The organism is Streptomyces sp. NPDC047315 (genome assembly GCF_040643215.1).
Lineage (GTDB): Bacteria > Actinomycetota > Actinomycetes > Streptomycetales > Streptomycetaceae > Streptomyces.
The window spans coordinates 1-56,641 of record NZ_JBEYTZ010000018.1 but is presented as its reverse complement, the minus strand read 5'-3'; the positions used below and the strand labels follow the sequence as shown (position 1 = coordinate 56,641).

Annotated in this window: 51 protein-coding genes and 5 tRNA genes (1 of these 56 cut by a window edge); 18 read left to right on the top strand and 38 right to left on the bottom strand. The window is 71.8% G+C overall.

The features are described from left to right. On the bottom strand, positions 1 to 1,181 hold the 5' portion of the coding sequence (gene ftsY / locus ABZ842_RS21465; RefSeq protein WP_361538729.1) for a signal recognition particle-docking protein FtsY. It extends 34 nt beyond the left edge of the window; the window shows 1,181 of its 1,215 coding nt (coding positions 1–1,181); it begins with the start codon at positions 1,179 to 1,181; its stop codon lies off the left edge, out of view. Between the two features lie 110 nt (positions 1,182 to 1,291). Between ftsY and ABZ842_RS21460 the strand changes: the two genes are divergently transcribed. Together ABZ842_RS21460 and ABZ842_RS21455 are read left to right on the top strand one after the other, a co-directional pair. Further along, complete coding sequence (locus ABZ842_RS21460; protein ID WP_361538727.1) at positions 1,292 to 2,551, top strand: GNAT family N-acetyltransferase; 1,260 nt, start codon at positions 1,292 to 1,294, stop codon at positions 2,549 to 2,551. Positions 2,552 to 2,651: 100 nt separating this feature from the next. Beyond that, on the top strand, positions 2,652 to 3,629 hold the full coding sequence (locus ABZ842_RS21455; protein ID WP_361538725.1) for an LLM class flavin-dependent oxidoreductase: 978 nt from the start codon (positions 2,652 to 2,654) through the stop codon (positions 3,627 to 3,629). A 70-nt stretch (positions 3,630 to 3,699) separates the two neighbouring features. Here the strand turns inward: ABZ842_RS21455 and ABZ842_RS21450 are convergent, their stop codons facing one another. The 4 genes from ABZ842_RS21450 to ABZ842_RS21435 all read right to left on the bottom strand — a co-directional run bounded on the left by ABZ842_RS21450 (position 3,700) and on the right by ABZ842_RS21435 (position 9,990). Next, a complete protein-coding gene (locus ABZ842_RS21450; RefSeq protein WP_361538723.1) occupies positions 3,700 to 5,127 on the bottom strand; it encodes a sugar porter family MFS transporter in 1,428 nt (475 codons plus the stop codon). 169 nt (positions 5,128 to 5,296) lie between these two features. Beyond that, positions 5,297 to 8,896, bottom strand: coding sequence for a chromosome segregation protein SMC (gene smc / locus ABZ842_RS21445; RefSeq protein ID WP_361538721.1), 3,600 nt, complete (start codon positions 8,894 to 8,896; stop codon positions 5,297 to 5,299). Positions 8,897 to 9,107: 211 nt separating this feature from the next. Beyond that, positions 9,108 to 9,326, bottom strand: coding sequence for a hypothetical protein (locus ABZ842_RS21440; RefSeq protein WP_361538719.1), 219 nt, complete (start codon positions 9,324 to 9,326; stop codon positions 9,108 to 9,110). 382 nt (positions 9,327 to 9,708) lie between these two features. Next, entirely contained in the window at positions 9,709 to 9,990 is a 282-nt protein-coding gene (locus ABZ842_RS21435; RefSeq protein WP_361538717.1) for an acylphosphatase, read from the bottom strand. A gap of 213 nt (positions 9,991 to 10,203) precedes the next feature. Here ABZ842_RS21435 and ABZ842_RS21430 point away from each other — a divergent pair, with 213 nt between their 5' ends. Next, on the top strand, positions 10,204 to 11,088 hold the full coding sequence (locus ABZ842_RS21430; protein WP_361538716.1) for a CAP domain-containing protein: 885 nt from the start codon (positions 10,204 to 10,206) through the stop codon (positions 11,086 to 11,088). A 74-nt stretch (positions 11,089 to 11,162) separates the two neighbouring features. Here the strand turns inward: ABZ842_RS21430 and mutM are convergent, their stop codons facing one another. From mutM to ABZ842_RS21385, 9 genes are all read right to left on the bottom strand, one after another. Next, the gene (gene mutM / locus ABZ842_RS21425) at positions 11,163 to 12,017 is read right to left on the bottom strand and encodes a bifunctional DNA-formamidopyrimidine glycosylase/DNA-(apurinic or apyrimidinic site) lyase (RefSeq protein WP_361538714.1); all 855 of its coding nucleotides are present in this window, start codon (positions 12,015 to 12,017) and stop codon (positions 11,163 to 11,165) included. Between the two features lie 173 nt (positions 12,018 to 12,190). Then, entirely contained in the window at positions 12,191 to 13,027 is an 837-nt protein-coding gene (gene rnc / locus ABZ842_RS21420) for a ribonuclease III (RefSeq protein ID WP_361538712.1), read from the bottom strand. Positions 13,028 to 13,046: 19 nt separating this feature from the next. After that, positions 13,047 to 13,220, bottom strand: a complete 174-nt coding sequence (rpmF, locus tag ABZ842_RS21415; protein ID WP_361538710.1) for a 50S ribosomal protein L32 — start codon at positions 13,218 to 13,220, stop codon at positions 13,047 to 13,049. Between the two features lie 2 nt (positions 13,221 to 13,222). Beyond that, positions 13,223 to 13,828, bottom strand: a complete 606-nt coding sequence (locus tag ABZ842_RS21410; protein ID WP_361538708.1) for a DUF177 domain-containing protein — start codon at positions 13,826 to 13,828, stop codon at positions 13,223 to 13,225. A gap of 211 nt (positions 13,829 to 14,039) precedes the next feature. Continuing rightward, positions 14,040 to 15,146: a cell division initiation protein gene (locus tag ABZ842_RS21405; protein WP_361538706.1), complete on the bottom strand. Its 1,107-nt coding sequence runs from the start codon at positions 15,144 to 15,146 to the stop codon at positions 14,040 to 14,042. 77 nt (positions 15,147 to 15,223) lie between these two features. Then, positions 15,224 to 15,703 carry a pantetheine-phosphate adenylyltransferase gene (gene coaD / locus ABZ842_RS21400; RefSeq protein ID WP_361538704.1) on the bottom strand — a complete coding sequence of 160 codons (480 nt, stop codon included), beginning with the start codon at positions 15,701 to 15,703 and terminating at the stop codon, positions 15,224 to 15,226. A 26-nt stretch (positions 15,704 to 15,729) separates the two neighbouring features. Further along, positions 15,730 to 16,332, bottom strand: a complete 603-nt coding sequence (rsmD, locus tag ABZ842_RS21395) for a 16S rRNA (guanine(966)-N(2))-methyltransferase RsmD (RefSeq protein ID WP_361538702.1) — start codon at positions 16,330 to 16,332, stop codon at positions 15,730 to 15,732. A gap of 78 nt (positions 16,333 to 16,410) precedes the next feature. Then, a complete protein-coding gene (recG, locus tag ABZ842_RS21390) occupies positions 16,411 to 18,630 on the bottom strand; it encodes an ATP-dependent DNA helicase RecG (protein WP_361538700.1) in 2,220 nt (739 codons plus the stop codon). A gap of 67 nt (positions 18,631 to 18,697) precedes the next feature. Then, a complete protein-coding gene (locus tag ABZ842_RS21385) occupies positions 18,698 to 20,449 on the bottom strand; it encodes a DAK2 domain-containing protein (RefSeq protein WP_361538698.1) in 1,752 nt (583 codons plus the stop codon). A 302-nt stretch (positions 20,450 to 20,751) separates the two neighbouring features. Between ABZ842_RS21385 and rpmB the strand changes: the two genes are divergently transcribed. Next, complete coding sequence (gene rpmB, locus ABZ842_RS21380) at positions 20,752 to 20,937, top strand: 50S ribosomal protein L28 (protein ID WP_003957616.1); 186 nt, start codon at positions 20,752 to 20,754, stop codon at positions 20,935 to 20,937. Between the two features lie 159 nt (positions 20,938 to 21,096). Here the strand turns inward: rpmB and thiD are convergent, their stop codons facing one another. Further along, positions 21,097 to 21,900 (bottom strand): bifunctional hydroxymethylpyrimidine kinase/phosphomethylpyrimidine kinase, encoded by an 804-nt coding sequence (gene thiD, locus ABZ842_RS21375; RefSeq protein ID WP_361538696.1) that lies wholly within the window; start codon positions 21,898 to 21,900, stop codon positions 21,097 to 21,099. Further along, on the bottom strand, positions 21,897 to 22,859 hold the full coding sequence (locus ABZ842_RS21370; RefSeq protein WP_361538694.1) for a thiamine-phosphate kinase: 963 nt from the start codon (positions 22,857 to 22,859) through the stop codon (positions 21,897 to 21,899). The genes thiD and ABZ842_RS21370 overlap by 4 nt, the downstream gene beginning before the upstream one ends. Before the next feature lie 300 nt (positions 22,860 to 23,159). Between ABZ842_RS21370 and ABZ842_RS21365 the strand changes: the two genes are divergently transcribed. After that, a complete protein-coding gene (locus ABZ842_RS21365; protein WP_361538692.1) occupies positions 23,160 to 23,393 on the top strand; it encodes an Lrp/AsnC ligand binding domain-containing protein in 234 nt (77 codons plus the stop codon). Positions 23,394 to 23,413: 20 nt separating this feature from the next. After that, entirely contained in the window at positions 23,414 to 23,905 is a 492-nt protein-coding gene (locus ABZ842_RS21360) for a DUF3515 domain-containing protein (protein WP_361538690.1), read from the top strand. A gap of 43 nt (positions 23,906 to 23,948) precedes the next feature. Here ABZ842_RS21360 and ABZ842_RS21355 read toward each other — a convergent pair whose 3' ends face one another. The 3 genes from ABZ842_RS21355 to ABZ842_RS21345 are packed head-to-tail and all read right to left on the bottom strand — an operon-like array spanning position 23,949 to position 26,946. After that, a complete protein-coding gene (locus tag ABZ842_RS21355; RefSeq protein ID WP_361538688.1) occupies positions 23,949 to 25,109 on the bottom strand; it encodes a D-alanine--D-alanine ligase family protein in 1,161 nt (386 codons plus the stop codon). Between the two features lie 59 nt (positions 25,110 to 25,168). Then, positions 25,169 to 26,197 (bottom strand): NAD(P)H-dependent glycerol-3-phosphate dehydrogenase, encoded by a 1,029-nt coding sequence (locus ABZ842_RS21350; protein WP_361538686.1) that lies wholly within the window; start codon positions 26,195 to 26,197, stop codon positions 25,169 to 25,171. Continuing rightward, positions 26,194 to 26,946, bottom strand: a complete 753-nt coding sequence (locus ABZ842_RS21345) for a lysophospholipid acyltransferase family protein (protein ID WP_361538684.1) — start codon at positions 26,944 to 26,946, stop codon at positions 26,194 to 26,196. Before ABZ842_RS21345 ends, ABZ842_RS21350 begins: the two co-directional genes overlap by 4 nt. Positions 26,947 to 27,140: 194 nt before the next feature. Here ABZ842_RS21345 and cofC point away from each other — a divergent pair, with 194 nt between their 5' ends. Further along, positions 27,141 to 27,833: a 2-phospho-L-lactate guanylyltransferase gene (gene cofC / locus ABZ842_RS21340; protein ID WP_361538682.1), complete on the top strand. Its 693-nt coding sequence runs from the start codon at positions 27,141 to 27,143 to the stop codon at positions 27,831 to 27,833. Between the two features lie 62 nt (positions 27,834 to 27,895). Then, a complete protein-coding gene (locus ABZ842_RS21335) occupies positions 27,896 to 28,099 on the top strand; it encodes a hypothetical protein (RefSeq protein WP_361538680.1) in 204 nt (67 codons plus the stop codon). Positions 28,100 to 28,214: 115 nt separating this feature from the next. Here ABZ842_RS21335 and ABZ842_RS21330 read toward each other — a convergent pair whose 3' ends face one another. The 4 genes from ABZ842_RS21330 to leuC form a co-directional block, all read right to left on the bottom strand. Beyond that, positions 28,215 to 28,841 carry an HU family DNA-binding protein gene (locus ABZ842_RS21330; protein WP_361538678.1) on the bottom strand — a complete coding sequence of 209 codons (627 nt, stop codon included), beginning with the start codon at positions 28,839 to 28,841 and terminating at the stop codon, positions 28,215 to 28,217. A gap of 154 nt (positions 28,842 to 28,995) precedes the next feature. Beyond that, positions 28,996 to 29,223: a hypothetical protein gene (locus ABZ842_RS21325; protein WP_361538676.1), complete on the bottom strand. Its 228-nt coding sequence runs from the start codon at positions 29,221 to 29,223 to the stop codon at positions 28,996 to 28,998. A 114-nt stretch (positions 29,224 to 29,337) separates the two neighbouring features. Further along, a complete protein-coding gene (gene leuD / locus ABZ842_RS21320) occupies positions 29,338 to 29,931 on the bottom strand; it encodes a 3-isopropylmalate dehydratase small subunit (RefSeq protein WP_361538674.1) in 594 nt (197 codons plus the stop codon). Between the two features lie 5 nt (positions 29,932 to 29,936). Continuing rightward, positions 29,937 to 31,370: a 3-isopropylmalate dehydratase large subunit gene (gene leuC, locus ABZ842_RS21315; protein WP_361538672.1), complete on the bottom strand. Its 1,434-nt coding sequence runs from the start codon at positions 31,368 to 31,370 to the stop codon at positions 29,937 to 29,939. Between the two features lie 180 nt (positions 31,371 to 31,550). On the opposite strand from leuC, the gene ndgR reads away from it, so the two are divergent. Continuing rightward, positions 31,551 to 32,267 (top strand): IclR family transcriptional regulator NdgR, encoded by a 717-nt coding sequence (gene ndgR / locus ABZ842_RS21310; protein ID WP_361538670.1) that lies wholly within the window; start codon positions 31,551 to 31,553, stop codon positions 32,265 to 32,267. A 162-nt stretch (positions 32,268 to 32,429) separates the two neighbouring features. Here ndgR and ABZ842_RS21305 read toward each other — a convergent pair. From ABZ842_RS21305 to ABZ842_RS21265, 9 genes are all read right to left on the bottom strand, one after another. Continuing rightward, positions 32,430 to 32,502: transfer RNA gene (locus ABZ842_RS21305), tRNA-Glu, on the bottom strand. Positions 32,503 to 32,525: 23 nt separating this feature from the next. Further along, positions 32,526 to 32,597, bottom strand: a tRNA-Gln gene (locus tag ABZ842_RS21300). A gap of 16 nt (positions 32,598 to 32,613) precedes the next feature. Continuing rightward, positions 32,614 to 32,686, bottom strand: a tRNA-Glu gene (locus ABZ842_RS21295). Between the two features lie 61 nt (positions 32,687 to 32,747). Then, positions 32,748 to 32,820: transfer RNA gene (locus tag ABZ842_RS21290), tRNA-Glu, on the bottom strand. A gap of 21 nt (positions 32,821 to 32,841) precedes the next feature. After that, positions 32,842 to 32,913, bottom strand: a tRNA-Gln gene (locus tag ABZ842_RS21285). An 87-nt stretch (positions 32,914 to 33,000) separates the two neighbouring features. Further along, on the bottom strand, positions 33,001 to 33,717 hold the full coding sequence (locus ABZ842_RS21280; protein WP_361538668.1) for an HAD family hydrolase: 717 nt from the start codon (positions 33,715 to 33,717) through the stop codon (positions 33,001 to 33,003). Between the two features lie 281 nt (positions 33,718 to 33,998). Beyond that, the gene (gene gltX, locus ABZ842_RS21275; RefSeq protein WP_361538666.1) at positions 33,999 to 35,519 is read right to left on the bottom strand and encodes a glutamate--tRNA ligase; all 1,521 of its coding nucleotides are present in this window, start codon (positions 35,517 to 35,519) and stop codon (positions 33,999 to 34,001) included. Continuing rightward, on the bottom strand, positions 35,512 to 36,297 hold the full coding sequence (locus ABZ842_RS21270) for a fumarylacetoacetate hydrolase family protein (RefSeq protein WP_361538664.1): 786 nt from the start codon (positions 36,295 to 36,297) through the stop codon (positions 35,512 to 35,514). Before ABZ842_RS21270 ends, gltX begins: the two co-directional genes overlap by 8 nt. A 152-nt stretch (positions 36,298 to 36,449) precedes the next feature. Next, a complete protein-coding gene (locus tag ABZ842_RS21265) occupies positions 36,450 to 36,620 on the bottom strand; it encodes a hypothetical protein (protein ID WP_361538662.1) in 171 nt (56 codons plus the stop codon). 733 nt (positions 36,621 to 37,353) lie between these two features. Between ABZ842_RS21265 and ABZ842_RS21260 the strand changes: the two genes are divergently transcribed. The 8 genes from ABZ842_RS21260 to ABZ842_RS21225 all read left to right on the top strand — a co-directional run bounded on the left by ABZ842_RS21260 (position 37,354) and on the right by ABZ842_RS21225 (position 48,450). After that, a complete protein-coding gene (locus tag ABZ842_RS21260) occupies positions 37,354 to 41,478 on the top strand; it encodes a nitrate- and nitrite sensing domain-containing protein (RefSeq protein ID WP_361538994.1) in 4,125 nt (1,374 codons plus the stop codon). Positions 41,479 to 41,487: 9 nt separating this feature from the next. After that, the gene (locus ABZ842_RS21255) at positions 41,488 to 41,901 is read left to right on the top strand and encodes a roadblock/LC7 domain-containing protein (RefSeq protein WP_361538991.1); all 414 of its coding nucleotides are present in this window, start codon (positions 41,488 to 41,490) and stop codon (positions 41,899 to 41,901) included. Between the two features lie 130 nt (positions 41,902 to 42,031). Then, positions 42,032 to 42,433: a DUF742 domain-containing protein gene (locus ABZ842_RS21250; protein WP_361538660.1), complete on the top strand. Its 402-nt coding sequence runs from the start codon at positions 42,032 to 42,034 to the stop codon at positions 42,431 to 42,433. After that, positions 42,414 to 42,995, top strand: coding sequence for an ATP/GTP-binding protein (locus ABZ842_RS21245; RefSeq protein WP_361538658.1), 582 nt, complete (start codon positions 42,414 to 42,416; stop codon positions 42,993 to 42,995). Before ABZ842_RS21250 ends, ABZ842_RS21245 begins: the two co-directional genes overlap by 20 nt. A 337-nt stretch (positions 42,996 to 43,332) precedes the next feature. Continuing rightward, entirely contained in the window at positions 43,333 to 46,704 is a 3,372-nt protein-coding gene (locus ABZ842_RS21240; protein ID WP_361538656.1) for a nitrate- and nitrite sensing domain-containing protein, read from the top strand. Positions 46,705 to 46,714: 10 nt separating this feature from the next. Further along, a complete protein-coding gene (locus ABZ842_RS21235; protein ID WP_358825178.1) occupies positions 46,715 to 47,128 on the top strand; it encodes a roadblock/LC7 domain-containing protein in 414 nt (137 codons plus the stop codon). 97 nt (positions 47,129 to 47,225) lie between these two features. Further along, a complete protein-coding gene (locus ABZ842_RS21230) occupies positions 47,226 to 47,888 on the top strand; it encodes a DUF742 domain-containing protein (protein WP_361538654.1) in 663 nt (220 codons plus the stop codon). Next, positions 47,869 to 48,450, top strand: a complete 582-nt coding sequence (locus ABZ842_RS21225) for an ATP/GTP-binding protein (RefSeq protein ID WP_130585192.1) — start codon at positions 47,869 to 47,871, stop codon at positions 48,448 to 48,450. The genes ABZ842_RS21230 and ABZ842_RS21225 overlap by 20 nt, the downstream gene beginning before the upstream one ends. Before the next feature lie 175 nt (positions 48,451 to 48,625). Here the strand turns inward: ABZ842_RS21225 and ABZ842_RS21220 are convergent, their stop codons facing one another. The 3 genes from ABZ842_RS21220 to ABZ842_RS21210 form a co-directional block, all read right to left on the bottom strand. Beyond that, positions 48,626 to 48,832 (bottom strand): acyl-CoA carboxylase subunit epsilon, encoded by a 207-nt coding sequence (locus ABZ842_RS21220; protein WP_361538652.1) that lies wholly within the window; start codon positions 48,830 to 48,832, stop codon positions 48,626 to 48,628. 28 nt (positions 48,833 to 48,860) lie between these two features. Continuing rightward, on the bottom strand, positions 48,861 to 50,444 hold the full coding sequence (locus tag ABZ842_RS21215) for an acyl-CoA carboxylase subunit beta (protein WP_361538650.1): 1,584 nt from the start codon (positions 50,442 to 50,444) through the stop codon (positions 48,861 to 48,863). Positions 50,445 to 50,598: 154 nt separating this feature from the next. After that, on the bottom strand, positions 50,599 to 52,935 hold the full coding sequence (locus tag ABZ842_RS21210) for a polysaccharide lyase 8 family protein (protein ID WP_361538648.1): 2,337 nt from the start codon (positions 52,933 to 52,935) through the stop codon (positions 50,599 to 50,601). Positions 52,936 to 53,185: 250 nt separating this feature from the next. Here ABZ842_RS21210 and ABZ842_RS21205 point away from each other — a divergent pair, with 250 nt between their 5' ends. Further along, positions 53,186 to 53,776 carry a YceI family protein gene (locus ABZ842_RS21205; protein WP_361538987.1) on the top strand — a complete coding sequence of 197 codons (591 nt, stop codon included), beginning with the start codon at positions 53,186 to 53,188 and terminating at the stop codon, positions 53,774 to 53,776. Here the strand turns inward: ABZ842_RS21205 and ABZ842_RS21200 are convergent. The 3 genes from ABZ842_RS21200 to ABZ842_RS21190 form a co-directional block, all read right to left on the bottom strand. Continuing rightward, positions 53,763 to 54,365, bottom strand: a complete 603-nt coding sequence (locus ABZ842_RS21200; protein WP_361538646.1) for a DUF6309 family protein — start codon at positions 54,363 to 54,365, stop codon at positions 53,763 to 53,765. The genes ABZ842_RS21205 and ABZ842_RS21200 overlap by 14 nt on opposite strands. Before the next feature lie 121 nt (positions 54,366 to 54,486). Then, complete coding sequence (locus ABZ842_RS21195; protein ID WP_361538644.1) at positions 54,487 to 55,863, bottom strand: hypothetical protein; 1,377 nt, start codon at positions 55,861 to 55,863, stop codon at positions 54,487 to 54,489. Between the two features lie 85 nt (positions 55,864 to 55,948). Beyond that, positions 55,949 to 56,641, bottom strand: a 693-nt coding sequence (locus ABZ842_RS21190) for an alpha-isopropylmalate synthase regulatory domain-containing protein (RefSeq protein WP_361538642.1), incomplete at its 5' end; no start/stop codon positions are given.

Genomic DNA, 56,641 nt, shown 5'->3' with positions numbered 1-56,641 from the left:
GGCTCGAAGGGCGCGAGGTCGTCGGCCCCCTCGCCCAGCCCGACGAGCTTCACCGGCACGCCCAGCTCGCGCTGTACGGCGACGACGATGCCGCCCTTGGCGGTGCCGTCCAGCTTGGTCAGCACGATGCCGGTGATGTCGACGACCTCCGCGAAGACGCGGGCCTGGACCAGCCCGTTCTGACCGGTGGTGGCGTCGAGGACCAGCAGGACCTCGTCCAGCGGGCCGTGCTTCTCAACGACCCGCTTGACCTTGCCGAGCTCGTCCATGAGGCCGGTCTTGGTGTGCAGTCGTCCCGCGGTGTCGATGAGCACCACGTCGGCGCCCTCGGCGATGCCCTCCTTGACGGCGTCGAAGGCGATCGACGCCGGGTCGCCGCCCTCCGGGCCGCGCACGGTACGGGCGCCGACCCGCTCGCCCCAGGTCTGGAGCTGGTCGGCGGCGGCGGCGCGGAAGGTGTCCGCGGCGCCGAGGACGACCGAGCGGCCGTCCGCGACCAGGACGCGGGCCAGCTTGCCGGTGGTGGTGGTCTTGCCGGTGCCGTTGACGCCGACGACCATCACGACGCCGGGGGTGTCCGTGCCGCTCTCGGTCTTGACCTCTCGGTCGAAGTCGGTGCCGACGAGCGTCAGCAGCTCCTCGCGGAGCAGGGTGCGCAGTTCCTCGGGGGTCCGGGTGCCCAGGACCTTCACCCGCTCGCGCAGCCGCTCCACCAGCTCCTGGGTGGGGGCGACGCCGACGTCGGCGGTGAGGAGGGTCTCCTCGATCTCCTCCCAGGTGTCCTCGTCGAGGTGCTCACGGGAGAGCAGGGTGAGGAGCCCCTTCCCGAGCGTGTTCTGGGAGCGGGCGAGCCGGGCGCGCAGCCGGACCAGGCGGCCGGCGGTGGGCTCCGGGATCTCGATCTCGGGTGCGGCTTCGACGGGCGCCTCGGTGACGACGTCCGTACCGGCGGAGGTGTCCGCGGACGGGAGGTCGACCTCCTCGATGGTGCGGCGCGGCTCGTCCCGCGGGGTCTCGGCCTCGTCGCCGACGTGGGGCTCGGCGGGCGGGGCGGTGATGGTCGGGGCGCTCGGCGGAGCGGTCGGCGGCAGCTGCTTCTTCTTGCGGCCACTGACCACGAGCCCGCTGACCGCCGCGACCGCGACCAGTGCGATGACTACGGCAAGGATCAGGATTTCCATAACGGTCCCAGTATCGGTCACGTCCGTCCCGGACCGGTCGGCCACGCCCCGTCGCGGCGGCGGGAAACTCGGATGACGGGCCGGATCGGGCCGGGCTAGCGTCCCGTTTCATGACCTTCTTGGAGTTTCGGACCGTTCCGGATGCACATCTGGACCGAGCCCTGGATCTGCATTACCTCGCCTTCCTGGAGAAGGACGCCGATGGAGAACTGCGCAAGATGCACCGGGAGATCCTGGAGCGCTGCGATCGGGTCGGTGCGTACGAAGGGGATCAGCTCGTCGGGCTGCTGGCGGCGCACCGCATGCAGTTGTCGGTCCCCGGCGGGGAGCTTGGCTGTGCCGGCGTGACGTTCGTCTCGGTGGCACCGACGCACCGGCGCCGCGGGGTGCTCAGCGGGATGATCGCGGAGCTGTGGCGCCGGTGCGCCGGCGCGGGACAGCCGATCGCGGCCCTGTGGGCGTCGGAGGCCGGGATCTACGGCCGGTTCGGCTTCGACCCGGCGACCCGGTCGTACAGCCTCGCCATCGACGCCGACCATCCGCTGGACCTGCGCATCGCGCCCGACGAGCGCCCGCTGCGGCTGGTGGACCCGGACGAGGCGCCCGAGGTGATCGGGGCGGTGCACGACAGGGCGCGTCAGGAGCGCGCGGGCCGGGTCTCCCGCGACGACTTCTGGTGGCGCACCCACGTCCTGCGCGAGGAGGACGAGGAGGACGACGATCTGAGCGCGCCGCGGGTTGTGACGATCGGGGACCCGGGCGCCCCGCCCGCCGGTTACGTCTTCTACCGCACGGAGAACGACGACGAGGGCCGCGGGACCCTCCACGTCCGGGAGCTGGAGGCCGAGTCGCCGGCGGTCGCGGCGGCGCTGTGGCGGTACGTGGCCTCGGTCGACCTGGTGGAGCGGGTCAAGGCGTGGGGGCGGCCGTTGGACGATCCGCTGCTGCGCTTCGCCGGCGACCGTGACCAGGTGCGGGTCACCCAGGAGTTCCCGGCGCTGTGGCTGCGGGTGGTGGACGTGCCGGGCGCGCTGAGGGGGCGTACCTGGTCAGCGCCGGTGGATCTGGTGCTGGAGGTCACCGATGCGGGCGTCGCGGCGAACGCCGGGCGGTACCGGCTGACCGTCGAGGCCGGGCAAGGGAAGGGGCCGGTCGACGGAGCGGGGCTCGCGGCGCGGGTGGAGCGGACCGAGGAGGCTCCCGACCTGTCGTTGGACGTACGGGAGCTGGCCGCCTGCTATCTGGGGGGCCACGATCCGGCCGAGCTGCTCAGGGCCGGGCTGGTCACGGAGCACAGCCCGGGGGCGGCGGCCCGGCTGGGTGCGGCGTCGCGCACCGCGCTGCTGCCGCACACCACGGACGAGTTCTAGCAGGACGCTCGCTCGTCGGCGACGGGCGCCGGCACCGCATTCCCATCTGATGCTCCGTCAGTTACGGTACGGGCGCCGTCGAGTTGGAGGAGTCGTTCCCATGGCCGTCACCACGGTCCGCTTCAACCTCGTCGCTCCCGGGGCGACGCCCGATGAACTCGCCGACCGCTACCGCACGGCGGTGGACATGGCCCGGTATGCCGACGAGCACGGCGTCGACTCGATCCAGACCGAGGAGCACCACGGCGCGGAGAACAACTGGATGCCGTCGCCGATCGCGTTCGCCGGGGCGGTGCTCGGGGCGACGCGGCGGATCGCGGTGAGCGTCTGCGCGCTGCTGGGCCCGCTGTACGACCCGTTGCGGCTGGCCGAGGACATCGCCGTGCTGGACCTCGTCGGGCGGGGACGGCTGGTCACGGTCGCCGGCATCGGCTACCGCCGCGCCGAGTACGAACAGCTCGGCGTGGACTGGGACCGGCGCGGGCTGCTCCAGGACGAGCTGTTGGAGACGCTGTTGGCCGCGTGGACGGGTGAGCCGTTCCGCTACCGGGGGCGGACCGTGCGGGTGACCCCTCGCCCGTACTCCCGGCCCCATCCGCCGCTGTTCGTCGGTGGCTCGTCCCGGGCGGCGGCGCGCCGGGCGGCCCGGCTGGGGCTGCCCTTCTCCCCCAGCGCCCACCTGCCCGAACTCGTCGCGTACTACGACGAGGAGTGCGCCCGGCGCGGCACCCCGGGCTGGACGATGATGCCCGGTCCCCGGACCCCGCTGCTGCACGTGTCGGAGGACCCGGACCGCACGTGGGCGAAGTACGGCGAGCACTTCCTGCACGAGGCACGGACGTACTCGGCCTGGCAGAACGCGGACATCACCTCCGCCGTGCACGCCCGGGCGTCGACGGTGGCCGAGTTGCGCGCCGAGGGGGTGTACCGGGTGGTGACGCCCGAGGAGTGCGCCGCGCTGGGCGCTTCCTCGGGCGAAATGCTCGTGCTGCACCCGCTGTGCGGCGGCATGCCGCCGGAGGAGGGCTGGCGTTCGCTGCGGCTGCTGTGCGAGAAGGTGCTCCCGCAGCGCGGCTGACCACCACCGACAGCGGGCGCCGGACGACCGTGGCCCCCGCGGTTGGCACGGTCGCCGGCCCTGCGGCCGATCAGCCCATCTCCTCCAGCGGTTTGCCCTTGGTCTCCTTGACGCAGAAGACCACGAAGGGGATGGAGAGCACGGCGAAGCAGGCGTAGATGATGTAGGTGGCCGAGAGGTTCCACTCCGAGAGGCTGGGGAAGCTCGCGGTGATGGCCCAGTTGGCGAGCCACTGCGCGGAGGCGGCGACGCCGAGGCCCGCCGCACGGATCTTGTTGGGGAACATCTCCCCGAGGAGCACCCACACCACCACGCCCCAGGACAGGGCGAAGAAGAGCACGAAGACGTGCGCGGCGACCAGCGCCACCGTGCCCTCCACATTGGGCAGTTTGCCGTTGACCAGCGGCGCGGAGAACGCCCACGCCTCCAGGGCCAGGGCGATCGCCATCCCGGTGGAGCCGATGAGGGCGAGCGGTTTGCGGCCGATGCGGTCGACGAAGACCATCGCGATCACGGTGCCGATGATGTTCACGATGGAGGTGGTGAAGGAGTAGAAGAAGGAGCCGGTCGGGTCGATGCCGACGGACTGCCACAGCGTCGTGGAGTAGTAGAAGGCCACGTTGATGCCGACGAGCTGTTGGAAGACCGAGAGCCCGATGCCGACCCAGACGATGGTCAGGAAGCCGAAGCGCCCGCCGAGCAGGTCCCTGAACGTCGACTTGTGCTCCCGGCGCATCGCGTGTTCGATCTCGGCCACCCGGGCGTCGAGGTCGATGTGTTCGCCCTCCACCTCGGTGAGGACCTTCTTCGCCCGCTCGACCTTGCCCACCGACAGCAGGTAGCGCGGCGACTCGGGGATGGCGAAGGAGAGCAGGCCGTACAGCAGCGCGGGGATGACCATCACGCCCAGCATCCACTGCCACGCCTCCAGGCCGCCGATCTTCCCGCGCTGCTCGCCGTCGGCGATCTGCAGGATGCCGAAGTTCACCAGCTGGGAGATGGCGATGCCGATCACGATGGCCGCCTGCTGGAAGGAGGCCAGCCGTCCGCGGTACGCCGGCGGGGAGACCTCCGCGATGTACGCGGGGCCGATCACCGAGGCCATGCCGATGGCGAAGCCGCCGATGATGCGCCACATCGCGAGGTCCCACAGCGCGAAGGGCAGGGCGGAGCCGATGGCGCTGACGGCGAACAGGAAGGCGGCGATCCGCATGCAGGCGATCCGGCCGATGCGGTCGGCGATGCGGCCGGCGGTGGCGGCGCCGATGGCACAGCCGATCAGGGCGATCGCGATGACCTGGGCGAGTTCGGCCGAGCCGATGGCGTACCGGTCGCGGATCGCCTCGACGGCGCCGTTGATGACGGAGCTGTCGTAGCCGAAGAGGAAGCCGCCCATCGCCGCGGACGCGGTGATGAAGACGACGTGCCCGAGGTGTTCGGCATGGGCGTGGGCAGGAGGTGCCCCGGAGGGGGGCGGTGGCTGCGCGCTGCTGGTCACGTCGGCTCCTGGGGACGGCTCCGGAGGAGTGCGGCCCCTTCCGGAGAAGTGATTCAAGTGGCGCACACCTCGCCGCGGCGCACCACTTGAGGTGCTGCCCGCGAAAGGGCGCTCCCGTCGTCACGAAGGAGGTGTTCACGCACCGGCGGTCGAGTGCCGGCCGGCCCGGTCAGCGCAGCCGCTGGCTGATGACCTTGGAGACCCCGTCCCCTTGCATGGAGACGCCGTACAGCGCGTCGGCGACCTCCATCGTGCGCTTCTGGTGGGTGATCACGATCAGCTGCGAGGACTCCTGGAGCTCCTGCATGATCCTGATCAGCCGCTGGAGGTTGGTGTCGTCGAGCGCCGCCTCGACCTCGTCCATCACGTAGAAGGGGCTGGGGCGCGCCTTGAAGATGGACACCAGCATCGCCACCGCGGTCAGCGAGCGCTCGCCGCCGGAGAGCAGGGAGAGCCGCTTGACCTTCTTGCCCGGGGGGCGGGCCTCCACGTCCACGCCCGTGGTGAGCATGTTGTCGGGGTCGGTGAGGATCAGCCGCCCCTCTCCACCCGGGAAGAGCCGGGAGAAGACGCCTTCGAACTCACGGGCCGTGTCGCGGTACGCCTCCGTGAACACCTGTTCTACGCGTTCGTCCACCTCCTTCACCACCCTCAGCAGGTCGGTCCTGGTCTTCTTCAGGTCCTCCAGCTGCTCGGAGAGGAACTTGTGGCGTTCCTCCAGGGCCGAGAACTCCTCCAGGGCGAGCGGATTCACCTTTCCGAGTTGCTGATACGCCCGTTCGGCCGCTTTCAGGCGCTTTTCCTGTTCGGCCCGGACGAAACGCCTCGGTTGGTTGCGGGGGTGCTCGGGGTCCTCGGGCAGCTCCTCGCCCTCGGCGGGCGGCGACGGCGGTACGGGCTGGTCGGGGCCGTACTCGGTGACCAATCCCGCCGGCTCCACCCCCAGCTCCTCCAGGGCCCGGTTCTCCAACTGTTCGATGCGCAGCCGCTTCTCGGCCCCGAGGACCTCGCCCCGGTGGACGGAGTCGGTGAGCTTGTCGAGTTCGGACTTCAGGTCGCGGCCCCGGGTGCGGGCCGCGCCGAGTTCCCGTTCCCGTTCTGCCTTCGCGGCCTCGGCGGCGGTGCGCTCGGCCTCGGCCCGTACGAGGGACACTTCCACGTGTGCCAGCAGCGTCCGGGCGCCGGTCGCGACCGCGGCGGCGACTTCGGCCTCGTGCCGCAGGCGGGCGCGGCGGCGTTCGGCCCGGGCCCGTGCCTCGCGTTCGGCGCGCGCTCCCCGGTCGAGGGAGTCGGCCCGGCCGGCGAGCGCCTTGACCCGCTCCTCGTGCGTACGGACCTGGAGTCGGGCCTCCATCTCGGTCTGCCGGGCGTTCGCGCCGTCGGCGGCGAGCCGGTCACGGACATGGGTGTCGGGCTCGTCGGCCTCGGGTCCCTGCGGGGCGCTCTCCTGGGCCGCGACCAGCCGTTCGGCCAGCTCTTCGGCCTCCTCGCGGGCGCGCTCCCAAGCCTCCTGGGCGCGGGCGACGGCCGCGTCCGTGCGCTCGGCTTCCCCGGCGGCTGCGCGCGCCTGCCCGGAGAGCCGACCGAGCCGGCCGGAGACGGCGGACTTCTCCCGGTCGGCGGCCCGACGCCGCTCCCCCAAGTCCTCGACGAGCGCGGCGCACTCGGCCCGGCGGTCCGCCGCCAGGCGTTGGGCCGCGGACAGTTCGTCGCAGCGCCCGTCCAGCGCGGTCAGCTCGGCCGCCGCCTCGTCGACGGACGCCTGGACCTCCAGCAGACTGGGCGCGCCGGCCGAGCCGCCCTGGGCGAAGTGCGCCCCGAGCAGATCGCCCTCGGCGGTCACGGCGGTCAGCCAGGGCCGGGCGTGGACCAGGTCCTCCGCCTCCTCCAGGGTGCCGACCACGACGGTGTCCCCCACCAGCCGGCGCACGGCGGGCATCAGCTCGTCCGGGCCGCGCACCAGGTCGACGACGCGCGGATGGCGGGAGGCGGCGCCCCGGTCCGGCGGGCCTCCTGCGTGCGGTGCGCGTGCGTGCGGTGCGTCCTCGGGGGCGCCGCCGAGCAGTATCGAAGCGCGTCCGGCGTCGGACTTGCGCAGCAGCCGCAGGGCCTCTGCGGCGGTGGCGGTGTTGGCGACGGCGACGGCGTCCGCCGCGGCGCCCAGTGCGGCGGCGACGGGGACCTCGTAGCCGGGGGTGACGGTCAGCAGCTCGGAGGCCGGCCCGAGCAGACCGGTCAGCCGTTCCTTCGCCGCCAGCAGCGCACCGGTGCCGTCCTTGCGGCGCAGGCCCAGGGCGAGGGCGTCACGGCGGGCGGAGACGGCGGCCCGCTCCCGTTCGGCCGCGGTGAGCGCGTCCCGGGCGGCGGTCAGGGCGCCTTCTGCGTCGGCGAGTTCCCGGCGGGCGGCGTCATGGCGTTCTGCGAGTTCGGTGTCGTCCGCGTCCAGGCCGTCGACCTCGGCCTGGAGCAGTTCGTACTCCTCCTGGGCGGCGACGGCGCGCTCCTTGGCCTCGTCCCGCGCGGAGGTCAGCCGCTCGATCTCGGCCTGTGCGGAGGCGGCCCGGCCGCGGGCCGCGGTGACCTGGCCGCCGAGCCTGGCCAGCCCTTCGCGGCGGTCGGCGATGGCCCGGGCGACGTCCTTGAGGCGGCGCTCCTCGGCGGTCAGCTGGCGTTCCAGCTCGGCGCGGTGGGCGACGGTGTCCTCCAGGGCGCGCTCGGCCGCCTCCAGCGCGGCCTCCAACTCCGCTTCCTGCTCGCGGACGCGGGCCGCCTCCCGCTCCATGTCCTCGGGGTCGCGCCCGCGGCGCTCCTCGGCGGGTCGGTCGGTGGCGCTCTTGACCCGGGCGTCGGCCAGCGAGATCGTGCCGCGGACGCGCTCGGCGAGCCGGGAGAGTTCGTACCAGGTCTGCTGGGCCCGCTCCAGGCGCGGTGCGAGCCGCCGCACCTCGTCCTCCAGTTCGGCCTCCCGGGCGAGGGCGGCCTTCAGTTCCCGCTCGGCGCCTTCCTTGCGGTCCTTGAGGGCTGCTTCGTCGGCGACCTCGGTGCGCAGCGCTTCCTGGAGGCGTACGAGGTCGTCGGCGAGCAGCCGCAGCCGGGCGTCGCGCAGGTCGGCCTGGATGACGGCGGCGCGGCGGGCGACGGCCGCCTGCCGGCCGAGCGGTTTGAGCTGGCGGCGCAGTTCGTCGGTGAGGTCCTGGACGCGGGCGAGGTTGGCCTGCATCGCGTCCAGCTTCCGCAGCGCCTTCTCCTTGCGCTTGCGGTGCTTGAGGACTCCGGCGGCCTCCTCGATGAAGGCGCGGCGCCCCATCGGGTCGGCGTGCAGGACGGAGTCGAGCTGGCCCTGTCCGACGATGACGTGCATCTCCCGGCCGATGCCGGAGTCGGAGAGCAGCTCCTGGATGTCGAGGAGTCGGCAGGTGTCACCGTTGAGCTGGTACTCGCTGCCGCCGTTGCGGAACATGATCCGCGTGATGGTGACCTCGGCGTAGTCGATGGGGAGCGCGCCGTCGGAGTTGTCGATGGTCAGGGACACCTCGGCGCGGCCGAGCGGCGGCCGGCCGGTGGTGCCGGCGAAGATGACGTCCTCCATCTTCCCGCCGCGCAGCGACTTGGCCCCCTGCTCGCCCATGACCCAGGAAAGGGCGTCCACCACGTTGGACTTGCCGGAGCCGTTGGGGCCCACCACACAGGTGATGCCCGGTTCGAACCGCAGGGTGGTGGCGGAGGCGAAGGATTTGAACCCGCGCAGGGTCAGGGCCTTGAGGTGCACGCAGCCGGACTCTACCTTTCGCGTCGCTCGATGCCTTCACGACGACCGGTGGTCATGTGCGGTTTCACCGTTCAAGGTGCAGGGCACATCTGTCATGAGGGGTGAGATCGCGCATTCGAGTGGTTCGAGTGGAGCGAAGCAGGAAAGAAAGAAGGGACGCCGAGGCGTCCCTTGCATATCTTGGTGCGATGGATCTCCGGCAGATCCGTGCTCAGGTGAGCGCGGGTTCCGCCTGGGGTACGTCGATGTCGATGCCGTCAAGCAGCGACTCTCGGGGGTGCTGGGCGACGGCAGCGTTCAGCGCGTCGTTCTCGGACTGGATCCGTACGAGCTCGGATTCGAGATCCTGGACGCGCTGCTGGAGCCGTCGCATCTCGGCGAGGAGTCGCGGGTCGGTACCGCCGACGTAACCGAGAAGCGCCTTTGCCATGATGGATGGTCCTCCACACTGAGTGACCGACCGATGCGGTGTGGGTCGTGAGGGATTCGCACCCGCGGTGCTCGACAGTGCTGTGGTTCTTGCGGTGTCACTGCGATTCCTACTGCCAAACAGCTAAGGTGCGCGGGGCTTCCAGAGTCTCACCAAAAAGTTTGACGGTCAACACGATCACACCCCGCAGGAGGGGGCGAGCCGGCGGGCGCACGGCCGCGGACGCCGCGGCGGGGCCTCTTCTCCGGGCCCCGGGGGCGTGGAGATCATCCTTACGGCCGCAGCCTGGCACGAGACGTCCTTATTGGCAACCACCAGGTCGTTTCTGCCTCCGGCAGGTGCCCGCGACAACTCTGCCGCACCTCCGTTCGGGTGCATCGGCTCAGCGGATCGCGAATCCGTCGTAGCCGCCGCGCGGCGTGTCCCAGATCTCAGTGACTCCGTCGACTCGTCCGGGTGTGTCGCCCGAGCGCAGCCACTCCAACAATCGGTGGCAATTCTCACGCGGCCCCTCCGCCACGACCTGAACTCGGCCGTCGTCGAGATTGACGGCGAATCCGCTGAGCCCTCCGATCTCCAAAGCGTTTGCCCTGGTGAACCAACGAAATCCCACTCCCTGTACTCGACCGCGCACCCAGGCGGTGAGTCGTGCCGCATCGCTCATGGCTGCACGGTAGCCGTCGGATTGCTCACGAAGGCACTTCCGTCGCTCGACCCATGGCGTACAGTCCCCTCGCAATGGACGTCACCCGTTCGGGTGAGCCGCTTGCGGTTTTGCCTGGATGGAGACCGGTAAGCGATCAGTTCGGCCAGGGGGCGGAGCGACGGCCCCTGTGCGCACGACCGTCGGAATTGGGCACGAGGAAGGCACAGCCAGATGGGACGTCACCGAAGCCCGGGCAAGCGCAGGGGCCGCCCCGTACGCACCGGCCTGCTCGGTGCATCGGCCGCCGTGGCCATGGGGGCCGTTGCGGTCGCATCCGGTCTGCTGCCCGGTGGTGACGTGCTGACCGTCGGCGGGGACAAGTCGTCCGGCGGGCCGCTCCGTTCCGACGGCCCGGCGACGTTGCAGACCCAGGGCGACTCCGGCGCGACGCCCACCACTCAGCCGCCCGCCGCGGGCCCCACCGCGCCGCACCTGCCGTCGACCTCGCCGACGGGTTCGCCCGCCGGCAAGCCGTCCGCGAAGGCCGGCACCGAGTCCCCGGGCTCCGCGGCTCCGAAGTCCTCCGCGCCCGAGTCGCCCGCGAAGTCGGGGAAGGCGGGGCAGTCGGGGGAGACGACGGAGAAGAAGACCGTGCCGCCGCAGCGCAGCGCGCCGTCCACCGCGTCCTCCTCGCCCGAGCGCTCCGCGCAGCCGCAGCAGCGCGCGGCGACCTCCTCCGAGACCAAGCTGGAGTCGCAGGTGCTGGCGCTGGTGAACCAGGAGCGCGCCAAGGTGGGTTGCAGCCCGGTGCAGTACGACGCCGCCCTCGCCAAGCTCGCCGGGAACTTCAGCAGCGACATGGCCAAGCGCGGCTTCTTCAGCCACACGGACCCCGACGGGGACACCCCGTGGGACCGCGCCGAGCAGGCCGGGGTGAAGAACCTCGCCGCGGAGAACATCGCCCGGGGCCAGACGGACGCCGCAGCGGTGATGGAGTCCTGGATGAACAGCGACGGGCACCGCGCGAACATCCTCAACTGCGACTACAAGACCCTCGGCGTCGGGGTGCACCTGGGCGACGGCGGTCCTTGGTGGACCCAGAACTTCGGCTTCTGACCCCCGTCACACCCACGGCACGACCACGGCACGACCACGCCACGACCACGGCAGACGTCTGGCGCCCGCCGGGCTCACGCCTTCGGCGGGCGCTGGCAGCGCGGGCAGAAGTAGCTGGAGCGGTTCATCCACGGGCGGCGACGGATCGGCGTGCCGCACCGCCGGCACGGCTCGTCCTCCCGACCGTAGGAGTCCAACGACCGGTCGAAGTACCCCGATTCGCCGTTCACGTTCACGTACAGGCTGTCGAAGCTGGTGCCGCCCTCCGCGAGGGCCGCGTTCATCACGTCCCGCGCGTGCTGGAGCAGTTCGGCCGCGCGGGGGCGGGTGAGCGACGCCGTCGGGCGCTCGTAGTGCAGCTTGGCGCGCCACAGCGCCTCGTCCGCGTAGATGTTGCCGACCCCGCTGATCAGCGTCTGGTCCAGCAGGGCGCGCTTGACGGTGGTACGGCGCAGACGCAGCGCCGCGATGAACGCCGCGTCGTCGAAGGCGGGGTCGAGGGGGTCGCGGGCGATGTGCGCGATGACGTCCGGGATCCCGTCGGGGGTGTTCTCGTGCAGCGACAGGCCGCCGAAGGTGCGCTGGTCGACGAAGCGCAGCTCGGTGCCGATGGTGTCGTCGAAGCGGACCCGGACGCGCAGGTGCCGCTCGTCGGGGGCGCCCTCGGGCTGGACCAGCAGCTGGCCGCTCATCCCCAGGTGGCCGAGGACGGAGGTGCCGGTGGCGCCGAGCGGCAGCCACAGGTATTTGCCCCGGCGGCGGACGATGCCCACGCTGTGCCCGTTCAACTGGGCGGCGAAGTCCTCGGCACCGGCCGGATGACGGCGGACGGCGCGCGGGTGCAGCACCCGCACCTCGGCGATCGTACGGCCGCTGATCCATCGCTGGAGTCCGCGGCGGACGACCTCGACCTCGGGCAGCTCGGGCACGGGCCTCCTTAACAGGCTTCACGGACGCACCGGGGGTCCCGGTCCGCTGAACGGGCCCCGGGCGGGAACGCCCGCAGCGTACCTCTCGCCCCGGACCCAATGGCCTCGGGCCCCCTTCCCCGCAGCGGCGGAAGGGGGCCCGATGGCGTCGTGCGCGCGGAGGGGGCGCGGGATCAGGCCGTGGCGGCCTGATCCGGGTCCCCGGTGGGCGGGGCGACAGCCGGGACGGAGGGCGCGTCGGCCTCCGCCGCGGCGGCTGCGGCGCGCTGGTCGGCGGCGGCGCGGATCTCCCGCCAGGCCGACTCGGCTGCCTGCTGCTCCGCCTCCTTCTTGCTGCGGCCGGTGCCGGTGCCGTACGAGACACCACCGACGCGGGCAGCAGCAGTGAAGGTCTTCTCGTGGTCGGGCCCCGTCTCGGTGACGAGGTACTCCGGCACACCGAGCCCTTCGGCCGCGGTCAGCTCCTGGAGACTGGTCTTCCAGTCCAGGCCCGCGCCCAGGTTCGAGGACTTCTCGATCAGCGGGTCGAAGAGCCGGTGCACCAGCTCGGACGCCGCTTCGAGTCCCTTGTCGAGATAGACCGCGCCGATCACCGCTTCTAGGGTGTCGGCGAGGATGGACGCCTTGTCCCTGCCGCCCGTGCCTTCCTCGCCCCGGCCGAGCCGGATGAAGGAGCCCAGGTCGAGCCCACGGCCGACATCGGCAAGCGCACGCGAGTTCACCACCGCGGCCCGCAACTTGGCCAGCTGGCCTTCAGGCAGGTCGGGGTGGGTGCGATAGAGGGTGTCGGTGACCACCAGGCCGAGGACGGAGTCCCCGAGGAACTCCAGCCGTTCGTTGGTGGGCAGTCCGCCGTTCTCGTACGCGTACGAGCGATGCGTCAGCGCACGCACCAGAAGGGCGGACTCGACTTGATAGCCGAGCCGCCCTTCCAGAAGCGTGTGGGACGAGGCTGCGTTGGCTGCGTTGATGTTGTCCGCCGACTTGCCGGTCTTGGACAGCTCAGACATCGGGCCTCTCACCAGCCGCTCAGACCGCGAGGACCTGGCGCTTGTTGTAGGTGCCACAGCTGGGGCACGCGATGTGCTGCAGCTTGGGCTCCTGGCAGCGCTCGCACGCAACCAGGGTGGGGACCGCAGCCTTCCACTGCGACCGGCGGTGGCGCGTGTTGCTGCGCGACATCTTCCGCTTCGGAACAGCCACGGCTACTTCTCCTGCTTCTCGTCGACGCCAGCTGCGGCGCCGCCCATGTTGTCCTTCTCGCCGTCCCTCATGGTGTCGGCGAGTCCTTGCAGTGCCGCCCAACGGATGTCGAGGGCATCGTGGTGGTGGTCCGGGTCGTCGTTCAGCCGGGCCCCGCACTGGGTGCAGAGGCCGGCACAGTCCTCCCGGCACACCGGCTGCATCGGCAGTGCGAGCACCACCGCGTCACGCAGCACCGGCTCAAGGTCGAACAGGCCGTCCTTGAGGAAGACGACGTCCTCGCCCTCGGCGTCGTCGCCGGCTTCCGCGGCTCGGCCGCGGCTCCGGTCGTCGGCGTCGGGGTACGTGAACATCTCCTGGAACTCCGCGACGACATCGAGGCGCAGCGGCTCCAGACACCTTACGCACTCCCCCTCGGCCGACGCACGGGCGGTGCCCGTGACGAGCACCCCTTCCATGACCGACTCCAGGCGGAGCTCCAGCTCGACGGCGTCTCCCTCGGGGACGCCGACGACCCCCTCGATGCCGAGGTCCTTGGGCGCGGGCACGGAGCGGGTGAGCCGCTGCAGCGCGCCAGGACGCCGACCCAGCTCGTGCGTGTCGAACACGAGGGGGTTGCGGTGGTCGAGGCGGGCGTTCAGTGCTCTTCCTGCTTTCGGATCGTGCCGACGCTTCGAGGCCGAGGCGTCAGGGAGGAGGGGCCGCCGCCCTCGGAGAGAGGGTGCCGGGCAGCCGGGATCGCGGGGGTACGCGCGACCGAAGAGCCAGGATACTGGACGGGGCGCCGTCGGCCCAATCCGGCCCCGGACGACGAGTGCCTCAGTGGCCCTGTTCGTACCGTCGCAGTTGCGCCATGTCGATCATTCCGGTGTCGAAGAAGCTGGTCTCGTCCAGGGCCGCCGGCTGCTGCTGCGGGGGCGTGCGGTCCGGATCCGGGTAGGCGTAGGGGCCCTGCGCGGCGTACGGCTGCGGCTCCTGCCGGGCGTACGCCGGCGCAGGCTCGTGCTGCGACTGCTGCTGCTCGCCGTAGGCGGCGTACGGGTCCCGGCCCGCGTACGGATCCTGGCCGGCGTACGGGTAGGGGTCCTGGCCCGCGTACGCCGCGGGCTGCGCGGCTGGGGCGTGCAGCGGGTACGGAGGGGCGGCGGGCGCCCGCGGCTCGGGCTCGGCAGCCGGGGGCGGCGGGTCGGCCAGCTCCGCGAGTCCGGCCAGGTAGTCGGCGTCGCTGGTGGCCGTGGCGGCGCCCCGCGGCGCACCCGCGGCGTCCTGGGCCGCAAGGTGCTCTTCGAGGCCGTCGCCGGCCGTACGCCCCTGGAGCTTGAGCCGGCCGCGCCCCACCGCGTCCAGGGTCTTGCCGAGCACCGCCTCGAAGGCGCCGAGCTTGGCCGCCACGTACGCGTCGGCGCGGTCGATCAGGATCTGCGGGTCCGTGGAGTACTCGGGGGCGTCGGCCTCCGGCAGCCCCTGCTCGTCCAGGCCGGGCCCGCGGCCCAACAGCTTCTCCCGGCCGCGGTCCACCGAGCCGATGGTCTTGGTGAGGACGACCTCGAAGTTGGCGAGTTTGGAGTCGACGTACTCGTCGGCCTCGGCGCGGATCTCCTCGGCCTCCCGGCGGGCCGCGGCGACGATGCGTTCGGCCTCGTCCTGGGAGTGCCGGGCGACCTGGGAGTCGGCGATCAGCGAGCCCCGCTCGGCGTGCGCGCCGTCGATGATGCGCCGGGCCTCCTCGCGCGCGCCGGCGAGCTGTCGGTCCCGGTCGCCCAGGACCTCCTGCGCCCGGGCGAGGGAGTCGGGCAGCGCCCGCCGCACCTCTTCCAGCAGGGCGAGCAGTTCGGCGCGGTTGACCACGCACGAGGCCGACATGGGCAGGGACCGGGCGCTGCCGACCGCCTCGACGATCTCGTCGAGCTTCTTGTGCACGTCCACCGTGGTTCGCCACTTCCTGCGCTGTTACGAGACGGACGGCACGACTGTACGGCCAGCGGGGCGGGCCGCGGAGCGTTTCACTTCTCGGCGAGACGCCTGACCAGGGCCTCGTGGACGGCCGGCGGCAGCAGGTGGGAGACGTCGCCGCCCCAGGCGGCGACCTCCTTGACCAGGCTGGAGGAGAGGAAGCTGTAGGTGGGGTTGGTCGGGACGAAGAGGGTCTCGACGCCCGAGAGGCCGTTGTTCATCTGGGCCATCTGCAACTCGTAGTCGAAGTCGCTGACCGCCCGCAGGCCCTTGACGATGGCGGGGATGTCCCGCTGTTTGCAGAAGTCGACCAGCAGTCCGTGGTGGGACTCCACCACGACGTTCTCGTACTCGCTGGTGACCTCGCGGATCAGGTCCATCCGCTCGTCGACGGTGAACAGTCCCTGCTTGGACTTGTTGATCATCACCGCGACGTAGACGACGTCGTACAGCTTGGAGGCGCGGGCGATGATGTCGAGGTGTCCGTTGGTGATGGGGTCGAACGACCCCGGACAGACTGCGCGGCGCACTGGAAGTCCCTCGCTCTCCGGTCCGGTCATGGGGCGTCTTCACGTGGTGGGGCCTCGTCGCAGACGGAGGCGGCGCGACCGTACCAAAACGTTCCCTCGCCGTAGCGACGGGACCTCAGGGGTTCGAAACCCCGTGGCCAGCCGAAGGTGCCGCCTCTGGTGCTGCGTTCCACGGTGACGAGCGCGTCGTCAGCAAGCCACCCCTGGGTGCGGAGTGTGAGGAGGATCTCCCGAAGATCATCGTCCGTGACGGCGTACGGCGGATCGAGGAAGACCACGTCGTACGGGACCTCGGGCGCCGGACCCGTCACGATCTGTTCCGCTCTGCCCGAGCGCACTTCGGCGCCGGGCAGCCCGAGGGCCCGGACGTTCTCCCGGACCACGCGCGCGGCCCGGGCGTCGGCCTCCACGAGCAGGGCGTGTGCGGCGCCCCGGGAGAGCGCCTCCAGGCCCACCGCGCCGGAGCCGGCGTACAGATCGGCGACCCGGGTGCCGGACAGCGTCCCGAGCAGCGACTGCCAGGTGGAGAAGAGGCCCTCGCGCGCACGGTCGGAGGTGGGGCGGGTGCCGGTGCCGGGCGGGACGGCGAGGCGGCGTCCGCCGGCCGCACCGGCGATCACGCGGGTCATCTCAGTCCTCGGGGTCGATCGGCCGAGCGCGGTGCGTCGATCGGCGCGGGCCCGGGGCGGGTCCGTGCGATCAGTCTCTCAGCCCTTGTCGAGGTATTGCTCCCGCTCCTGGTCGAGGAGGGCGTCCAGCGCCGTGCGCAGCTCGGGCAGCCGCTCCAGCTCCGGATCGTCCTGGACCACGGCGACGGCCTCTTCGCGGGCGGCCCCGATGATCTCCTCGTCGTCGATGACGGCGAGCACCCGCAGCGAGGAGCGGACGCCGGACTGGGCCTGGCCGAGGACGTCGCCCTCGCGGCGCTGCTCCAGGTCGATGCGGGAGAGCTCGAAGCCGTCGAGGGTGGCGGCGACGGCGCCGAGCCGGGCCCTGGCGGGGCTCGCCTCGGGCGCCTCGCTGACCAGCAGGCACAGCCCGGGGGCGGAGCCGCGGCCCACCCGGCCGCGCAGCTGGTGGAGCTGTGAGACGCCGAACCGGTCCGCGTCCATGATCACCATCGCGGTGGCGTTGGGGACGTTCACCCCGACCTCGATCACGGTGGTGGCGACGAGCACGTCCACCTCGCCGGCGGCGAAGCGGCGCATCACGTCGTCCTTGTCGTCCGGCGCCATCCGGCCGTGCAGCACCTCGACGCGCAGGCCGGCCAACGGGCCGCGGGCGAGTTGGTCGGCGACGTCGAGCACGGCGAGCGGGGGGCGCTTCTCCGCGTCGTCTCCCTCGGGTCCTTCGGCCGCCTTCTTCTTCTGCGCGGGCGCGTCCTCGTCGTCGCCGATGCGGGGGCAGACCACGTACGCCTGGTGGCCCTTTTCGACCTCCTCGCGGATCCGCTCCCAGGCGCGGCTCAGGAAGTGGGGCTTGTCCCGGGCGGGGACGACGTGGCTGGCGATCGGGGAGCGTCCGGCCGGGAGCTGGTCGAGTACGGAGGTCTCCAGGTCGCCGAAGACGGTCATCGCGACCGTGCGGGGAATGGGGGTGGCGGTCATGACCAGGAGGTGCGGGGGCTGCTTGCCCTTGGAGCGCAGGGCGTCCCGCTGCTCGACGCCGAAGCGGTGCTGTTCGTCGACGACGACCAGGCCGAGGTCGTGGAACTTGACCTTGTCCTCGATCAGGGCGTGGGTGCCGATCACGATCCCGGCCTCGCCGGTCACCAGGTCCAGCAGCGCGCTGCGGCGCGCGGCGGCGCCCATCGAGCCGGTGAGCAGCACGACCTTGGTGGCCTGCTCGGCGCCGCCCAGCATGCCGCCCTCGGCGAGTTCGCCCATCATCTCGACGACGGAGCGGTGGTGCTGTTGGGCGAGCACTTCGGTGGGGGCGAGCATGGCGGCCTGGCCGCCGGCGTCCACGACCGCGAGCATGGCCCGCAGCGCGACCAGGGTCTTTCCGGAGCCGACCTCGCCCTGGAGCAGTCGGTGCATGGGGTGCTCGGTCGCCAGGTCGTCGAAGATCTCGCCGGTGACCTTGCGCTGGCCGTCGGTGAGCGTGAACGGCAGCTTGGCGTCGAAGGCGTCCAGCAGCCCGCCCGCGCTGGGCCGGCGGGCGACGGCGGGCAACTGCGCGTCCGCGTGCCGGCGCCGGGCGAGGGCGACCTGGAGGACGAACGCCTCGTCCCACTTCAGCCGGGCCCGGGCGTCCTCGACGTCGGCTTTGGTGTGCGGCCGGTGGATCTTGAGCAGCGCCTCGGGCAGCGAGGGGAAGCCGCGGCCCTCGCGCAGGGCGTCGGGCAGCGGGTCGACCGCGTCCCGCGCGCGCGGCAGCACCGCGTCCACCGCCTTGGCGACCTTCCAGGACTCCATGCCCTTGCAGGCGGGGTAGATCGGGATCAGGGCGCCGGCCCAGGACTCGATCGCGGACGCGTCGGAGGCTTCGGCTCCGTCGGTGGCCGTGCCCAGCTTGGCGTACGTGGGGTGGGCGAGCTGGAGCCGGTGGTTGAACACCGACACCTTGCCGGCGAACATCGCGCGGCTGCCGGGCAGCAGCTCCTTGTGGGGCTTGTGCACCCCGCGGCCGAAGAACACCAGCTGAAGCCGGCCGCTGCCGTCCGTGATCGTGACCTCCAGCCGCTGGCCGCGCCCTCCGTTGAAGGTGTGCACCCGGGCGTCGGCGACCTGGGCGACGACGGTCACCTCCTCGTCGAGGGGGAGGTCGGAGAGGTGGGTGAGCTGGCCCCGCTCCTCGTACCGCCGTGGGTAGTGGTGCAGCAGGTCACCGACCGTGTGCAGGCCGAGCTGCTCGCCGAGCACTTTGGCGGTCGCCGGGCCGAGGGTCTTCTTGAGGGGTTCGCTCAGGACGGACACGGGGTCCATTGCACACCACGGCACTGACAAAAGCACTGACGGCGGCCCGGGCGGAGCGCAGCGCGGCGGGCGGCCCTCACTCCACGCCGATCAGCAGGGGGCTGGTGGCCGGCCCGCCCTCGTACACGACCGTGTCGACCGCGAGGTGGCGTTCGCGCACGTGGCGCTCAAGACGGGCGGCGAGCCCCGGGCCGTCGGGCAGGTCGGCCGCGAGGACCAGGGTCACCAGCTCCCCGCCGGCGGAGAGCATCCGGTCGAGGACGGCGGTCGCGGTGTTCGTCACGTCCGATCCGATGACGGCGACGTCGCCGTCGATCAGGCCGAGGACGTCACCGGCCTGGCAGACGCCCGCGGTGGTCCAGGAGCGGTGCTCGGCGACGGCGAGTTCGCCGTAGCGGGTGGCGCCCGCGGCGGCGGTCATCGCGACGACGTCCTCGTCGAAGCGGCGGCCCGGCTCGTGGACGGCGAGGGCGGCGATGCCCTGGACGGCGGCCCTGGTCGGGACGAGGGCGACGCGCACCCCTTCGCCCCTGGCCTGCTCGGCGGCTGCCGCGGCGGTGTGCCGCAGTTCGGCGGAGTTCGGCAGCAGGACGACCTCGCGGGCGTGCGCCCGGCGGATGGCCTCGACCAACTCGCCGCTGGCCGGTGGCTCGCCGGGGCGGGCGAGCACGGCCGTCGCGCCCGCATCGGCGCACAGCCGGGCGAGCCCCGTGCCGGGCACCACGGCGACGACGGCGCGCTGCGCCCGCTCCGGCACGGGCGCCGCACCGGAAGCGCCGGCCCCGATGGTGACGGCGCGGCCGGTACGGTCCTGCCCTGCCGGCGCGCGGTCGGTCAGCCGGGCCGCCTCGCCGTGCGCGGTGGCGCCGTCGTGGGTCGTGAGGTGCGTGATGCGGATGCGGTGCGGGCGGCCCGCTTCGACGCCGGCCTCCACGGCGGCGCCCGCGTCGTCGACGTGCACGTGGACGTTCCACAGCCCGTCCCCGCCGACGACGACGAGGCAGTCCCCGAGCGCGTCCAGCCTGCCGCGCAGCCGGGCGACCGCGGCGTCCTCGGCCTCCAGGAGGTAGATCACCTCGAAGGCCGGGCCTTCGGTGGCGCACGCGTCCGCGGGCAGCGCCGGGACGGGGCTCAGCGGGGTGCGGGGGCGGGCGGGCGGGGGCGGTGCCTGGCCGGTGACGGCCTCCAGCAGCGCTCCGAGTACGGCCAGCAGCCCCTGGCCGCCGGCGTCCACGACCCCGGCCCGCCCGAGCACCGCGAGCTGGGCGGGCGTCGCCTCCAGGGCCGTCCGTGCGCCTTCGTACGCGGCCCGGACGGCGCTGCGGGAATCGGCGGGCGCTTTCGCCGCGGCCTTCGCCGCCGCGGAAGCGACCGTCAAGATGGTGCCCTCCACCGGATGCGCCACCGCCTCGCGGGCCAGCTCAGCGGCCCGGTGCAGCGCGTTCGCCAGGTGGTCGCCGTCGCCCAGCCGGTCCGCCATCCCGCGCAGCAGTTGGGCCAGGATCGTGCCGGAGTTCCCGCGCGCGCCGAGCAGCGCCCCGTGGGCCATCGACCGGATGACCGTGGGCAGGTCGGGGGCGGGGTCGGCGGGTGCCAGGGCCGCCTCGTGGGCCGCGAAGACGGCCTCCACGGCCGTCGCCGCCGACTCCACCGTCAGATACAGGTTGGTGCCGGTGTCCCCGTCCGCGACGGGGTAGACGTTGATGGCGTCGATCTCCTCGCGCTCCTGCCCGAGCGCTTCCAGCGCCTTGGCGCACCAGGCCCGTACCGCCGTGGCGTCGAGGTCATGCGGCGGCTGGTTGTGCGGCACCTGGACGGCCTCCTGCATCGGGCTCCATCGAGCTCCATCGGGCTGTGGCTGTGTTCCCTGTCGGGCTCATTTCGGCGGGTCTCCCCGGCGCTCGCACCGCAGGGTAGACCCCGTGGCGGGCGCCACCGCGGGCAGGTCGGGCCGGTCGAGCGGGGAAGACGTCATGGTAGTTTCGTCAAAGGGACGCAGCCGTTGTATGCTGCTGCGGTTGCCTGATGAGAATCAGGCCGTTCCCCCGGCAAAGCCACCAATCAGCACCTACTGATTTCCGGCACGCCGGAAATTCACTGTACGTGCATCTGAAGTCTTTGGAGTGACCCGTGGCTGCCAACTGCGACGTCTGCGGCAAGGGGCCGGGCTTCGGCAACAACATTTCGCACTCGCACCGCCGTACGTCCCGTCGCTGGAACCCGAACATCCAGCGCGTGCGTGCCGTGGTCGGTCGGACGCCGAAGCGGCTCAACGTCTGCACCTCGTGCATCAAGGCCGGCAAGGTCTCGCGCTAACGCCGACGCAGGTCGCTAGCGCAGCCCCTGCGGTTGCCTTGACAGCCGGTCCACCCTCGGGTGGGCCGGCTGTTTCGCTGTGCGCTCTTGCCGTGACCGCGCATGCGCAGCGGTACGGGCCGGGGCGCACCGTCCCCGGGCCCGTACCCGTACGCGTACCTAGGTCGTCCTCCAGGCGTGCCGGACCGGGCCGATGCCGCCGCCCAGCGGGAAGCCCGCCGCGATCGCGCCGGTGACGTACTCCTTCGCCGCCGCCACCGCATCGGGCACGGCCCGCCCCTTCGCCAGCTCCGCCGCGATCGCGGACGCCAGGGTGCAGCCGGTGCCGTGGGTGTGCCGGTTGTCGTGGCGCGGGGCACGCAGCCAGTGCTCGTCGGTGCCGTCCGTGAGCAGGTCCAGCGCGTCCCCGGCGAGGTGCCCGCCCTTGATCAGCGCCCACCGCGGACCGAAGCCGAGGACCGCGTCGGCGGCCCGCCGCATCCCGTCCTCGTCGTCCGCCTCGACGCCGGTGAGCTGTCGCACCTCGTCCAGGTTGGGGGTGGCCACGGTCGCCACCGGGAGCAGCCGGTGGCGTACGGAGTCCAGCGCGGCGGTCGCCAGCAGCGCGTCCCCGTGCTTGGAGACCCCGACCGGGTCGACGACGACGGGCGCTTCGGTCGCGGCGAGCAGTTCCGCGACGGTCTCCACCAACTCGGCCGAGGCCAGCATCCCGGTCTTCACGGCCTGGACGCCGATGTCGTCGACGACGCTGCGGTACTGGGCACGCACCGCCTCGGCGGGCAGTTCCCAGTAGCCCTGCACGCCCAGCGAGTTCTGCGCGGTGACGGCGGCTATCACGCTCATGCCGTGGGTGCCGAGCGCGAGCATCGTCTTGAGGTCCGCCTGGATGCCGGCGCCGCCGCCGGAGTCCGAGCCTGCGACGGTCAGGACGCGCGGCGGCGCCTGGGCGGCGAGGGCCGTCATGTGGTTCCTCCGAAGTGGTCCCAGCCGCTCTTGGTGTGCCAGGGGGCGCCGTCCACGGTCACCTGCGGTGCGGCCGACGGGTGCAGGACCTCCCCGATCACCTTCCAGCGGGCCGGCAGCTTCGCGTCGGGCGGGAAGGTCGCCACGATCGCGTGGTCCTCCCCGCCGGTGAGCACCCACTGCACCGGGTCGACGCCGACGGCCTGCCCGATGTCGTTCATCTGCGTGGGGACGTCGATCGCGCCGGAGCGCAGGTCGATGCGGACCTTGCTGGCCTCCGCGATGTGCCCGAGGTCGGCGATGAGCCCGTCGCTGACGTCGCACATGGCGGTCGCGCCGAGGCCGGCCGCGGCCGGGCCCGCGTGGTACGGCGGCTCGGGCCTGCGGTGCGCCTCGACGAAGGCGCGCGGCGAGCGGAAGCCGCGGGAGAGCACCGCGTGGCCGGCGGCGGACCAGCCGAGCCAGCCGGTGTACGCGACCACGTCGCCGGGGCGCGCCCCGGAGCGGGTGACGGGTTCGTGGCCCCGCAGGTCGCCGAGTGCGGTGATGGCGAGGGTGATCAGGTCGCCGCGCACCACGTCCCCGCCGACCACGGCGGCGCCCGCGACCTGGCACTCGTCCCGGATGCCGTCCATCAACTCGGTCGCCCAGGTGACGGGGAGGTCGGCGGGGACGACGAGGCCGAGGAGCAGGGAGGTGGGGACGGCGCCCATGGCGGCGATATCGGCCAGGTTCTGGGCGGCGGCCTTGCGCCCCACGTCGTACGCCGTCGACCAGTCGCGCCGGAAGTGCCGTCCCTCCAGCAGGACGTCCGTGCTCGCCACGACCCTGCGGTCGGGCGCGGCGACGACCGCGGCGTCGTCCCCGGGTCCGAGCCGGACCGCCGGGGTGGCGGTCAGCCGGGAGGTGAGCTCTCTGATCAGCCCGAACTCCCCCAACTCCCCCACAGTGCCCTTCACCCGAGTCTCACCTCTCCGTCGTCCCCGCCGGACCACCCGGCCGAGCTGTCGTGCTGTGGTGTGCCGTCCGCACCCGCGGTCGCGAGCGGTCGCTGGCCGCCTTGACGGTGGATACCGTCGGAAGATGCGTCAACGTCCGCTCGACGCACGCCACACTACGGACGCCACCCCGCGCGCAGGTCTCCCCGCGACCGGTGGTGACGCGATACCGTGGCGTCCCTTTCTCCCCCCTGGGGCTCCCCCACCGCAGGCACCGAGGGCGCCGGTGGCGAGCGACCCCGGGGCCGCCCTGGAGGTTCCGTGGTACAGGCGTACATCCTGATTCAGACCGAGGTGGGCAAGGCGTCCGCGGTCGCCGAAACCATCGGGAAGATCCCGGGGGTGATCCAGGCCGAGGACGTGACCGGACCGTACGACGTGATCGTGCGCGCGCAGTCCGACACGGTGGACGAACTCGGCCGGCTGGTGGTCGCCAAGGTCCAGCAAGTGGACGGCATCACGCGAACCCTGACCTGCCCGGTCGTGCACCTGTAGCCCCCGTCTACGCTTGGCCGGTGACTTCCGTTCGCCGGCCCCGGTCCGTCTCACCGCTCACCAGTGCCGCCGCCGTGGCGGCGGTGCTGCTCGCCCTCGCCGGGTGCACCCGGCAGGACGCGTCGATCGCCGCTCCCAACCCGCCCGCCGAGGAGGCGGCCCTGTGCACGGCGTTGGACGGGGCGCTGCCGGAGTCGGTCGGCGACACGGACCGCTCCGACCCCGAGCCGGCTTCGGAGTTCACCGCGGCCTGGGGCGACGCGGCGATCGTACTGCGCTGCGGCGTCCCGCGGCCCGCGGCGATGGACGACCCCGCGTCGGACGCCGTCGAGGCGAACGGCGTGGGCTGGATGGTGGAGCGGCTGGCGGACGGCTCGCGCTTCACCACCACGTACCGCGAGACCTACGTCGAGGTGACGATGGGCGGGAAGTTCGCGGGGGACGCGACGCCGCTCGCGCAGCTGGCCGACGCGGTCGAGGAGACCGTGCCGGCCACGCTGGAGCTGCCCTGAGCCACGTCGGCCGCGTCGGTGCCGCCGTGCGGCACCGGGCCGTTCAGCGCAGCCCGGTGGTGCGGCGCAGCGCCGCCTGGACGAGCCGGTCGACCAGCTCCGGGTAGGAGACCCCGGTCTCCTGCCACATCCGCGGGTACATGGAGATCGGCGTGAAGCCGGGCATGGTGTTGATCTCGTTGATCACGAACCGGCCCTCCTCGGTGAGGAAGAAGTCGGCGCGCACCAGCCCCTCGCAGGACGTCGCCTCGAAGGCGTCCACGGCGAGCCGTCGCACCTCGGCGGTCTGCTCGGCGGTGAGCGGCGCGGGCACGATCCCGGGCGCCGCGTCGATGTACTTGGCCTCGAAGTCGTAGAAGTCGTGCGACTGGACGCCGGGGATCTCGGCCGGGACGCTGGCGCGCGGGCCGTCCTCGAACTCCAGCACTCCGCACTCGATCTCCCGGCCGCGCACCATCGCCTCCACGATGACCTTGGGGTCGTGGCGGCGGGCCTCCTCGATCGCCTCGTCCAGCTCGCCCAGGGAGTCGATCTTGGTGATGCCGAAGGAGGAGCCGGCGCGGGCGGGCTTCACGAACAGCGGCCAGCCGTGGTCACCGGCGAAGGCGACGATCTTCTTCCGGGCGGCGGCGGGGTCCTGCTCCCACTCGCGCGGGCGGATCACCTCGTACGGGCCGACGGCCAGCCCGTACGAGACGAAGATCCGCTTCATGTACTCCTTGTCCATGGCGACGGCGGAGGCGAGCACCCCGGAGCCGACGTACGGCACCCCGGCCAGCTCCAGCAGCCCCTGGATGGTGCCGTCCTCGCCGTACGGGCCGTGCAGCACCGGGAAGACGACGTCGACCTCGCCCAGCGCCTTGGGCACGGCGCCCGGTTCGCTGTAGACGACCTCGCGGTTGCCGGGCTCGACGGAGAGCACCACCGCACCCGTGGTGGACTCGGCGAGCTGGTCCACGCTCGGGGTGGCGCGTTCGCTGATCGCCATCCGGTCGGGGTCGTCGGCGGTCAGCGCCCAGCGGCCCTCGGCGGTGATGCCGATCGGGACGACGTCGTACTTCGTCCGGTCGATGGCCCGCAGCACGGCACCGGCGGTGACGACGGAGATCCCGTGTTCGGAGCTGCGCCCGCCGAAGACGACGGCCACGCGCGGCTTGCGCGACGGCTGCTGGTCGGGGCTCTGGGGGAGGTTCTCGGTGCTCATATCGCCCTGAGACTACCGTGCGAACCGTCATCCGGACGGGGCGGCACAAGGGCCTGGGGTCAGCGGCGTTCCGCCTTGGCGCTGCGCGACATCAGCTCCTTGAGCGCGACCAGCGGCGGCTTGCCGTCGTGGACGATGTCGACGACGGTCTCCGTGATCGGCATGTCGACGCCGTGCCGACGCGCCAGATCGAGCACCGACTCACAGGACTTGACGCCCTCGGCGGTCTGCTTGGTGACCGCGATGGTCTCCTGGAGCGTCATGCCCTTGCCGAGGTTCATCCCGAAGGTGTGGTTGCGCGACAGCGGCGACGAGCAGGTCGCCACCAGGTCGCCGAGGCCGGCGAGACCGGAGAAGGTGAGCGGGTCGGCGCCCATGGCGAGGCCGAGCCGGGTGGTCTCGGCCAGGCCCCGGGTGATCAGGGAGCCCTTGGCGTTGTCGCCCAGGCCCATCCCGTCCGCGATGCCGACGGCGAGACCGATGACGTTCTTCACCGCGCCGCCGAGTTCGCAGCCGATGACGTCGGTGTTGGTGTACGGGCGGAAGTACTGGGTGTGGCAGGCGGCCTGGAGCCGCTGCGCCACCCGCTCGTCCCGGCAGGCGACGACCGCGGCGGCGGGCCTGCGCTGGGCGATCTCCCGGGCGAGATTGGGTCCGGTGACCACGGCGACCCGGTCGGCCGGCACCTGGGCGACCTCCTCGACGACCTCGCTCATCCGCTTCGCGGTGCCGAGTTCGACGCCCTTCATCAGGGAGACGAGCACGGTGTCCGCGGGCAGCTCCGGCGCCCAGGCGGCGAGGTTGCCGCGCAGGGTCTGGGAGGGGACGGCGAGCACGGTGAAGTCGGCGCCGTCCAGGGCCTCGGCGGGGTCGGTGGTGGCGCGCAGCCCGGCCGGCAACTCGATGCCGGGCAGGTAGTCGGGGTTGGTGCGGGTGGTGTTGACGGCCTCCGCCAGTTCGGCGCGACGGCCCCACAGGGTGACCCGGCACCCCGCGTCCGCGAGGACCATGCCGAAGGCCGTCCCCCAGGAGCCGGTTCCGAAGACGGCGGCCCTGACCGGTCCGGCGCGGTGTGCGGAGTTCGTCACTTGGGTCCTTCCCCTGCGGCCTTGCGCCGCTGTTCTGCACGGGCCTTGCGGTGGTCCCACGGTTCGACCGGCGCCTTCTCGCCGCGGATCTCCTCCAGCAGCGCGGTGATGTCGGCCATGATCGCCTCGGTGGCCTCGCGCAGCACCTCGGGCGTGGGCTCCAGATCGTAGAACCTGTCGAGGTCGACGGGCGCTCCGGCCCGTACGATCAGGGTCTTGCGGGGGAAGAGCCGCAGCCGGTCGTGCTGCGCGTACGGCGGCATCGCGAGGTTCGCGCCCCACTGGGCGACCGGGACGACGGGGACCCTCGTCTGGAGCGCGATGCGCGCGGCGCCCGTCTTGCCGGCCATGGGCCAGGCCTCCGGGTCGCGGGTGATGGTGCCCTCGGGGTAGAAGGCGACGCACTGGCCGCGTTCGATGGCCAAGACGGCGGCGCGGTAGGCGTCCAGGGCGTTGGTGGTCTCGCGGTACACAGGGATCTGCTGGGTGCCGCGGAGCATCATGCCGACGAAGGGGGTCTTGAAGAGCCCGGCCTTCGCCAGGAATCTCGGAACGCGGCCGGTGTTGTACTGGAAGTGCGCGTACGCGAGGGGATCGAGGTGGGAGATGTGGTTGACCGCGGTGATGAATCCGCCGTCGGCCGGCATGTGTTCCATTCCGCCCCAGTCCCGTTTGAACAGAACCAACAGCGGCGGTTTGGCGATGACCGCCGCCAGGCGGTACCAGAAGCCGATTTTTCGGCGGGACACGCGGACACCCTTCCTGTGCAGACGCATACGCATAGGCATGCGAAACATGTACAGACTCGCCGGCGACCGGGTCTTTGCCCGGTTGCCGGGGGTCAAGTGTCGCCCTGGGCCCCCGGTCTGTCGAGGACACCGTACGCCCCGGTCATCGGACCGGCGCCCTGCCCCGACGCTTGCCACGCCGGGTGCGGGCCACAATGAGGACCGGCGCGCACGGACGGAGAGCTGACCTGGACACCGATGCCACGGGCCGCTGGTCACTGGTGGTCCCCCTGAAACCCCTTGCACTGGCCAAGAGCCGACTGGCGGGCGCCGCGGGCGGGATTCCGCGCCCGCAGTTGGCGCTGGCGTTCGCCCAGGACACCGTGGCAGCCGCGCTGACCTGCTCGGAGGTCCGTGATGTGGCAGTTGTCACGGACGATCCGGTGGCCGGGGCGGAGCTTTCGGCGCTGGGCGCGCGCATCGTGCCCGACCTACCGGCCGCGGGGCTCAACGCCGCGCTCGCGCACGGTGCGCGGGCGGTGCGGTCGGTGCGCGCGGACGCGGCGGTGGCCGCGCTCAATGCGGACCTCCCGGCGCTGCGGCCGTCGGAATTGGCCCGGGTCCTGTCGTATGCGAGGGGATTTTCCCGCGCCTTTCTCCCGGACGCGGCGGGTATCGGCACTACTTTGCTGACGGCGACGGAAGGGGTCGAATTGCGGCCGGCTTTCGGAGGGCCTTCCCGGCGTCGGCATTCGGCGTCGGGCGCGGTGGAAATCCCGCTGGGTGACGTCGTCTCCGTCCGGCAGGACGTCGATGCTCCGACGGACCTGACCGCGGCGCTCGCGTTGGGCGTCGGTCCGCGCACGACGGCGCTGCTCGCGCCCTGCCCGGCGGCCCCGTGCCCCTGAAGGGCCGCTCACCGGCCGCTGCGGGCGAGCCGCCGGCCCGTGCAGCGCCTACGATTTCGGGCATGCAAGCGACTTCGTACACCTACGATCCCCAGACCCGCACCGGCAGCGTCCTGCTGGACGACGGAACGCCCGTGGAGTTCGACGCCGCGGCCTTCGACGCGGGCGGGCTCAGGCTGCTGCGGCCGGGGCAGCGGGTCCGGATCGAGACCGAGGGGACGGGTGACGCGCTGCGCATCACCCTGGTGACGCTCCAAACGCTGTGACCCGCCCGGCGGTGCGCACGCCGACGGACACCAAGAGGATCGGGAACAGCCGCGGGCCGGGCTCCCTTGAGGGAGCCCGGCCCGGCGTGTGAGTGGCTGTGGCGGCAGGTGCCGCTTACCTCTTCCGCGTGGCGGTCTTCTTCGCGGTCTTGCGGGCCGTCGCCTTCTTGGCCGGGGCCTTCTTCGCGGTGGCCTTCTTCGCCGGCGCGGTCTTCTTCGCCGTGGCCTTCTTCGCCGTGGTCTTCTTCGCGGTGGTCTTCTTCGCCGCCGTGGTCTTCTTGGCGGTGGTCTTCTTCGCGGTCGCCTTCTTCGCCGTGGCCTTCTTCGCCGTGGTCTTCTTGGCCGCCGCCTTCTTCGCCGTGGCCTTCTTCGCCGCCGCCTTGGCGGTGGTCCGCGTGGAAGTGCCACCGGAGAGGCTGCCCTTGGGGGCCTTCTTCACGGAGACCTCACCGCTGCGCGGGAGCTTCTTCGACCCGCTGACCAGGTCCTTGAAGCCCTGGCCCGCCCGGAAGCGGGGCACGGAGGTCTTCTTCACCCGGACCCGCTCACCCGTCTGCGGGTTACGGGCGTACCGGGCGGGGCGTTCGACCTTCTCGAACGATCCGAAACCGGTGACCGAAACCCGGTCTCCGGCGACGACCGCCCGGACGATCGCGTCAAGCACCGCATCGACAGCGTCGGCGGCCTGCTGACGGCCGCCGAGCTTGTCGGCAATCGCTTCTACGAGCTGCGCCTTGTTCACGTCTTCCCCTTCGGAGACATTGCCGGACTGAATCTGTCCAGGCTTTTTCGCACGTTAGGCAGATATATACCGCAAATCAAACACGAAACGGGCTAATCACCCTAGTGCCGCAACGAAGTCGACCGTCGAAGTCGCTCCTTCGCGAGTGCGGACGTCAGTCGCCTTCGGGGAATCGGCCCTCGTCGAGGTCCCGCACAAAGCGGTCCAGACGACGTGCCGCATCCGGCAGATCGTGCTTCGCTGCGGCCGTGATGACCAGCAGCTTCCGGGAGAGCGCCTTCCTTACGCCTTCCGGGACTTGCAGTGCGCGCACCGCTGCGTGCGCATCCTTCAACCGGGCCGCGACCACCTCGTACATGTCGAGTTGGCTGTCGCGTTCCATGCACCGATTGTGCCATCTGGGGCGAGTTGTCGCCCGGCGGCCCCTCAACAGACGACTGCGCCCCCCGCCGAGGGGCGGGGGGCGCAGTTCATGAAAAGCGCAGATCAGACCTGATCAGACCGGAAGGGTGCGCGGTTTGAAGGCGGGCCGGGAGGTCTCGTAGGCCGCGATGTCCGCTTCGTTCTGAAGGGTGAGGCTGATGTCGTCCAGGCCGTTCAGCAGCCGCCAGCGGGCGTTCTCGTCCAGCTCGAAGGAGGCGGTGAGACCGGCCGCGCGGACCTCGCGGGCCTGGAGGTCCACGGTGATCTCGGCGGTGGGGTCGGCCTCGGTCAGCTCCCAGAGCCGATCCACCGTCTCCTGCGGCAGAACCACGGTGAGCAGGCCGTTCTTCAGCGAGTTGCCGCGGAAGATGTCGGCGAACCGGGCGGAGATGACCGTCTTGAAGCCGTAGTTCTGCAGCGCCCAGACCGCGTGCTCGCGGGAGGAGCCGGTGCCGAAGTCGGGGCCGGCGACCAGCACGGTCGCCCCCTGCCGCTCGGGCCGGTTGAGCACGAACTCGGCGTCCTTGCGCCACGCCTCGAAGAGCCCGTCCTCGAAACCGTCGCGGGTGACCTTCTTCAGCCAGTGGGCCGGGATGATCTGGTCCGTGTCCACGTTGCTGCGCCGCAGCGGGACGGCCCGGCCGGTGTGGGTGGTGAAAGCTTCCATGGTGATCAGACTCCAGCGGGCGTACGGGCGGCGTCGGCGTCGGACAGGTCCGCCGGGGAGGCGAGGTGGCCGAGCACGGCGGTGGCGGCGGCGACCTGCGGCGAGACCAGATGGGTTCGGCCGCCCTTGCCCTGCCTGCCCTCGAAGTTGCGGTTGGAGGTGGACGCGGAGCGCTCGCCGGGCGCGAGTTGGTCGGGGTTCATGCCCAGGCACATCGAGCAACCCGCGTGCCGCCATTCGGCGCCGGCGGCGGTGAAGACCTTGTCCAGACCCTCGTCGACGGCCTGGAGCGCGACCCGCACGGAGCCGGGGACGACCAGCATCCGTACCCCGTCGGCGACTTTGCGGCCGTCCAGGATCGAGGCCGCCGTGCGCAGGTCCTCGATGCGGCCGTTGGTGCACGAGCCTACGAAGACGGTGTCGACATGGATGTCGCGCAGCTCCTGCCCGGCGTTCAACCCCATGTACTCCAGGGCCTTTTCCGCGGCCAGCCGCTCCGATGCGTCCTCGTACGAAGCGGGGTCGGGGACCTTCGAGGCGAGCGGGGCGCCCTGGCCCGGGTTGGTGCCCCAGGTGACGAACGGGGAGAGCGCGGCGGCGTCGATGACGACCTCGGCGTCGAAGACGGCGTCGTCGTCCGTGCGCAGCGTCTTCCAGTACGCGACGGCGGCGTCCCACTCCTCGCCCTCAGGGGCGTGCGGGCGACCGCGCAGGTACTCGAAGGTGGTCTCGTCGGGGGCGATCATGCCGGCCCGTGCGCCCGCCTCGATGGACATGTTGCAGATGGTCATGCGGGCTTCCATCGACAGCTTCTCGATGGCCGGGCCGCGGTACTCCAGGACGTAGCCCTGGCCGCCGCCGGTGCCGATCTTGGCGATGATCGCCAGGATCAGGTCCTTGGCGCTCACGCCGTCGGGCAGCTCGCCCTCGACGGTGATGGCCATGGTCTTCGGGCGGGCCATCGGCAGCGTCTGGGTGGCCAGCACGTGCTCGACCTGCGAGGTGCCGATGCCGAAGGCCAGCGCGCCGAAGGCGCCGTGCGTGGAGGTGTGCGAGTCACCGCAGACCACGGTGGTGCCGGGCTGGGTCAGTCCCAGCTGGGGGCCCACCACGTGGACGACGCCCTGCTCGACGTCGCCGAGCGGGTGCAGCCGCACGCCGAACTCCGCGCAGTTCTTGCGCAGGGTCTCCAGCTGGGCGCGCGAGACCGGGTCGGCGATGGGCTTGTCGATGTCGAGGGTCGGGGTGTTGTGGTCCTCGGTCGCGATGGTGAGGTCCAGGCGCCGCACCCGACGGCCGCCGAGCCTGAGGCCGTCGAACGCCTGCGGGCTGGTCACCTCGTGCAGCAGGTGCAGATCGATGTAGAGGAGGTCGGGCTCGCCCTCGGCGCGCCGGACGACGTGGTCGTCCCAGACCTTCTCCGCGAGTGTCCTACCCATCGCTTTCCCTCCGGCCGGCCACGGTGCCGGCACTGCTAGAGATCGTGTGCGGCCACTCGATCCGCTGGGCCGTCCCCCGGGGTTCTCCCTGGGGCCGTGCCCCGGGCCGCCCCTACAGCCTGGCTCCTTCTCCAGAAAATTGAACTTGCGTTTCATACTGTGAGACGCGAATATCGTTTCATGGACAACTCTAGCGGCGTCGGCGTTCTCGACAAGGCGGCTCTGGTTCTGAGCGCACTGGAGTCCGGTCCGGCCACCCTCGCCGGGCTGGTCGCGGCGACCGGGCTCGCCCGACCCACGGCCCACCGGCTGGCCGTGGCACTGGAACACCACCGTATGGTGGCGAGGGACATGCAGGGGCGGTTCATCCTCGGCCCGCGGCTCGCGGAGCTCTCCGCGGCGGCCGGCGAGGACCGACTCCTGGCGACGGCCGGCCCCGTGCTGACGCATCTGCGCGACGTGACCGGCGAGAGCGCCCAGCTCTACCGTCGACAGGGCGACATGCGCATCTGCGTCGCCGCCGCGGAGCGGCTGTCCGGACTGCGGGACACCGTCCCGGTCGGCTCCACGCTCACCATGAAGGCCGGGTCGTCGGCGCAGATCCTGATGGCCTGGGAGGAGCCGGAGCGGCTGCACCGCGGGCTCCAGGGCGCCCGCTTCACGGCGACCGCCCTGTCGGGCGTACGGCGCCGGGGCTGGGCCCAGTCGATCGGCGAGCGCGAGCCGGGCGTGGCCTCGGTCTCCGCGCCCGTGCGCGGCCCGTCGAACCGCGTGGTCGCCGCCGTCTCGGTCTCCGGGCCGATCGAGCGGCTGACCCGCCACCCGGGGCGGATGCACGCGCAGGCGGTCATCGACGCGGCAGCCCGGCTGACGGAGGCCCTGCGCCGCACCAGCTAGGACGCGTACCCACCATGAAACCCTCGCGCCCCTGCGTCCCCTGCCTCGGGGGCCCGCCGTCCAACCCGGGTGCGGGCGCGGGGAGTTCACCACGAGGGCGGAAGCCGGAGACGGAACGCGAGGAAGCCCTCCGCGTCATCGCGGAGGGCTTCCTCGTTCACGTACCCCCGACCGGATTCGAACCGGCGCTACCGCCTTGAGAGGGCGGCGTGCTAGGCCGCTACACAACGGGGGCGAGAAAGTGATCCATCGGATCAGCTGGGCTACCAGGACTCGAACCTAGACTAAATGAACCAGAATCACTCGTGCTGCCAATTACACCATAGCCCATGGTGGTTTAGACCAGTACCCCCGACCGGATTCGAACCGGCGCTACCGCCTTGAGAGGGCGGCGTGCTAGGCCGCTACACAACGGGGGCCCTAGCGATCCTGCGTCGCGTTCGTCGGTTGCGATCCGGACGTACGCGCGGGAAGGATCTGTACCCCCGACCGGATTCGAACCGGCGCTACTGCCTTGAGAGGGCAGCGTGCTAGGCCGCTACACAACGGGGGCTTTGCAGATGAGCTCTGCGAGCTGGCCTACCAGGACTCGAACCTAGACTAACTGAACCAGAATCAGTCGTGCTGCCAATTACACCATAGGCCACCAAAGCGCAACCCCCGGGAGGGGGCTTGCTTGGCTTGCGCCTTCCGTCCGGGCCTTTCGGCCCTCTCGGGCGGCGCAGGAAGAACATTACCCGATGGTGGACGGCGCTCCAAAACGGGTATCGCCCGCCAACAGGCCTGGGAGCTGGTCGAGACCGGTGATCCGGATCAGCTCGGGCCGCCCGCCCCGTTCGGCGCGGTCGAGCCAGACGCCGGTCAGCCCCGCCTCCCCCGCGCCGCGTGCGTCGATGTCGGGCTCGTCGCCCACGTACAGGACCTCCTGCGGCGGCAGTCCGACGGCCGCACAGGCGGTGTGGAACGCCTCTGCGGCGGGCTTGGCGATGCCCAGGTCGGCGGCGCAGACGACGGCCTCGAAGCGGTCCCGTACGCCCAGGGTCCGCAGCTTGTGGTCCTGGACGGAGAGCGCGGAGTTGGAGAGCACCGCGTGCCGGTAGCCGGCGAGGGCGTCCAGTACGGGCACGGTGTCCGGGAAGAGGCTCCAGGCGGCCTCGTAGTGCACGACGTACCGTCCGAACCAGGCGTCGGCGTCCGCGTCGCTCAGGGCTAGCCCGGTGAAGGTCCGCACCCGGTCGCGCCGCTGCCCGAGGAAGTCGACCTCCCCGGCGGAGAAGCGCGCCCAGTGCCGTGCGGTCACCTCCTGCCAACGCCCGAGGGCCTGCTCGGCGGAGGATTCTCCGTCCAGCAGGCCCTCGGCGTGCAGGTGGTCGCGCATTCCCGCGAGATCGGCGCCCCGGTAGTCGAAGATCGTGTCGTCGATGTCCCACAGGATCGCTTTGATGACCATGGCCGAAGCCTAGGGCGCTTCTGACAGATCAGGCTGGTTAAGGGAGCGGGGTCTGGTGCCGTGGATCTCAATGCGGAGGAGGGAGTCGACGCGGTGGGGGTCCCACCGTGCCCGCAGGGCACAGGGGGCCTTCGGCGACCGACGACGACGCGGAGTGGGGGCACCTCCCGGGCCGAAGGCCCAGGGGGAACGGCGCCAGGGCACGCGAGCCCTGCAAGATCCGTCAGAAGCGCCCCAAGGCCCGGCCCCGCCCGGGCGGCGGGGTCGGGCCGGGGTCTGCCTCAGGCCGCGGCGTTCAGCTTGGTCAGGGCGGCGTCGATGCGGGCCAGGGTGCGCTCGCGGCCCAGGATCTCCAGGGACTCGAAGAGCGGCAGCCCCACCGTGCGCCCGGTGACGGCGACCCGGACCGGGGCCTGGGCCTTGCCCAGCTTGAGGCCGTGGGCCTCACCGGCGGCCAGTACCGCTTCCTTGAGGGATTCGGCGCTGTTCCAGTCGGCCGCCGCCAGCTTCTCGCGGGCCGTGGTCAGCAGCTCGGCCGCGCCCGGCTTCATCGCCTTGGCCCAGGACGCCTCGTCCTCGACGGGCTCGGCGAGGAAGAGGAAGTCGACGTTGGCCGTGATGTCGGACAGCACCGTGAGCCGGGTCTGGGCGTACGGGGCGATGGCCTCCCAGGCGGCGCGGTCGAACCGCTCCGGCGCCCAGTTCGCGTACGGCGCCCGCAGCCAGGGCTCGCACGCCTCGGCGAACGCCGCGACGTCGAGCCGGCGGATGTGGTCGGCGTTGATCGCCTCGGCCTTCTTGAGGTCGAAGCGGGCCGGGTTGGCGTTGACGTCCGCGATGTCGAACTTCTCCACCAGCTCGGCGACGGAGAAGACGTCCTGGTCGGCCGAGAAGGACCAGCCGAGCAGCGACAGGTAGTTCAGCAGCCCCTCGGGCAGGAAGCCCCGCTCGCGGTAGAGGTTGAGGGAGGACTGCGGGTCGCGCTTGGACAGCTTCTTGTTGCCCTCGCCCATGACGTACGGCAGATGGCCGAAGGAGGGGACCTCCTTGGCGACGCCGAGTTCGATCAGCGCCTTGTAGAGCGCGATCTGGCGCGGGGTGGAGGAGAGCAGGTCCTCGCCGCGCAGGACGTGGGTGATCCCCATCAGGGCGTCGTCGACCGGGTTGACCAGGGTGTAGAGGGGGGCGCCGTTGGCCCGCACGATGCCGTAGTCCGGGACGTTCTCCGGGGTGAAGGTCAGTTCGCCGCGCACCAGGTCGGTGAAGGTGATCGGCTCGTCGGGCATCCGGAAGCGGACGATGGAGGAGCGGCCCTCCGCCTCGTACGCGGCGCGCTGCTCGGCGGTCAGGTCGCGGCACTGTCCGTCGTAGCCGGAGGGGCGGCCGGCGGCGCGGGCTGCGTCGCGGCGGACCTCCAGCTCCTCCGCGGTGCAGTAGCAGTGGTAGGCGTGGCCGGCCTCCTGGAGGCGGCGCGCGACGTCGGCGTAGACGTCCATGCGCTGCGACTGGCGGTACGGCGCGTGGGGGCCACCGACCTCCGGGCCCTCGTCCCAGTCCAGGCCGAGCCAGCGCAGCGAGTCGAGGAGCTGCTCGTAGGACTCCTCGGAGTCGCGGGCCGCGTCGGTGTCCTCGATGCGCAGGACCATGGTGCCGCCGGTGTGCCGGGCGAAGGCCCAGTTGAACAGGGCGGTGCGGACCAGGCCCACGTGGGGGTTGCCGGTCGGCGAGGGACAGAAACGTACGCGCGGGGGTGCACCCTGCTCGCGCGGAGCTGGGAGCTTGGGGGAGTTGGCGTTAGCCACGCTTGATCACCTTGTTGGCGAGAGTGCCGATGCCTTGGATGGTGACGGCGACCTCGTCGCCGACGTTGAGGGGTCCGACTCCGGCCGGGGTGCCCGTGAGGATCACGTCGCCGGGGAGCAGCGTCATGGCCTCGGTGATGTTGACGACCAGGTCCTCGATGGAGTGGATCATCTGGCTCGTGCTGCCGAGCTGGCGCTGTGCGCCGTTGACGGTGCACTGGACGGCGAGGTCGCCGGCCGCTTCGAGGTCGATGCCGGTCTCCACCCAGGGGCCGAGCGGGCAGGCGGTGTCGAAGCCCTTGGCCCTGGCCCACTGCTTCTCGCGCTTCTGCACGTCACGCGCGGTGACGTCGTTGGCGCAGGTGTAGCCGAGGATGACGTCCTTGACGCGCTCGCGCGGGACGTCGCGGCACATCCGGCCGATGACCACGGCCAGTTCCGCCTCGTGGTGCAGCTCCTGGGAGAAGGAGGGGTACGCGATGGCGTCGCCGGGGCCGATGACCGAGGTGGAGGGCTTGAAGAAGGCGAACGGCTCGGTCGCGGGCTCGTTGCCGAGCTCGGCGGCGTGCTCCGCGTAGTTGCGGCCGAAGGCGACCACCTTGTTGGGCAGCACGGGCGGCAGCAGCCGGACCTTGCTCAGGGGGACCTTGGTGCCGGAGAGTTCGAAGTCCGCGAACGGGACGCCCTTGATGATGTCGAGGACGAGCCCGTCAGGGGCTTCGCCCTCGACCGCGCCGAAGGCCACGTTGCCGTCGATGGAGAACCTGGCGATGCGCACGGGATGCCGCTGCCCCTCTGTTGCTGATGACGCTGTTGGAGTCGGACGCTCCAGGCTAACGCGGCGGGGGCGCGGCCCCCGCGCACGCCTGCGCCCGGGGCGGCCGGTGGGCCGGGTCCCGGGCGCTGTGGGGTTCGGGGCGCGTTCGGCCGTCAGGCGACGGGGGCGTCCATCAGAGTGGTGCGGCGCGGGTTGGCCGTCTGGGTGGGGAGTTCGACGGAGTGCTCCGGACGGGCCGGCACCTCCAGCTCTGCGGCGTCCTTGACGTGCGCGAGGGTGGTGCGGCGGGGGTTGGCTATCGTGCGGACCGGAGTCGTCTTCATCGGGTGCCTTCAGACCTTTCAGACCTATCGGCTTATCTCGGCTGTCTCGGTTGGGCGCGCTGCGGGGCGCTTTACAAGCAGGGTGCTGCTGCCCAACGCGACAGGTTAAACATCCAGTTCCCGACAAAGTCGTGGAGAACGTGTGTGACAGGTGTGAGTTTCCTCACCAACCACCCGGCAATTCGGTCATTACGGGCCGTCAACTCGCCCCCATAAAGCGGACATTGCATAGCTGAAGCGATCATTCCTCTCCTGATCGCAACGACCGGGACAGGCCCCACCCTTTGGCAACCCCCCGACAACCCGTACTGAAAAGTCCGTTTCACCCGCTTAAGTCTTTCAACGGCTTGTGACCCAACGCTTACAACGTGTCACCCGGGTCACAGCACGGTGCGCGGCCCTTGTTGGAGATCCGGCACTGTGCTGGAATTCCACGCACCGCCGCAGAACCAGTCCGGCGCGCAAGGGGCGCAACGCAGCGCCGAGCGGCGGCGGGAAAGGGGGAAGCGCCGGTCACTCAGACCACAAAGAGGCGCGGCGCCGCGCCTCGCCAACGCCGACACCGTCCCTTCCGTTCTGCGGAGGGACGCCTGGTCCAGAGGTTGCGACGCTAGTGCAGGGACGTTTCAAGAGAGATGGCGCAGGGCGTCCCCAGGCCCACCAGGGTCGTGGGGAAGCCGCGGCGGAGCAGGAGCCGCGCGGCGGGACCGTCCGTGGCTCGTCGCCCCAGCACATCCAGAACCAGGGCCAGGGGCCGACGACCCAGGGCAACGGCGGCGACCGGAGTCCCGCGCGACCCGGCGCCCGCCCCGCCCCCGGTGGACCGAACGGTCCCGGGACGGCAGGGCCCGCAGGCCCGGGCGGACCGGGCGGACCAGGTGGTCGGAGCGGCCCCGGTGCGGGCGCCGGCGGCGGGCCCCAGGGCCCCGGCGGCGGAACTCCGACCGGTGCCGCCCCCACCGCGGGTGACGCGGCCGAGGCGGAACCCAAGCTGAAGGGCACCGGCAGCACCGGCTCGCGCCTGGCGCTGCGCAACTGGCGCATCAGTACCCGGCTGGTCTCCCTGCTGACCCTCCCCGTCGCCGCCGCGGTGACCCTGGGCGGGCTGCGGATCCAGGAGTCCATGGACCGCATGGACCAGCTGAAGCACATGGAACTGCTCACCGACATGACGCAGGAGGCGACCAAGCTCGCCGCCGCGCTCCAGCACGAGCGGGACACCACCGCCGGACCGCTGGCCAACGACGCCAACGCCGGCGACTTCAAGGTGACCGGCCCCCGCGAGGCCACCGACCGCGCGTACGCCGCGTTCCTGAAGGCGTCCGAGGGCGTCGACATCAAGAACAACGGCGAGGACGGCGCCCAGGACGACGCCCTCGACTCGATCCGCACCACCGTGAGCCAGATCTACGCGCAGCTCTTCAAGCTGCGCTCGATCCGCGAAGACGCGTACGTGAAGGAAGGCTCCAACGCCGTCACGGTCGACGCGTACCACCAGATCATCAACTCCCTGCTGAACCTCTCCTCGGACATGGCCCAGGCCACCAACAACCAGGAGATGATCAAGCGGACGCGCGCCCTGGCCGCCTTCTCGGCCGCCAAGGAGTTCTCCTCCATCCAGCAGGCGATCATCGCCGCGGCGCTGCCCGGCGGGCCCGGTCAGAAGGGCGACGCGCTGAGCGAGGGCGACCGGCTCTACGGCCAGACCGCGCTGAGCAACGCCAACAACCAGGAGACGCTGTTCGGGCCGATCTACTCGTCGCTCGGCGGCGACCCGGCGGAGCTGCTCGCCCCGCTGGACTCGGGCAACCCGGACATCAAGCACGCCAACGAGTACGCCGCCCGGGTCCTGGAGAAGCAGGGCGGCATCGACACCACGGAGAAGCAGTCCCACCTGGACTGGACCCACAAGTACAGCTCGCGCATGGAGGCCATGAAGCGCATCGAGGCCACGCTGCTGGACGAGATGGAGTCCAAGGCCCGCCAGCTGCGTGAGGACTCGAAGCAGGACGCGATCCTCAACGGTGTGCTGATCCTCTTCGTCCTCGGGGTCTCGCTGGTCGGCGCCTTCATCGTCTCCCGGTCGATGATCCGCTCGCTGCGCCGGCTCCAGGACACCGCCACCAAGGTCGCCCAGGAACGGCTGCCCGAGCTGGTCAAGCAGCTCTCGGAGACGGACCCGCAGGACGTCGACACCTCCGTGGAGTCCGTCGGCGTGCACTCCCGCGACGAGATCGGCAAGGTGGCCGCGGCCTTCGACGACGTGCACCGCGAGGCGGTCCGCCTCGCCGCCGAGCAGGCGCTGCTGCGGGGCAACGTCAACGCGATGTTCACCAACCTCTCGCGCCGCTCCCAGGGCCTCATCCAGCGCCAGCTGTCGCTGATCTCGGAACTGGAGTCCCGCGAGGCCGACCCGGACCAGCTCTCCTCGCTCTTCAAGCTGGACCACCTCGCCACCCGCATGCGCCGAAACGGCGAGAACCTCCTCGTCCTCGCGGGCGAGGAGCCCGGCCGGCGCTGGACCCGCCCGGTCCCGCTGGTCGACGTGTTGCGCGCCGCCGCGTCCGAGGTGGAGCAGTACGAGCGCATCGAGTTGGCAGCGGTGCCCGCGACCGACGTCGCCGGCCGCGTCGTCAACGACCTCGTGCACCTGCTGGCCGAGCTGCTGGAGAACGCGACGTCGTTCTCCTCGCCGCAGACGAAGGTCCGCGTCACCGGTCACGCCCTGCCCGACGGGCGGGTGCTCGTCGAGATCCACGACACCGGCATCGGCCTCTCCCCCGAGGACCTGGCCGCGATCAACGAGCGGCTCGCCTCGCCGCCCACCGTGGACGTCTCGGTCTCCCGCCGCATGGGTCTGTTCGTGGTCGGCCGGCTGTCGCTGCGCCACGGCATCCGGATCCAGCTGCGGCCCTCCGACTCCGGTGGTACGACCGCGCTGGTCATGCTGCCCGTCGACGTCGCCCAGGGCGGGCGCAAGCCGATGGGCGGGCCCGGCGGTCACGGTCCTCAGGGCCCTCAGGGTCCGCAGGGCGGGCCCGGCGGTCAGGGCACGGTGTCCGCGCCGGGCGGTGCCGCTCCCGTCGGCGCCGGCCGCCCCGGCGGCGGTCAGGGCGCGCCCGGCGGCGGGCTGCTCGGTGGCAACCCTCCGCGCGGCCAGGTCGGTGCCGGCGCGGGCGCCGGTGCCGCGTTGGGTACGGGGCCGGGCAACGGTCCACGCGCGTCACTGCCGGCCCGCGACGGCGGCCAGGGCCGCCAGGGCGGCGGTCTCGCCAGCGCCTTCAGCGGTCGCGGCGGACAGCGCAACGCTCCCGCGTCCGGACCCTCGGCACCCGCTGCGCCCGGGTTGCCGGCGCGTCCGGAGACCGCTGCACTGCCCCAGCCGGGCACACCTGCGCGGGCCGAACTGCCCGGCGCGGGCCAGCAGCGCCCGCAGGGCACCAGTTGGGGCAGCGACCAGCGGCCGGGCGGACGCGACGCGGACACCGCGCGCGGCCACGACGACCTCGGCGCCGTCCAGGGCCCCGGTGCCACGGCGGAGATCCCCCGCCAGGACTTCACGGCGCCCCCGCCCGCGGACTTCGGGGCCCCCGCGCTCCGGCCCGCTCCCACGGAGGCGTCACACGCGACGAACACGCCAAACGCATCGGACACGGGCGAGTTCCCGAGCCCGGAGGCCGTGGCGCCGGCGCAGCAGCACCGTCCGCCCAACGCGCCGAACGGCCAGTTCGTACGCTCCGACGTCTTCGGTCCGCCCGGGGGCGCCGGCGGTCCGGCCCGTCCGGTGCAGGACGGCGGCCAGTTCGCCCCGCCGCGCGACGGCGGTGCGGACGGGTTCCGGGACCGGGGGCAGCAGGACCCGGCGGCGACGGGCCAGTTCGCCCGGCCCGACATGGTGGCGCCGCAGCCGCCCGCGCCCGGTCGCGCTCCCGCGCCCCGCGGGTTCGAGGAGCAGGAGGGCCCCGTCCGGGGCGAGCTGCCCGCGCAGCCGCAGCACGAGGCGCTGCCGCCCGCGCCCGGCCCCGGTGACGGCCGCACCCCGCTGTACGACACCCTGGAGACGGACTGGTTCCGCACCCAGAGCCGGAGCGGCCAGGGCAACCAGGGCGCTGCCGCGTACGACGAGCAGCCGCGGCAGGAGGGCGAGGCGCACGACGGCGTCGACTCCACCCAGCAGTTCCAGCAGATCCGACCGCTCCAGCAGACCCCGCAGGCGCCGCAGTTCCCGCAGGTCCAGCAGGCGCCCCAGGCCCAGCAGGCACCTCCGGCCCAGCAGGTCCCGCAGGCGCCCGCGCCACAGCAGACCCAGGCGATTCCACAGATCCCGCAGGTTCCGCAGGCGCCGTTCCAGCAGGCACCTCAGGCACCTCAGTCTCCGCAGTTCCCGGAGAGCCAGCAGGGTCCGCAGGCGCCCCAGTTCCCGCAGACCTCGCAGACGCCTCAGGCCCCCCAGGGCCCCCGTGGTCCCGAGGCAGCCCGCGATCTGCCGGACGCCGGCGGCCCGCTGCCGCGCCGCAACGGCGGCGCCTTCGGCGCCATCCCCAGCGACGGCCCCGAGGGCGAAAGCTGGCGCACCTCCCCCAACGACGAGTTGGGGCGCCAGGCCGAGCGGATCCGCAAGCCCACCTCCGGGGGCGTCACCACTTCCGGACTCCCCCGCCGGGTCCCGCGGGCCAATCTGGTCGCGGGCACCGCACAGCAGCAGAGCGGTCAGAGCGGGCCGTCGGTCTCGCGCGCGCCGGACGACGTGCGCGGCCGACTGACCAAGCTCCGCCGCGGCATTCAGCAGGGGCGCGAGCAGAACAGCTCGACGACCGGCAGCTTCAACCTCGGCCCCACACACCAGCAGGAGCGTTAGTTGAGCCCGATGAGCCAGGCGGCGCAGAATCTGAACTGGTTGATCACCAACTTCGTGGACAACACCCCCGGGGTGTCCCACACGGTGGTGGTCTCCGCCGACGGTCTTCTGCTGGCCATGTCCGAAGGGTTCCCGCGGGACCGCGCGGACCAGTTGGCGGCGGTGGCCTCCGGACTGACCTCGCTGACCGCGGGGGCCTCCCGGATCTTCGAAGGCGGCACCGTGAGCCAGACGGTGGTGGAGATGGAGCGGGGCTTCCTGTTCCTGATGTCCATCTCCGACGGCTCCTCCCTCGCCGTGCTGGCGCACCCCGAGTGCGACATCGGCCTGGTGGGCTACGAGATGGCCCTCCTGGTGGACCGAGCGGGCAGCGTCCTCACCCCGGACCTGCGCGCGGAACTCCAGGGAAGCCTCTTGCACTGATCAGCACCGGCCCCGAGCCCCGTCGCCCAACACGCGCCATCGCGCCGTCGTTCTCACAGGTCGCCAACCGGCCCCCACCGGCCCGAAGAGACGGCTCGCCACCCACTTGCTGTCCCGTCCGGAGGACCCCATGACCCCGCCACCCACCTCACACGATCCATACGGTGCCCACACCGACTACGGGTTCGAGGGAGACCAGCCGCTGGTGCGGCCGTACGCCATGACCGGCGGCCGGACCCGGCCGCGGTACCAGCTCGCCATCGAGGCGCTGGTCAGCACCACGGCCGACCCGTCGCTGCTGGCCGGGCTGCTCCCCGAGCACCAGCGGATCTGCCACCTGTGCCGTGAGGTGAAGTCGGTGGCGGAGGTCTCGGCCCTGCTCTCCATGCCGCTGGGGGTGGCGCGGATCCTCGTCGCCGACCTGGCGGAGGCGGGCATGGTGGCGATCCACCAGCCGGGCAACGGCGACGCCGGCGGCACGCCGGACGTGACACTGCTCGAAAGGGTGCTCAGTGGACTTCGCAAGCTCTAGCGGCGGTGCGCCCAGGTCGACCACCAGCGCGAAGATCGTGGTGGCCGGCGGATTCGGCGTGGGCAAGACCACGTTCGTCGGCGCCGTCTCGGAGATCAACCCGCTGCGTACCGAAGCCGTCATGACCAGCGCATCCGCCGGCATCGACGACCTCACCCACACCGGCGACAAAACCACCACCACCGTCGCCATGGACTTCGGCCGCATCACCCTCGACCAGGACCTCATCCTCTACCTCTTCGGCACCCCCGGACAGGACCGCTTCTGGTTCATGTGGGACGACCTCGTCCGCGGCGCCATCGGCGCCGTCGTCCTCGTCGACACCCGCCGCCTCGCCGACTGCTTCCCCGCCGTCGACTACTTCGAAAACAGCGGCCTCCCCTTCGTCATCGCCCTCAACGGCTTCGACGGACACCAGCCCTACACCCCCGAAGAAGTCCGCGAAGCACTCCAAATCGGCCCCGACACCCCCATCATCACCACCGACGCCCGCCACCGCGCCGACGCCAAAAGCGCCCTCATCACCCTCGTCGAACACGCCCTCATGGCCCGACTCAAGTAGACGGGCGGATACGGCAGTTGTCGTATCCACACAAGTGCGGACTGTGTCCTTTGACACGGTCCGCCCCCATGTTCATAACGTTTCGACATGGAATTGCAGCAGTTCGGACACCCGATGCAGCCAAACGGTGCCGCTGCGCTCATGATCGCCCCGCCTTTTGAAGGGGCTCGCTCTTTATGCCCGTTTTATCGCTCGCCGCCACGAGCCGGAATGGCTGATTCCAACTGTTTGGATCGGACCCACTCCGCATGCTGAAATTCGACGAACTTCTGAGTAGTACGGCTCTGAACGAAACACGGCACAACGTAGGTGCCGACGCCGAGAGGTTGTTGGTCGAGTGAGGCGAAGCAACACGAGCTCCGCGGAGCAGCAGGCGCGGGGCAACTTCACCCCGCCGTCGCACGCTGCGGCGCCGCCCGTGGACGAACCCGCGCCCCCGCCGGCCGCCAGTGGCAACAAGAGCCGCCTCTCCCCGCGCAACTGGCGCGTGCCCACCCGACTGAACGCCATCCTCCTGCTGCCCGTGCTCGTCGGCCTCTTCATGGGCGGCTTCCAGGTCAAGGGTTCCATCGACACCTGGGACGAGGCCAGGGACGCCGAGAAGACCGCAACGATCGTCAGCGCCGCGGCCGAATACGGCGCGGCGCTCCTCAACGAACGCGACCTCACCGCCGAACCGCTGCTCAAGGCGACCACGCCGGAGCAACGCAAGGCCGAGCCGGTGACGAAGGCGTACGCAGCGACGGACGCGGCGAAGGCCAAGTTCGACCGCGCCGTCGCGGACATGCCGGCGGGCCAGGGCCTGGAACGCCGGCTCGAACTCTTCAAGCGCGAGGAACCGCGCCTACAGGAGCTGCGCAAGGCCGCGTACACCACCAGCCTCGACCCGGTGGGCACCGAAGAGGGCTACGTACAGGTCCAGCACTCCCTGATGGAGTTCGCCAACGAACTCGGACTCGGCACCGGCAACGTCACCAGTTACGGCCGGACCGTCTACGCCGTCCAGCTCGCCAAGGCCGCCACGTCCCTCCAGCGCTCCATCGGCGTCCACCTGCTGGTGCGCCCCAGCGACAAGCCCGACGTGCGGGCCCGGCAGACGATCGCGTTCAACTCGTACAACTACCTGGAGCAGATCGCGGTCGCCGAGTACGTCTCCGGCGGCACCCAGGAGGACGCGGACAAGCTCACCGCCGTCATGAAGCGCAAGGCCGACGAGGGCGAGAAGCGGCTCCAGTCGGCCGGGCTCGACCCGACGCCCGGCGCCGACGGCTCGATCTTCGCCGGGATGGCCCAGAAGATCGGCTCCGGCGCCTCCCCCGCGGACCTGGCGAAGCAGGACGTCACGCCCGAGACGTGGATGGCCACGGCCACCGGCAAGTTCGAGGGCTATCTGGAGGTCGAGCGCGACCTCGTCGACCAGGCCGTCAAGGAGGCCGCGTCGATCTCTTCCGACGCCAGGCGGGACGCCATCCTCACCGGTGCGGTCGTGGTCGTCGCCCTGCTGGTCGCCTTCCTCCTCGCCGCGGCCGTGGCCCGGCAGATGAGCCGCTCCATGCGCCAGCTGCGCTCCGCCGCCTTCGCCATCGCCGAGCAGCGCCTGCCGATGCTGGTCGACCAGCTCTCCCGTACGGAGCCGGGTCGGGTGGACACCCGGGTGCAGCCGATCCCGATCGACACCCGGGACGAGATCGGCGAGGTCGCCCGCGCCTTCGACCAGGTCCACCGGGAGGCCGTGCGGCTCGCCGCCGAGCAGGCCATGCTGCGGGGCAACGTCAACGCGATCTTCACCAACCTCTCGCGGCGCAACCAGTCGCTGATCGAGGGCCAGCTGACCCTGATCACCGAGCTGGAGAACAACGAGGCCGACCCGGACCAGCTGGAGAGCCTGTTCCGGCTGGACCACCTGGCGACCCGGATGCGCCGCAACGGCGAGAACCTGCTCGTCCTCGCCGGCGAGGAGCCCGGCCGCCGCTGGAACCAGCCCGTGCCGCTGGTCGACGTGTTGCGCGCGGCCTCGTCCGAGGTGGAGTCCTACGAGCGCATCGAGCTGACCGGCGTACCGGAGACGGACATCCACGGCCAGGCCGTGACCGACCTCGTCCACCTCCTCGCGGAGCTGCTGGAGAACGCCACCACCTTCTCCTCGCCGCAGACCAAGGTCCGGGTGACCGCCACCCGGCTGCCCGACGGCCGCGTGATGATCGAGATCCACGACAAGGGGATCGGGCTCACCGCGGAGGACTTCGCGGACATCAACCACAAGCTGGCCAACCCGCCGACCGTGGACGTGGCGGTCTCCCAGCGCATGGGCCTGTTCGTGGTCGGTCGGCTCGCCGACCGGCACGGCATCCGCGTGCAGCTGCGCCCGTCGGGCGAGCAGGCGGGCACCACCTCGCTGGTGATGCTCCCCGACCCGATCACCCACGGCGGCGGGGGCGAGGCGCTGCCGGAGGACGACTTCACCGTCTCGCAGATGATTCCGGAGCAGCAGGCGTACCCCCAGGGCGCCGGCAGTCCGGCGCTGACGGCCGCGGACCTCGGCTTCGACGACTCGCGCTACGGCGAGCAGCAGCAGGGTCCCGGCAACGGACGGCCGGCGACCGGCCCCGGCTCGCTGGACCCGGTGGGCCGCTCGCTGGCCCGCGGGGGACGCCGGGCCGCACTCGGCCCCTCGGTGCACGGCGGCGACCAGCCGCAGGTGTACCAGGACGCGCAGGCGCAGGGCGCCCAGCAGACGCAGCCGTACGACACCGGGCAGTGGGGCCACGACCCGCTCGCGGGCCAGGGCGGCTACCCCGCCCAGCCGTCGTACGACGGGCTCCAGGCCGGTGGATACGCCGAGCCGGCGGCGGAGCAGACCCAGCCGATGCCTCCGGTCTATCAGGACCCCCACGAGGCACAGGCTCCACAGGCATCACAGATGCCACAGGTACCGCAGGCACACCAGCTGCCGCAGGCACACCAGGATGCCCAACTACCCCCGGGCGCCGGGTATCCGGAGGCTGGCCTCTCAGATCACGGCCAGCTCGAACAGCCCTACGGCGGGCAGTACGCTCCCCAGCCGCAGCAGGGAGAGTGGCCGGATCAGGGCGGTTTCCCGGGCGCGTACGAGCCTGATTACCGTCCGGAGTCGGAATCTGCCGGCAGCGCCCCCACGAATGGCGCCGAGAGCGTAGGCTTCGAGCGTCCGGGACCTTCTCCGAGCAGTGGTCACGAGCTGACCGAGGCCGGTCTTCCGCGGCGCGGCACCAAGCAGCGGTCGCAGCCCGCGCAGGATCGGCCCCAGACCGGCCAGCAGTGGCAGCAGCCCGGGGACCAGGCCCCGCAAGCGCCGCAGGGCGCCCAGCCCGAGGCGGCGACCGAAGGCGGCGACGAGGCCGCCGGGGCCGGTGGTCCGCAGGACTGGCGCTCGGCCAACGACGAGCGCTGGCAGCGGGCGGAGAAGCTGCGCGAGCCGAAGGCGGGCGGGATCACCTCGTCCGGCCTCCCGCGGCGGGTGCCCAGGGCCAACCTCATCGAGGGCACCGCGGAGCAGACGCCGCAGCAGGGACTGCCCCAGGTCTCGCGAGCGCCCGAGGACGTGCGCGGCAGGCTGAGCAATCTGCGCCGCGGGGTCCAGCGGGGACGCGGCTTGGGAGCGGACACGAACGGACCGGCCACCTACGATCAAAGCGGTGGCCCGGGTAGTACCTACAACCAGGAGCGTTAGTGTGAGCCCGATGAGCCAGGCGGCGCAGAATCTCAACTGGTTGATCACCAATTTCGTGGACAACACCCCCGGGGTGTCCCACACCGTGGTGGTCTCCGCCGACGGACTCCTGCTGGCGATGTCCGACGGATTCCCGCGGGACCGCGCGGACCAGTTGGCGGCGGTGGCCTCCGGACTGACCTCGCTGACCGCGGGGGCCTCCCGGATCTTCGAAGGCGGCGCCGTCAACCAGACGGTGGTGGAGATGGAGCGGGGCTTCCTCTTCATCATGTCCATCTCCGACGGCTCCTCCCTCGCCGTGCTGGCGCACCCGGAGGCCGACATCGGCCTGGTGGGCTACGAGATGGCCCTCCTGGTGGACCGAGCGGGCAGCGTCCTCACCCCCGACCTCCGGGCGGAACTCCAGGGCAGTCTTCTCAACTAACCGGCAGACAGTGCGTTTTACGCCACCGCACCATTAGGGTGCGGTGGCGCGGGTCCACAGGGACAGCAACCGGCGGATCGCGGTCGGAGGAGGAAACGTGGCAACACCCCCGGGCGGACGCCCGTATGACGGCGGTGCGCATCACCACCTGCCGGGCGAGCACTCGCACCACGGCTACCCCCTTCCCTCCACGTCGGGCAGAGAAGGCGACCACTTCTCCTCCCACCCGCAGGACCGGCACCCGCAGTACCACCAGCAGTACCCACCGCAGCAGCCGTACGACCCGGGATACGGCGGCGGACAGCCCGCCCATCCGCACCAGCCGTCCCACCACCAGCAGCAGCAGTACCAGCAGCAGCGCTACCAGCAGCCCTCGGGCCGGCGCCGCACCCCGCCGCCCTCGCCCAGCCAGGGCGGCCCCAATCCGCTGGTGCGGCCGTACGCCATGACCGGCGGCCGGACCCGGCCGCGGTACCAGCTCGCCATCGAGGCGCTGGTCAGTACCACGGCGGATCCGATGAGGTTGCAGGGGCAGTTGCCCGAGCACCAGCGGATCTGCCGGTTGTGCTTCGAGATCAAGTCGGTCGCCGAGATCTCGGCACTCCTCTCGATTCCCCTCGGCGTTGCCCGGATCCTCGTCGCCGACCTGGCGGAGGCCGGACTTGTCGCCATCCACCAGCCCGGCGGCGACGAAGCCGCCGGTGGCCAGCCAGACGTGACACTGCTCGAAAGGGTGCTCAGTGGACTTCGCAAGCTCTAGCGGCGGTGCGCCTCGATCGACCACCAGCGCGAAGATCGTGGTGGCCGGCGGATTCGGCGTGGGCAAGACCACGTTCGTCGGCGCCGTCTCGGAGATCAACCCGCTGCGTACCGAAGCCGTCATGACCAGCGCATCCGCCGGCATCGACGACCTCACCCACACCGGCGACAAAACCACCACCACCGTCGCCATGGACTTCGGCCGCATCACCCTCGACCAGGACCTCATCCTCTACCTCTTCGGCACCCCCGGACAGGACCGCTTCTGGTTCATGTGGGACGACCTCGTCCGCGGCGCCATCGGCGCCGTCGTCCTCGTCGACACCCGCCGCCTCGCCGACTGCTTCCCCGCCGTCGACTACTTCGAAAACAGCGGCCTCCCCTTCGTCATCGCCCTCAACGGCTTCGACGGACACCAGCCCTACACCCCCGAAGAAGTCCGCGAAGCACTCCAAATCGGCCCCGACACCCCCATCATCACCACCGACGCCCGCCACCGCGCCGACGCCAAAAGCGCCCTCATCACCCTCGTCGAACACGCCCTCATGGCCCGACTGCGCTGATCCCTCCGTCGCCCCGGCGCTGCCCGTCGTCGTGAGAAGCCCTCGACGCCTCCGTAAGGGGAGGCGTCGAGGGCTTCTCGCGCGTTGTGTCGTGGCCGAACGCGCAAGGCGCCCGCAAGCCGTGCGAACGGCCTGCGGGCGCCTGCGGATGAGTGCGGGGCGGAGCCCTGTCGGGTCAGCCCTGCCAGCTGTGGGAGGGCTGGAAGGCGCGCTGGCGCTCCAGGCGCCGCCAGGGGGCGGTGGAGCGGGCGTGCGGCGCGGGCTCGGCCGGGACGGACGCGGCGCGGGCCAGCAGGACCGCGGTGATCGCGGCCAGCTCCTCGGGCTCGCAGTGGCCCTTCTCGACCCGCAGCAGCGAGGAGTCGGCGGTCGGGGTGCTCATGTCTTCGGGCTCCGTATTCTCCGCAGCGTCACTGCGGGGGGTTGCCGTGCTTGCGCGACGGCAGGTCGGCGTGCTTCGTGCGGAGCATCGCGAGGGAGGCGATCAGCACCTCGCGCGTCTCGGCGGGGTCGATGACGTCGTCCACCAACCCGCGCTCCGCCGCGTAGTAAGGGTGCATCAGCTCGGACTTGTACTCCTTGACCATGCGCGTCCGCATGGCCTCGGGGTCCTCCGCGTCGGCGATCTGGCGGCGGAAGATGACGTTCGCGGCGCCCTCGGCGCCCATCACCGCGATCTCGTTGGTCGGCCAGGCGTAGGTGAGGTCGGCGCCGATGGACTGGGAGTCCATCACGATGTAAGCGCCGCCGTACGCCTTGCGCAGGATCAGGGAGATCCTGGGCACGGTCGCGTTGCAGTACGCGTACAACAGCTTCGCACCGTGCCGGATGATCCCACCGTGCTCCTGGTCCACGCCCGGGAGGAAGCCGGGCACGTCCAGAAGGGTGATGATCGGGATATTGAAAGCGTCGCACATCTGCACGAAGCGTGCAGCTTTTTCGGACGCCTCGATGTCCAACACGCCCGCCAGCGTCTGCGGCTGGTTGGCGATGATGCCGACGACCTGGCCGTCGAACCGGGCCAGGGCGCAGATGATGTTGCGCGCCCAGCGCTCGTGGACCTCCAGGTAGTCGCCGTCGTCGACGAGCTCCTCGATGACCTTGTGCATGTCGTACGGGCGGTTGCCGTCGGCCGGGACGAGGTCGAGCAGGACGTCCGAGCGCCGGTCGGCCGGGTCGGTCGCGGCGACCTGCGGCGGGTTCTCCCGGTTGTTCTGCGGCAGCATCGACAGCAGGTAGCGCACCTCGGCGAGGCAGGTCTCCTCGTCGTCGTACGCGAAGTGCGCGACGCCGCTGGTCTCGGCGTGCACGTCCGCGCCGCCGAGGCCGTTCTGGGTGATCTCCTCGCCGGTCACGGCCTTGACCACGTCGGGTCCCGTGATGAACATCTGCGAGGTGTCGCGGACCATGAAGACGAAGTCGGTGAGGGCGGGGCTGTAGGCCGCGCCGCCGGCGCACGGGCCGAGCATCACCGAGATCTGCGGGATGACGCCGGACGCCTTGGTGTTGCGCTGGAAGATGCCGCCGTACCCGGCGAGGGCGCTCACGCCCTCCTGGATGCGGGCGCCGGCGCCGTCGTTCAGCGACACCAGCGGCGCACCCGCCGAGATGGCCATGTCCATGATCTTGTGGATCTTCGTGGCGTGGGCCTCGCCCAGCGCGCCGCCGAAGATCCGGAAGTCATGGGCGTACACGAACACGGTGCGGCCCTCGACGGTGCCCCAACCGGTGACGACGCCGTCGGTGTGCGGACGCTTGGCCTCCAGGCCGAAGCCGGTGGCGCGGTGCCGGCGCAACTGCTCGACCTCGTGGAACGAGCCCTCGTCCAGCAGCAGCGCGATCCGCTCGCGCGCGGTCAGCTTGCCCTTGGCGTGCTGTGCCTCGGTCGCGCGGTCGCTGGGACCGCTGCGGGCCCGCTCGCGCAGATCGTGGAGCTCTGCCACGCGGCCCCGCGCGTCGGTCGGCTCGCTGGCGGTCTCGTCCACAACTGTCATGGATCGACCCTACGGACCCGAACAAGAAAACTCCGCCGTTGACTCCGTACAGTCTCCGGACGTTTCTCCTGTGAGGCTCGTACATAAGGGTGTGGCACACCACCCCTACTGCCAGGCTAGGGGCGCATTTGTTTGTGGGGTGCCCACAAGGCGTTCAGCGCAGCGTCACCTCGCAGCGGTGCCCGGCGCCCGCGGTCCCCCCGTTCAGCCGCAGCCGAATGGCCCCGCCCGTGGTCAGCACCTCGATCCCGGGGTCGACGGCGGTGACCGAGCCTACGGGGCGGTGCCAGGTGATCTCCACCGGGCGGCCGGTGCGCGCCGGATCGCTCAGACACAGGGTGGCGGTGGTGGCGCGGGTGCGGACCAGGACGCTCGCCGGGCCGGTCGCGGCGAGCAGGCCCGCGGTGCCGGCCCGCCAGAAGTTGGCGGCGGTCAAGCCGCGGGAGGGCACCGCCACTGCCTGGTGGGCGGCGCTGTTGTCGAGGACGGTCAGCCAGCGCCGGTCCGCGGCCCGGGCGGCGACCGCGGCGGGGCGGGCGCCGGGCATCAGGAGGTAGGCGTAGCGGGCGTCCTCGGGGTCGGTGCCGTGGTCCAGCCAGAGGGTCTGGTAGCGGCGGGTGACCCGCTCGGTGGCGCTGGTGGTGTTGATGTCCCGCCAGGCGCCGGTGCGGTCCTCGCGCAGGGTCCGCAGTCGCCCGGAGCCGTCGAGCATGACCCAGCCGCCGTGTCCGGCCAGGTGCGCCCAGCGCCGGCCGCGGACCAGCCGGGCCCGGCCGCCGTCGCCGAGGTTGCGGTTGTCCACGACCGTCTCGACGGGCACCCCGTCGGTGCAGGTGATGCCGGCGCCGAGGCAGACGACGGCGTCGTCGAGGAAGAACCAGGACTTGTGTGCGACCAGGGTGGAGCCGAGCCCCATGAGGTGCTGTCCTATCGCGGCGCACTCGCCGTCGGTGACCCCGCCGACCCAGCGGGCGGCGGGCCTGGGCTCTCCCCACTCGCCGCCCTCGCGGTCGGCGAGCCGTTTGGTCGACACGGTGGTGCCCGGCATCCGGTACGGGTCGACGGTGGGCCAGAACCAGTCGGTGTACTGGTCGCCGTGGGCGCCGCGGGGCCACCAGGTGAGCATGCCGGCCCCGGTGTGCCAGCCGCGCGGGTGCTCGCCGTTGCCGCACTCGTAGTACGCGATGCGCTCGGAGCACATCGCGAGGTTCGCGCTCCAGCCCGGGCTGCGGTGGACGGCCCGGTCCATGGCGGCGAAGAGGGTGTGGCCCACGGGCTCGGGTGCGGCGGGCCCGGGCGTCGCGGCCACCGCGTGCAGCCGGGCGAGGTCGGCCACGTCGTACTGGGGGGAGGTGAGGACGGGCACGGTGGCGTCCCGGGCGATCCACCCCTTGATCCGGGCGTGCCAGCGCTCGCGCTCGGCCGGGCTCGCCCCCTGGGCGAGCAGCGCGATCGCGGCGATGGCGGCGTGGCCGTGGAAGTGGTCGCTGCGCATGATCCGGCGGTCGTCGTTCTTGAGGAGCCCCCGGCTGACGGCGCGGCCGTTGACGCTGTCCATCATCAGCCCGTCGAGGATCAGGGGGGCGTACGCACGCTCGACGGCGTCGAGGACGGTCTGCCGGGCCGGGTCGGTGACCTGCCAGGGGGATGGGGCGAGGAGGGCGAAGAGCCGGCCGAGGCCGTCGAGCAGCACCTGTCCGTACGTGCCGGTGTAGGCGACCCGGGTGTGCTGGACGAAGGAGCCGTCGGCGTACAGGCCGTCCCCGCTCGTGACGTACGGGAAGACGGGCGACAGCGCGTCGCGGGCGAGGGCGATCTTGGCGGGGGCGCGGCCCAGGACGCCGCGCAGGGCGACGGAGCGGCACAGGTCCACGCGGTTGGCGCCGGTGGAGGTGCCGGAGTAGTCGTGCAGCGCGGAGTCGGGGACGAAGTGGTCGACGGCGGCGCAGGCGGCGTCGCGCTGGGCGGGGGTGAGGTGGTCGTACACGGCGGCCACCACGTCCATGAGGAGGCGGGGGCTGCCGATCTGCCACTCCCACCAGTTGCCGTAGCGGGTGGTGCCGGGGTGGTACACGGTGGCGGCGAGATGGTCGAGGCCGCGGACGACGTCGGCGAGCAGCCCCGGGTCCGGCTGCGGTCGGTACGCGTACGCCCGGGCCATCGTCCACAGGCGGCCGTAGCTGCGGGTGATCCCCGACGGCGGGTCGTACGGGCAGTCCGGCCAGAGCGAGCCGGGCGCGGGGGCCATGGTCGCGCGGACGGCGGCGGCCAGTCGGGCGGTTTCGGCGAGACGGCCGGCGTAGGGCTCGGCGGCGGGGTCGTACCCGGTGCCGAGGGCGATGGCGAGCCAGCGGCGGCGCAGGAGTTCGTACGGATCGCTCGGCTCGGCGCGCGCCGGACGCGGGGCTACGGTGGGTAAGGCGAGGGCGAGCGCGCCGGCGCCGGACGCGCCCATGAAGACGCGCCGGGACCAGGCTGAGTGCGGGGTCACGTACACCTCCCGAGACGGTGGTGCCACTGCGGACACGGGCCCGGCTGCCGAGGTAAGCACGACGCCACCGGGCCTTCAAGGGCCGCGGCGCAGATACTGAAAGCGCTTGCTCGCGGGCGCCCCGCCTGTTCACCCGCAAGGAGGAACTTCGGACCACCATCCTCGAAGAAGTTGAACTTTCAACCTCAGGGGTCTAGAGTCCTCATCGTTGAACATTGAACCACCACCTCCGTCCCCCTTGGAGTTCGTCATGGGCCTCTTCAACCGCAAGTCCGACGCCGCCGCCCCCGTGGACCCCGCCCTCGCGGCCCTGACGGGTGACTACGTGATCGACCCGGCGCACAGCAGCATCGGCTTCACCGTGCGGCACGCCATGGTGACCAACGTCCGCGGCGCCTTCGACGAGTACGACGGCAAGCTGTCCCTGAACGGCGCCGACCCGGCCTCCTCCGCGGCCGTCATCGACGTCAAGATCACCAGCATCGACACCGCCAACGAGGACCGCGACAACCACCTGCGCAGCGCGGACTTCTTCGACGCCGAGAAGTTCCCCACCATGACCTTCCGCTCCACCCGCGCGGAGGAGGCCGGCGGTGACACCTACCGCATGATCGGGGACCTCACCATCAAGGACGTCACCCGTCCGCTCACCATCGACCTGGAGTTCAACGGCTCCGCGAAGGACGCCTTCGGCAACGAGCGCGTCGGCTTCGAGGGCAGCGCCACCATCCTGCGCTCCGACTGGGGCCTGACCTGGAACGCCGCGGTGGAGACCGGCGGCGTCATGGTCAGCGACAAGGTGAAGCTGACCTTCGACATCTCCGCGATCAAGAGCTCCTGACGGCGCGCCGCACCCGGCGGACGTCCTCGGCGGGCCCGGCCGCCGACCGGGCGGGCGGCACGGCCCCCTCCACCGCCAGGTACGCCTCGACGGCGACGTCGCCGTCGAGGCGCCCGGCCCGCTCCCAGGCCAGCATCCGGTGCAGCCCGTCCAGATGGATCAGGCCCTCCACGGCTTCGAGCCGCTCGTAGTCGGGGCCCGGCACCGGCCGGGTGGAGAGATAGAGCGGGCTCATCGGCGCCCGCGCGTGGTGCTCCAGCTTGGCGGCGCAGCGCGGATTGCCGTTCAGGTACGCCTCGTCCAGCTCCCGCAGCCGAGTGGTCGCCGAGCCCACCGTCATGCCGGCGGGCGGGATCAGCTCGTGCTCGCCGTACTCGCCCATGTGCCAGGGCAGCACGACGTCCAGGACCTCGGAGCGGTCGAGCACGACGCGCTGCCAGCGGCCGAGGACGAGCTGTGCCTGGCACAGGTTCTCCTCGGCGTCGTCATTGGTGTTGTCCTCGTCGTCCATGCCCTCCATCACGTGCGGATGGTCCTGCAAGAAGGCCTTCAGGACCTGCTCGAACGGGACGGTGGCGAGGATCCTCATCGGGGGGCCTTTGTTCGGAGGGGAGAAGGGGAACCTATCCGATGGCCCCGATGTGCATGCGTGTTGCACGCACGATGACCGACGCGTGACGCCCTGGCCGAAACGGCCCCGGGCGGGACGTTCAGAACCCGCCCCCGAAGTCCCCGCCGCCGAAGTCTCCCCCGCCCCCGCCGAAGTCGGACGCGCCGAAGTCGCCCCCGGAGACCTCGCCGCTGCCGAAGTCACCGCCGCCGTACTCCGCCGCGTACGCGGGGGACGCCAGCATTCCGCCCAGCATCGTGCCGACCAGGAGGCCGGGCAGCAGGCCGCCGGCGAAGTAGCCGCCCGCCCAGGGGCCGTACGCCGGCCCCGCTTCCCAGTACGGCCGGCGTCCGGTCTCCGTCTCCACCGTCCGGGCCATCGGGTCGAGACCGTCCGCCAGCCGGGCCGCGTCCGCGGCGCAGACCGGGACCTGCCGGGGCGTGCCGCCGGCCGGCGTCCAGTCCGCGTCGGTCACGGACGGGCCGTGGCGCGGGTCGAAGAAGCACGGCGGACGGCGCGCGGGCAGCTCCCGCCCGGTGCGGCGGGCGTCCAGGACGGCGAGGCTGAAGCGGCCGTCCTCCAACTGCCCGGTCACCGTCCGCACGTCGGAGGGCCGCTCGGCCGAGCCCATCAGGGACTTCGCCCGTTCGTACGCGTCGAGGGCCCGCTCGTAGTCGGCGCGCATCGCGTCGTCCGCGCCCTGCTCCGCGGGGTGGAAGTCCAGCCGGTCCAGCTCCTCCCCGTACGCCGTGATGTCCTCGTCGACGACCACCCGCAGCTTGTCGAGCGCCGCCCGCTCCTGTGCGGCCTTGCGGCGGCGGTTGCGCTGGACGACGGCGAACGTGCCCGCGGCGCCCGCGGCCAGCAGCGCGCCGAAGGTGATCAGCGCGCCGGTGTTCATGCTGCCGTCGCCGGCGGCGGCCCAGGAGGCGGGGGCGCTGCCCCGCATCTGCGGCAGCGCCTGGTCGGCGAAGGCGTTCAGCTGCGAGGCCGCGTCCGCGCCGGCCGGCGTCTTCACCGCGGTGACCAGGTTCTGCACCTGCTGCGTCGGCATCACCGCGCCGTCGGCGCCGGCGTTGAAGCCGTCGCCGAGACGGATCGCGTACAGGCCCGCGACGCCGGTGTCGGCGCGCACGGTGGCGAGGACGGAGTCGGCGGGGAAGTCCGGGGTGTTCGGCAGCACGGCGACGAACAGCGGCTTGTCCGCGTCCCTGATCTTGTCGGCGAGCGCCTTCGCGTCGCCGGCGGAGAGCTGGTCGGAGGCGCGCGGATCGACGTACACGGGGCCGTTGCGCAGCGCCTCGGCCACGGTCTTCGGGCCGAGCGCCGGGGCGGCCTCGGCGACGGCGCCCGCTTCGGCGGCGATCGCCGGACCGGGGTCCGCGAGCGCCCCTGGCGCGCCGACGAAGGCAACTCCGACCAGCGCGGTGAGCGCCGTCAGCGTGCCCGCGAGTACGGATGGGAGCCTGGTCCTCATACTTCGACGCTACCCGAAAGGGTGATACCGAACCTTTCGGGCAGCGTCGCACGGTGGTGGGCCCGAGGTACGGGCCCACGGCCGCTCACTCGGCGGGTTCGACCCCCGCCCGCAGCAGGCCGTAGGTGTACGCGTCCTCCAGGGCCTGCCAGGACGCGGCGATGACGTTGTCCGCCACGCCCACCGTGGACCACTCCCCCGTGCCGTCGCCCGTGGTGATCAGCACCCGGGTGGTGGACTCGGTGCCGTGCCGCCCTTCCAGGATGCGGACCTTGTAGTCCACCAGCTCCAACTTGGCGAGCTGCGGGTAGAAGCGCTCCAGGCCCACCCGCATCGCCTTGTCCAGGGCGTTCACCGGGCCGTTGCCCTCGGCGGTGGCGACGATGCGTTCGCCCTTGACCCACAGCTTCACCGTGGCCTCGTTGGCGTGGGAGCCGTCGGGGCGGTCCTCGACGATGGCCCGCCAGGACTCGGTGCGGAAGTAGCGGCGCGCCCGGCCCTCGGCCTCGGCCCGCAGCAGCAGTTCGAAGGAGGCGTCGGCGGCTTCGTAGGTGTAGCCCTTGAGCTCGTGTTCCTTCACTCGTGCCACGACTCGGCCGACGAGTTCGCGGTCGTTGCCGAGGTCGATGCCGAGTTCTCGGCCCTTGAGTTCGATGGAGGCGCGGCCTGCCATGTCGGAGACCAGCATCCGCATGGTGTTGCCGACCCGCTCGGGGTCGATGTGCTGGTACAGGTCCGGGTCGACCTTGATCGCGGAGGCGTGCAGCCCGGCCTTGTG

Coding starts and splice junctions, on each gene's coding strand:
- ABZ842_RS21460 (WP_361538727.1), top strand. CDS start 1,292: ATGACCTTCTTGGAGTTTCGGACCGTTCCGGATGCACATCTGGACCGA.
- ABZ842_RS21455 (WP_361538725.1), top strand. CDS start 2,652: ATGGCCGTCACCACGGTCCGCTTCAACCTCGTCGCTCCCGGGGCGACG.
- ABZ842_RS21440 (WP_361538719.1), bottom strand. CDS start 9,326: ATGGCAAAGGCGCTTCTCGGTTACGTCGGCGGTACCGACCCGCGACTC.
- ABZ842_RS21435 (WP_361538717.1), bottom strand. CDS start 9,990: ATGAGCGATGCGGCACGACTCACCGCCTGGGTGCGCGGTCGAGTACAG.
- ABZ842_RS21430 (WP_361538716.1), top strand. CDS start 10,204: ATGGGACGTCACCGAAGCCCGGGCAAGCGCAGGGGCCGCCCCGTACGC.
- rnc (WP_361538712.1), bottom strand. CDS start 13,027: ATGTCTGAGCTGTCCAAGACCGGCAAGTCGGCGGACAACATCAACGCA.
- rsmD (WP_361538702.1), bottom strand. CDS start 16,332: ATGACCCGCGTGATCGCCGGTGCGGCCGGCGGACGCCGCCTCGCCGTC.
- recG (WP_361538700.1), bottom strand. CDS start 18,630: ATGGACCCCGTGTCCGTCCTGAGCGAACCCCTCAAGAAGACCCTCGGC.
- ABZ842_RS21385 (WP_361538698.1), bottom strand. CDS start 20,449: ATGCAGGAGGCCGTCCAGGTGCCGCACAACCAGCCGCCGCATGACCTC.
- thiD (WP_361538696.1), bottom strand. CDS start 21,900: ATGACGGCCCTCGCCGCCCAGGCGCCGCCGCGCGTCCTGACCGTCGCA.
- ABZ842_RS21355 (WP_361538688.1), bottom strand. CDS start 25,109: ATGAGCACCGAGAACCTCCCCCAGAGCCCCGACCAGCAGCCGTCGCGC.
- cofC (WP_361538682.1), top strand. CDS start 27,141: ATGAGGACCGGCGCGCACGGACGGAGAGCTGACCTGGACACCGATGCC.
- ABZ842_RS21335 (WP_361538680.1), top strand. CDS start 27,896: ATGCAAGCGACTTCGTACACCTACGATCCCCAGACCCGCACCGGCAGC.
- ABZ842_RS21325 (WP_361538676.1), bottom strand. CDS start 29,223: ATGGAACGCGACAGCCAACTCGACATGTACGAGGTGGTCGCGGCCCGG.
- leuD (WP_361538674.1), bottom strand. CDS start 29,931: ATGGAAGCTTTCACCACCCACACCGGCCGGGCCGTCCCGCTGCGGCGC.
- leuC (WP_361538672.1), bottom strand. CDS start 31,370: ATGGGTAGGACACTCGCGGAGAAGGTCTGGGACGACCACGTCGTCCGG.
- ndgR (WP_361538670.1), top strand. CDS start 31,551: ATGGACAACTCTAGCGGCGTCGGCGTTCTCGACAAGGCGGCTCTGGTT.
- ABZ842_RS21280 (WP_361538668.1), bottom strand. CDS start 33,717: ATGGTCATCAAAGCGATCCTGTGGGACATCGACGACACGATCTTCGAC.
- ABZ842_RS21265 (WP_361538662.1), bottom strand. CDS start 36,620: ATGAAGACGACTCCGGTCCGCACGATAGCCAACCCCCGCCGCACCACC.
- ABZ842_RS21255 (WP_361538991.1), top strand. CDS start 41,488: ATGAGCCAGGCGGCGCAGAATCTGAACTGGTTGATCACCAACTTCGTG.
- ABZ842_RS21250 (WP_361538660.1), top strand. CDS start 42,032: ATGACCCCGCCACCCACCTCACACGATCCATACGGTGCCCACACCGAC.
- ABZ842_RS21235 (WP_358825178.1), top strand. CDS start 46,715: ATGAGCCAGGCGGCGCAGAATCTCAACTGGTTGATCACCAATTTCGTG.
- ABZ842_RS21220 (WP_361538652.1), bottom strand. CDS start 48,832: ATGAGCACCCCGACCGCCGACTCCTCGCTGCTGCGGGTCGAGAAGGGC.
- ABZ842_RS21215 (WP_361538650.1), bottom strand. CDS start 50,444: ATGACAGTTGTGGACGAGACCGCCAGCGAGCCGACCGACGCGCGGGGC.
- ABZ842_RS21205 (WP_361538987.1), top strand. CDS start 53,186: ATGGGCCTCTTCAACCGCAAGTCCGACGCCGCCGCCCCCGTGGACCCC.
- ABZ842_RS21200 (WP_361538646.1), bottom strand. CDS start 54,365: ATGAGGATCCTCGCCACCGTCCCGTTCGAGCAGGTCCTGAAGGCCTTC.
- ABZ842_RS21195 (WP_361538644.1), bottom strand. CDS start 55,863: ATGAGGACCAGGCTCCCATCCGTACTCGCGGGCACGCTGACGGCGCTC.